At 74.5% G+C, this 57,138-nt stretch carries 52 protein-coding genes; 39 read left to right on the forward strand and 13 right to left on the reverse strand.

Annotated features, from left to right (window positions below):
• The first annotated feature begins 9 nt into the window (after positions 1 to 9).
• Complete coding sequence (locus tag ACFPBZ_RS12915) at positions 10 to 1,128, forward strand: citrate/2-methylcitrate synthase (protein WP_378036455.1); 1,119 nt, start codon at positions 10 to 12, stop codon at positions 1,126 to 1,128.
• Positions 1,129 to 1,171: 43 nt separating this feature from the next.
• Here ACFPBZ_RS12915 and ACFPBZ_RS12920 read toward each other — a convergent pair whose 3' ends face one another.
• Positions 1,172 to 2,032, reverse strand: coding sequence for an ABC transporter permease (locus ACFPBZ_RS12920; protein WP_378036456.1), 861 nt, complete (start codon positions 2,030 to 2,032; stop codon positions 1,172 to 1,174).
• The gene (locus ACFPBZ_RS12925) at positions 2,029 to 4,896 is read right to left on the reverse strand and encodes an alpha/beta fold hydrolase (RefSeq protein WP_378036457.1); all 2,868 of its coding nucleotides are present in this window, start codon (positions 4,894 to 4,896) and stop codon (positions 2,029 to 2,031) included. Before ACFPBZ_RS12925 ends, ACFPBZ_RS12920 begins: the two co-directional genes overlap by 4 nt.
• A gap of 355 nt (positions 4,897 to 5,251) precedes the next feature.
• Here ACFPBZ_RS12925 and ACFPBZ_RS12930 point away from each other — a divergent pair, with 355 nt between their 5' ends.
• The 5 genes from ACFPBZ_RS12930 (at position 5,252) to ACFPBZ_RS12950 (ending at position 10,570) form a co-directional block, all read left to right on the forward strand.
• Positions 5,252 to 6,289, forward strand: a complete 1,038-nt coding sequence (locus ACFPBZ_RS12930; RefSeq protein WP_378036458.1) for a TerC family protein — start codon at positions 5,252 to 5,254, stop codon at positions 6,287 to 6,289.
• A 120-nt stretch (positions 6,290 to 6,409) separates the two neighbouring features.
• Positions 6,410 to 7,645: a hypothetical protein gene (locus ACFPBZ_RS12935; protein ID WP_378036459.1), complete on the forward strand. Its 1,236-nt coding sequence runs from the start codon at positions 6,410 to 6,412 to the stop codon at positions 7,643 to 7,645.
• Positions 7,642 to 8,661, forward strand: coding sequence for an ABC transporter ATP-binding protein (locus ACFPBZ_RS12940; protein WP_378036460.1), 1,020 nt, complete (start codon positions 7,642 to 7,644; stop codon positions 8,659 to 8,661). The genes ACFPBZ_RS12935 and ACFPBZ_RS12940 overlap by 4 nt, the downstream gene beginning before the upstream one ends.
• On the forward strand, positions 8,658 to 9,686 hold the full coding sequence (locus ACFPBZ_RS12945) for an ABC transporter permease (protein WP_378036461.1): 1,029 nt from the start codon (positions 8,658 to 8,660) through the stop codon (positions 9,684 to 9,686). Before ACFPBZ_RS12940 ends, ACFPBZ_RS12945 begins: the two co-directional genes overlap by 4 nt.
• Positions 9,687 to 9,697: 11 nt before the next feature.
• Positions 9,698 to 10,570 carry a Dyp-type peroxidase gene (locus ACFPBZ_RS12950; protein WP_378036462.1) on the forward strand — a complete coding sequence of 291 codons (873 nt, stop codon included), beginning with the start codon at positions 9,698 to 9,700 and terminating at the stop codon, positions 10,568 to 10,570.
• Here ACFPBZ_RS12950 and ACFPBZ_RS12955 read toward each other — a convergent pair.
• Positions 10,525 to 12,243, reverse strand: a complete 1,719-nt coding sequence (locus ACFPBZ_RS12955) for a chloride channel protein (RefSeq protein ID WP_378036463.1) — start codon at positions 12,241 to 12,243, stop codon at positions 10,525 to 10,527. The two genes, ACFPBZ_RS12950 and ACFPBZ_RS12955, sit on opposite strands and share 46 nt — an antisense overlap.
• 56 nt (positions 12,244 to 12,299) lie before the next feature.
• Positions 12,300 to 13,154, reverse strand: a complete 855-nt coding sequence (locus ACFPBZ_RS12960) for an esterase/lipase family protein (protein WP_378036464.1) — start codon at positions 13,152 to 13,154, stop codon at positions 12,300 to 12,302.
• Between the two features lie 59 nt (positions 13,155 to 13,213).
• Here ACFPBZ_RS12960 and ACFPBZ_RS12965 point away from each other — a divergent pair, with 59 nt between their 5' ends.
• On the forward strand, positions 13,214 to 14,086 hold the full coding sequence (locus ACFPBZ_RS12965) for an SCO6745 family protein (protein WP_378036522.1): 873 nt from the start codon (positions 13,214 to 13,216) through the stop codon (positions 14,084 to 14,086).
• Between the two features lie 287 nt (positions 14,087 to 14,373).
• Here ACFPBZ_RS12965 and ACFPBZ_RS12970 read toward each other — a convergent pair whose 3' ends face one another.
• Positions 14,374 to 14,580 carry a hypothetical protein gene (locus tag ACFPBZ_RS12970; protein ID WP_378036465.1) on the reverse strand — a complete coding sequence of 69 codons (207 nt, stop codon included), beginning with the start codon at positions 14,578 to 14,580 and terminating at the stop codon, positions 14,374 to 14,376.
• 57 nt (positions 14,581 to 14,637) lie between these two features.
• Here ACFPBZ_RS12970 and ACFPBZ_RS12975 point away from each other — a divergent pair, with 57 nt between their 5' ends.
• From ACFPBZ_RS12975 to ACFPBZ_RS12985, 3 genes are all read left to right on the forward strand, one after another.
• A complete protein-coding gene (locus tag ACFPBZ_RS12975) occupies positions 14,638 to 15,669 on the forward strand; it encodes an NAD(P)/FAD-dependent oxidoreductase (RefSeq protein WP_378036466.1) in 1,032 nt (343 codons plus the stop codon).
• Positions 15,670 to 15,758: 89 nt separating this feature from the next.
• On the forward strand, positions 15,759 to 17,645 hold the full coding sequence (gene typA, locus ACFPBZ_RS12980) for a translational GTPase TypA (RefSeq protein ID WP_378036467.1): 1,887 nt from the start codon (positions 15,759 to 15,761) through the stop codon (positions 17,643 to 17,645).
• A gap of 101 nt (positions 17,646 to 17,746) precedes the next feature.
• Positions 17,747 to 18,541: a hypothetical protein gene (locus tag ACFPBZ_RS12985; protein ID WP_378036468.1), complete on the forward strand. Its 795-nt coding sequence runs from the start codon at positions 17,747 to 17,749 to the stop codon at positions 18,539 to 18,541.
• Here the strand turns inward: ACFPBZ_RS12985 and ACFPBZ_RS12990 are convergent.
• Both ACFPBZ_RS12990 and gndA read right to left on the reverse strand, forming a co-directional pair.
• Positions 18,459 to 19,145, reverse strand: a complete 687-nt coding sequence (locus ACFPBZ_RS12990) for a DedA family protein (RefSeq protein ID WP_378036469.1) — start codon at positions 19,143 to 19,145, stop codon at positions 18,459 to 18,461. The two genes, ACFPBZ_RS12985 and ACFPBZ_RS12990, sit on opposite strands and share 83 nt — an antisense overlap.
• Before the next feature lie 50 nt (positions 19,146 to 19,195).
• Positions 19,196 to 20,635: an NADP-dependent phosphogluconate dehydrogenase gene (gene gndA / locus ACFPBZ_RS12995; RefSeq protein WP_378036470.1), complete on the reverse strand. Its 1,440-nt coding sequence runs from the start codon at positions 20,633 to 20,635 to the stop codon at positions 19,196 to 19,198.
• 254 nt (positions 20,636 to 20,889) lie between these two features.
• On the opposite strand from gndA, the gene ACFPBZ_RS13000 reads away from it, so the two are divergent.
• Positions 20,890 to 21,648, forward strand: a complete 759-nt coding sequence (locus ACFPBZ_RS13000) for a GH12 family glycosyl hydrolase domain-containing protein (RefSeq protein ID WP_378036471.1) — start codon at positions 20,890 to 20,892, stop codon at positions 21,646 to 21,648.
• Between the two features lie 78 nt (positions 21,649 to 21,726).
• Here the strand turns inward: ACFPBZ_RS13000 and ACFPBZ_RS13005 are convergent, their stop codons facing one another.
• Positions 21,727 to 22,305 carry an NADPH-dependent FMN reductase gene (locus tag ACFPBZ_RS13005; protein WP_378036472.1) on the reverse strand — a complete coding sequence of 193 codons (579 nt, stop codon included), beginning with the start codon at positions 22,303 to 22,305 and terminating at the stop codon, positions 21,727 to 21,729.
• 156 nt (positions 22,306 to 22,461) lie between these two features.
• Between ACFPBZ_RS13005 and hisD the strand changes: the two genes are divergently transcribed.
• Together hisD and ACFPBZ_RS13015 are read left to right on the forward strand one after the other, a co-directional pair.
• On the forward strand, positions 22,462 to 23,739 hold the full coding sequence (gene hisD / locus ACFPBZ_RS13010; protein ID WP_378036523.1) for a histidinol dehydrogenase: 1,278 nt from the start codon (positions 22,462 to 22,464) through the stop codon (positions 23,737 to 23,739).
• The gene (locus ACFPBZ_RS13015) at positions 23,727 to 24,851 is read left to right on the forward strand and encodes a histidinol-phosphate transaminase (RefSeq protein WP_378036473.1); all 1,125 of its coding nucleotides are present in this window, start codon (positions 23,727 to 23,729) and stop codon (positions 24,849 to 24,851) included. Before hisD ends, ACFPBZ_RS13015 begins: the two co-directional genes overlap by 13 nt.
• Positions 24,852 to 24,855: 4 nt before the next feature.
• Here ACFPBZ_RS13015 and ACFPBZ_RS13020 read toward each other — a convergent pair whose 3' ends face one another.
• On the reverse strand, positions 24,856 to 25,431 hold the full coding sequence (locus tag ACFPBZ_RS13020; protein WP_378036474.1) for a helix-turn-helix domain-containing protein: 576 nt from the start codon (positions 25,429 to 25,431) through the stop codon (positions 24,856 to 24,858).
• Positions 25,432 to 25,489: 58 nt separating this feature from the next.
• Between ACFPBZ_RS13020 and ACFPBZ_RS13025 the strand changes: the two genes are divergently transcribed.
• The 11 genes from ACFPBZ_RS13025 (at position 25,490) to hisI (ending at position 33,427) form a co-directional block, all read left to right on the forward strand.
• Positions 25,490 to 27,037, forward strand: a complete 1,548-nt coding sequence (locus tag ACFPBZ_RS13025) for an FAD-dependent oxidoreductase (RefSeq protein WP_378036475.1) — start codon at positions 25,490 to 25,492, stop codon at positions 27,035 to 27,037.
• 59 nt (positions 27,038 to 27,096) lie between these two features.
• Positions 27,097 to 27,702, forward strand: a complete 606-nt coding sequence (hisB, locus tag ACFPBZ_RS13030) for an imidazoleglycerol-phosphate dehydratase HisB (protein WP_378036476.1) — start codon at positions 27,097 to 27,099, stop codon at positions 27,700 to 27,702.
• A gap of 33 nt (positions 27,703 to 27,735) precedes the next feature.
• Positions 27,736 to 27,897, forward strand: coding sequence for a hypothetical protein (locus ACFPBZ_RS13035; RefSeq protein ID WP_378036477.1), 162 nt, complete (start codon positions 27,736 to 27,738; stop codon positions 27,895 to 27,897).
• Between the two features lie 59 nt (positions 27,898 to 27,956).
• On the forward strand, positions 27,957 to 28,607 hold the full coding sequence (locus ACFPBZ_RS13040) for a class I SAM-dependent DNA methyltransferase (protein ID WP_378036478.1): 651 nt from the start codon (positions 27,957 to 27,959) through the stop codon (positions 28,605 to 28,607).
• Between the two features lie 23 nt (positions 28,608 to 28,630).
• On the forward strand, positions 28,631 to 29,275 hold the full coding sequence (gene hisH, locus ACFPBZ_RS13045; RefSeq protein ID WP_378036479.1) for an imidazole glycerol phosphate synthase subunit HisH: 645 nt from the start codon (positions 28,631 to 28,633) through the stop codon (positions 29,273 to 29,275).
• Positions 29,276 to 29,372: 97 nt separating this feature from the next.
• Positions 29,373 to 29,834, forward strand: coding sequence for a YciI family protein (locus ACFPBZ_RS13050; RefSeq protein ID WP_378036480.1), 462 nt, complete (start codon positions 29,373 to 29,375; stop codon positions 29,832 to 29,834).
• 15 nt (positions 29,835 to 29,849) lie between these two features.
• On the forward strand, positions 29,850 to 30,278 hold the full coding sequence (locus tag ACFPBZ_RS13055; protein WP_378036481.1) for a YciI family protein: 429 nt from the start codon (positions 29,850 to 29,852) through the stop codon (positions 30,276 to 30,278).
• Positions 30,271 to 31,542 (forward strand): RNA polymerase sigma factor, encoded by a 1,272-nt coding sequence (locus ACFPBZ_RS13060; RefSeq protein ID WP_378036482.1) that lies wholly within the window; start codon positions 30,271 to 30,273, stop codon positions 31,540 to 31,542. Before ACFPBZ_RS13055 ends, ACFPBZ_RS13060 begins: the two co-directional genes overlap by 8 nt.
• Before the next feature lie 22 nt (positions 31,543 to 31,564).
• The gene (gene priA, locus ACFPBZ_RS13065; protein ID WP_378036483.1) at positions 31,565 to 32,296 is read left to right on the forward strand and encodes a bifunctional 1-(5-phosphoribosyl)-5-((5-phosphoribosylamino)methylideneamino)imidazole-4-carboxamide isomerase/phosphoribosylanthranilate isomerase PriA; all 732 of its coding nucleotides are present in this window, start codon (positions 31,565 to 31,567) and stop codon (positions 32,294 to 32,296) included.
• 10 nt (positions 32,297 to 32,306) lie between these two features.
• On the forward strand, positions 32,307 to 33,080 hold the full coding sequence (gene hisF / locus ACFPBZ_RS13070) for an imidazole glycerol phosphate synthase subunit HisF (RefSeq protein ID WP_378036484.1): 774 nt from the start codon (positions 32,307 to 32,309) through the stop codon (positions 33,078 to 33,080).
• Positions 33,077 to 33,427: a phosphoribosyl-AMP cyclohydrolase gene (gene hisI, locus ACFPBZ_RS13075; RefSeq protein WP_378036485.1), complete on the forward strand. Its 351-nt coding sequence runs from the start codon at positions 33,077 to 33,079 to the stop codon at positions 33,425 to 33,427. Before hisF ends, hisI begins: the two co-directional genes overlap by 4 nt.
• Positions 33,428 to 33,436: 9 nt before the next feature.
• Here the strand turns inward: hisI and ACFPBZ_RS13080 are convergent, their stop codons facing one another.
• Positions 33,437 to 34,360 (reverse strand): LysR family transcriptional regulator, encoded by a 924-nt coding sequence (locus tag ACFPBZ_RS13080; RefSeq protein ID WP_378036486.1) that lies wholly within the window; start codon positions 34,358 to 34,360, stop codon positions 33,437 to 33,439.
• A gap of 98 nt (positions 34,361 to 34,458) precedes the next feature.
• Between ACFPBZ_RS13080 and ACFPBZ_RS13085 the strand changes: the two genes are divergently transcribed.
• From ACFPBZ_RS13085 to ACFPBZ_RS13125, 9 genes are all read left to right on the forward strand, one after another.
• Positions 34,459 to 35,412: a DMT family transporter gene (locus ACFPBZ_RS13085; RefSeq protein WP_378036487.1), complete on the forward strand. Its 954-nt coding sequence runs from the start codon at positions 34,459 to 34,461 to the stop codon at positions 35,410 to 35,412.
• 23 nt (positions 35,413 to 35,435) lie between these two features.
• Positions 35,436 to 37,031 (forward strand): anthranilate synthase component I, encoded by a 1,596-nt coding sequence (locus ACFPBZ_RS13090; protein ID WP_378036488.1) that lies wholly within the window; start codon positions 35,436 to 35,438, stop codon positions 37,029 to 37,031.
• Positions 37,028 to 37,645: a Trp biosynthesis-associated membrane protein gene (locus ACFPBZ_RS13095; RefSeq protein WP_378036489.1), complete on the forward strand. Its 618-nt coding sequence runs from the start codon at positions 37,028 to 37,030 to the stop codon at positions 37,643 to 37,645. The genes ACFPBZ_RS13090 and ACFPBZ_RS13095 overlap by 4 nt, the downstream gene beginning before the upstream one ends.
• 94 nt (positions 37,646 to 37,739) lie before the next feature.
• A complete protein-coding gene (gene trpC, locus ACFPBZ_RS13100) occupies positions 37,740 to 38,549 on the forward strand; it encodes an indole-3-glycerol phosphate synthase TrpC (protein WP_378036490.1) in 810 nt (269 codons plus the stop codon).
• A complete protein-coding gene (gene trpB, locus ACFPBZ_RS13105) occupies positions 38,549 to 39,856 on the forward strand; it encodes a tryptophan synthase subunit beta (protein ID WP_378036524.1) in 1,308 nt (435 codons plus the stop codon). The genes trpC and trpB overlap by 1 nt, the downstream gene beginning before the upstream one ends.
• Positions 39,857 to 39,891: 35 nt before the next feature.
• Positions 39,892 to 40,683 carry a tryptophan synthase subunit alpha gene (trpA, locus tag ACFPBZ_RS13110; protein WP_378036525.1) on the forward strand — a complete coding sequence of 264 codons (792 nt, stop codon included), beginning with the start codon at positions 39,892 to 39,894 and terminating at the stop codon, positions 40,681 to 40,683.
• 70 nt (positions 40,684 to 40,753) lie between these two features.
• Positions 40,754 to 41,836, forward strand: a complete 1,083-nt coding sequence (gene lgt, locus ACFPBZ_RS13115; protein ID WP_378036526.1) for a prolipoprotein diacylglyceryl transferase — start codon at positions 40,754 to 40,756, stop codon at positions 41,834 to 41,836.
• Positions 41,837 to 42,018: 182 nt separating this feature from the next.
• Positions 42,019 to 46,623 carry a glutamate synthase large subunit gene (gene gltB, locus ACFPBZ_RS13120; protein WP_378036491.1) on the forward strand — a complete coding sequence of 1,535 codons (4,605 nt, stop codon included), beginning with the start codon at positions 42,019 to 42,021 and terminating at the stop codon, positions 46,621 to 46,623.
• On the forward strand, positions 46,616 to 48,127 hold the full coding sequence (locus tag ACFPBZ_RS13125; RefSeq protein ID WP_378036492.1) for a glutamate synthase subunit beta: 1,512 nt from the start codon (positions 46,616 to 46,618) through the stop codon (positions 48,125 to 48,127). The genes gltB and ACFPBZ_RS13125 overlap by 8 nt, the downstream gene beginning before the upstream one ends.
• Positions 48,128 to 48,185: 58 nt before the next feature.
• Here ACFPBZ_RS13125 and ACFPBZ_RS13130 read toward each other — a convergent pair whose 3' ends face one another.
• Positions 48,186 to 48,986, reverse strand: a complete 801-nt coding sequence (locus ACFPBZ_RS13130; protein WP_378036493.1) for a peptidylprolyl isomerase — start codon at positions 48,984 to 48,986, stop codon at positions 48,186 to 48,188.
• A gap of 105 nt (positions 48,987 to 49,091) precedes the next feature.
• Between ACFPBZ_RS13130 and ACFPBZ_RS13135 the strand changes: the two genes are divergently transcribed.
• Together ACFPBZ_RS13135 and hisS are read left to right on the forward strand one after the other, a co-directional pair.
• On the forward strand, positions 49,092 to 49,784 hold the full coding sequence (locus ACFPBZ_RS13135; protein WP_378036494.1) for an MBL fold metallo-hydrolase: 693 nt from the start codon (positions 49,092 to 49,094) through the stop codon (positions 49,782 to 49,784).
• A gap of 14 nt (positions 49,785 to 49,798) precedes the next feature.
• On the forward strand, positions 49,799 to 51,067 hold the full coding sequence (hisS, locus tag ACFPBZ_RS13140; RefSeq protein ID WP_378036495.1) for a histidine--tRNA ligase: 1,269 nt from the start codon (positions 49,799 to 49,801) through the stop codon (positions 51,065 to 51,067).
• A gap of 77 nt (positions 51,068 to 51,144) precedes the next feature.
• On the opposite strand, the gene ACFPBZ_RS13145 is transcribed toward hisS, so the two are convergent.
• Positions 51,145 to 52,011, reverse strand: a complete 867-nt coding sequence (locus ACFPBZ_RS13145) for a hypothetical protein (protein WP_378036496.1) — start codon at positions 52,009 to 52,011, stop codon at positions 51,145 to 51,147.
• 234 nt (positions 52,012 to 52,245) lie between these two features.
• On the opposite strand from ACFPBZ_RS13145, the gene ACFPBZ_RS13150 reads away from it, so the two are divergent.
• The 3 genes from ACFPBZ_RS13150 to eutC all read left to right on the forward strand — a co-directional run bounded on the left by ACFPBZ_RS13150 (position 52,246) and on the right by eutC (position 56,090).
• Positions 52,246 to 53,895, forward strand: a complete 1,650-nt coding sequence (locus ACFPBZ_RS13150; RefSeq protein WP_378036527.1) for an NAD-dependent malic enzyme — start codon at positions 52,246 to 52,248, stop codon at positions 53,893 to 53,895.
• Between the two features lie 90 nt (positions 53,896 to 53,985).
• A complete protein-coding gene (locus tag ACFPBZ_RS13155; protein ID WP_378036497.1) occupies positions 53,986 to 55,368 on the forward strand; it encodes an ethanolamine ammonia-lyase subunit EutB in 1,383 nt (460 codons plus the stop codon).
• Positions 55,365 to 56,090: an ethanolamine ammonia-lyase subunit EutC gene (gene eutC, locus ACFPBZ_RS13160; protein WP_378036498.1), complete on the forward strand. Its 726-nt coding sequence runs from the start codon at positions 55,365 to 55,367 to the stop codon at positions 56,088 to 56,090. Before ACFPBZ_RS13155 ends, eutC begins: the two co-directional genes overlap by 4 nt.
• A 25-nt stretch (positions 56,091 to 56,115) precedes the next feature.
• On the opposite strand, the gene ACFPBZ_RS13165 is transcribed toward eutC, so the two are convergent.
• Positions 56,116 to 56,424 carry a muconolactone Delta-isomerase family protein gene (locus tag ACFPBZ_RS13165; RefSeq protein ID WP_378036499.1) on the reverse strand — a complete coding sequence of 103 codons (309 nt, stop codon included), beginning with the start codon at positions 56,422 to 56,424 and terminating at the stop codon, positions 56,116 to 56,118.
• A 99-nt stretch (positions 56,425 to 56,523) separates the two neighbouring features.
• Here ACFPBZ_RS13165 and ACFPBZ_RS13170 point away from each other — a divergent pair, with 99 nt between their 5' ends.
• The gene (locus ACFPBZ_RS13170) at positions 56,524 to 57,099 is read left to right on the forward strand and encodes a TetR/AcrR family transcriptional regulator (RefSeq protein WP_378036500.1); all 576 of its coding nucleotides are present in this window, start codon (positions 56,524 to 56,526) and stop codon (positions 57,097 to 57,099) included.
• Positions 57,100 to 57,138: the final 39 nt, after the last annotated feature.

Consider the following 57,138-nt stretch of genomic DNA (forward strand, 5'->3'; position numbering starts at 1 on the left):
GTCAACCTCGTGCGCACCCTGACGACGGCCGAGGCGGCGGCGCGGCTCGGGGTGAAGCCGGAGACGCTCTACGCCTACGTCAGCCGCGGCCTGCTCACCTCCGTCCGGGGCACCGGCGGGCGGAGCAGCACGTTCGACGCCGACGAGGTCGACGCCCTCGTCGCCGGCCGGGGCCGGCGGCCCACCGGCGTGGCCGAGACGATCACCACGCGGCTCACGCTCGTCGAGGGCGACGACGTGGTGGTCCGCGGCCACCGGCTCGTCGACCTCGCGCGCACCGAGACCCCCGAGCGGATGGCCGCGCTGCTGTGGCTGGGGGATCTCGACGCGGAGCTGCCCGACGCCGTTCCCGACGAGGAGGTGGTCGCCCCGGTGCGGGCCCTGGTCGTGGCGATGCCGGGCGACCCGCGCCCGGTCGACCGGCTGCGCCTGGCCGTCGCGGCGCTCGCCCCCACCGACCCGTGGCGCTTCGACCTCGGGGCCGCCGTCGCGACGGGCCTGCGCTGCTGGCGGGGCATGGTCGGCGCGCTCGGCGGCCTCTGGCCCGCCCTGTCCGACCGGCCCGAGGAGCCCGAGGTGCTGCGGACCGCGCTCGTCCTGCTCGCCGACCACGGGCTCGCCGCGTCCACCCTCGCCGCCCGGGTCGCCGCGAGCACCCGCGCCCACCCCTACGCCGTGGTCTCGGCCGGGCTCGGGGCGCTCGACGGGCCGGTGCACGGGACGGCGTCGACGGCGGCGTACCGGTTCCTGGCCGAGGCGCTCGACGACCCCGCGCGGGCGGTCACCGAGCGGCTGCGCGCGGGGGAGGGCCTGCCCGGGTTCGGCCACACGATCTACACCGACCACGACCCGCGCGCCGCCGTGCTGCTGGGCACGATCGCCGGCTCACCCGAGGCGGCGCTGGTGGGGACGCTCGCCGAGCAGGTCGCGGGGCGGCCGGGGATGTTCCCGAACGTGGACCTCGCCCTCGCGGCCGTCGCGCACGCCCACGGGATGCGCCCCGACGCCGGCGAGGCGATCTTCGCGGTGGCCCGCACCGTCGGCTGGATCGCCCACGCGCTCGAGCAGTACGCCGAGCCGGGTCTGCGGTTCCGGGTGCAGGGTGCCTACGTGGGCACGCCCTCGTGAGCACTTCGAGGGGCTATGACCCCTCGAAGTGCTCACGAGAGCGTCAGCTCACGATGTCCTTGCGCCGGAACCACCACACCGCGGTCACCCCGAACGCGGCGGCCCAGATGAACGACGACAGCACGCCGCGGGCCATCTCGGTGCCGTCGACGTCGGCGGTGAGCAGGTCGGTCCACGCGAACGAGTAGTGCGTGGGCAGCGCGTTGCGCACCGAGCCCAGCGCGTCGATGGTGTCGAGGATCTGCGACAGGATCGAGACGAGCACCGCGCCGCCGACCGCCCCGAGGGGGGCGTCGGTGACCACCGAGAGCAGCGTCGCCACGCCCGCCACCCACGAGAGCTGCAGCGCCACGAAGATCACCGCGAGCGCGAGCCGCAGCACGCCGACCCCGTAGGTGAGGGTCTCGCCGGTGGGCGAGGTGAAGGGCCCGTCGCCGTAGACCAGCGTTCCCAGCGCGAGCGCCACCAGCGGCAGCACGCCGATCACGGCGGCCGAGAGGAGCGTCGCGACGATCACCTTCTGGCGCAGCAACCGCACCCGGGGCACCGGGATCGCGAGCAGGTAGCGCAGCGACGACCACGACGCCTCGCTCGCCACCGTGTCGCCGAAGAACAGCGCCACCACCACGACGAACAGGAAGCTCGCCGAGGAGAACAACGCGAACGTCACGAAGTTCGGGCCCGAGGTCTGCGCGAGGTCGGTCAGCGACACCCCCGCCTGGCCCGGCGTCGAGGAGTTGCCCACCGAGAACGCGATCCACAGGATCACCGGCAGCAGCGCGAAGAGCCCGAGGGTGATCTGGGTGCGGCGGCGCCGGAGCTGGCGCAGCAGCTCGATCCGCACCGGCAGGGTCCTTCCCGACGAGTCCCGGCGCGGCCCCAGCCGGACATCGCTGTTGGTCACGACGACTCTCCGATCAAGGCGAGGAACGCGTCCTCGAGGCGGCGGCGCGGCCCGACCCCGACCACCGGGATCCCGGCCTCCACCAGCACCCGCACCGCGGCGGCCCGGCCGTCCTCGCCGGCGCCGCTGTCGACCACCACCACGTCCTCGCGCTCCGGGTCGGCCTCGGCCGCCCAGCCGCCGTCGCTCAGCACCCGGACCGCCCGGTCGCGCTCGCCCTCGGCGACGGCCACCGCGAGCTGTCCGCCGGCCACCAGCTCGGCGACCTCGCCGCTCGCGACCACCTCGCCGCGGTGCATGACGACCACGTGGTCGCAGGTCTGCTCCACCTCGGCCAGCAGGTGGCTCGAGACCAGCACGGTGCGGTGACCCTCGCCCGCGTAGCGCCGCAGCACCTCGCGCATCGCGTGGATCTGGGGCGGGTCGAGCCCGTTGGTGGGCTCGTCGAGCACCAGCAGGTCGGGCAGCCCGAGCATCGCCTGGGCGATCGCGAGGCGCTGGCGCATGCCCTGGGAGTAGGTGCGCACCACGCGGTCGACGGCCGTCCCGAGCCCGGCGATCTCCAGGGCCTCGTCGAGCCGGGCCTCGGACAGCGGACGTCCGGTGGCGGCCCAGTAGAGTTCCAGGTTCGAGCGGCCCGACAGGTGCGGCAGGAAGCCCGGGCCCTCGACGAACGAGCCGAGCCGGCCCAGTACCGGCGCCCCGGGCACCACCCGCACGCCGAACACCCGAAGCTCGCCGCCGGTGGGCCGCAGGAGGCCGAGCAGCATCCGCAGCGTGGTCGTCTTGCCCGCGCCGTTGGGCCCGAGGAGCCCGAGCACCTGGCCGCGCTCCACCCGGAACGACACGTCCTTCACCGCGACGAACCCGTTGCGGTAGGTCTTGGCCACGCCGCGGACCACCAGCGGGACCTCGACGAGCTCGGGGTCGACCGCGAGGTCGCCGCCCGGCTCCAGGTCCCGGCGGCGTCGTCGGGCCGCGAAGATCCTCCCGACGACGACCGCGACGGCCACCGCGAGCAGCAGGATCCCGATCGCGACGAGCGGCCCGGCCGGGACGCTCGACCCGCCGGTCTCGACCCCGGGGACGTTCGGCACCGACAGCGTCCGCGAGGCGAGGTCGATGCGGTAGACGGCCGGGTCGGCGGGGGAGGCGAAGCCCTGGTCGGTGGTGGCCAGCGACACCTCGAGGCGGTGCCCCGACTGCACGGTCGCGACGACCGCGGGCAGCGTCACCGTGACGGTGCGGGCGCTGCCGTCCGGCGGCAGCGCGGGGAGCCGGATCGGGGCCACGGCGTTGCCGAGCAGCGTGCGGGTCTCCGGCGCGCCGTTCTGGCCGGGGACGACGTCGTAGACCTTGCCGAAGAGCACGGGCCCGCCGTCGGTGGGGTTCGTCCCCGGGGCCACCGACCCCGCCGTCGCGATGCTCACCTGCACCCGGGGCGAGCCGGAGACGATCGTGCGCTCGGCCAGCGGCGCGGTGCGGAACGTCGCGGCCTGCCCCGGGAGGTCGGTGGCCAGGCGCCCGAGCAGCGCACTCGCACCGCCGCCGGCCCCGCCGCCGCCACCGCCCTGGGAGCCGGAGTCCTCCTCGTCGTCGTCGGACGACCCGCCGCCGCCCGCGAGGGCGGAGAGCCCCGGGATGCTCGACACCGAGCCCGGCACCCCGCCGGCCGGCGCCACGACGGCCTGGCTCTGCCCGGAGAGCGGGAGCTCCACGCGCGGCGCGGGGTCGGGGGTCTCGCCGGGGGCGACCAGGCCGGGGTAGGAGGGCGCGGTGACGATGCGCTGGGTGGGCGCGGAGCGGCTGCGGACCCCCGAGGGCAGCGCGTAGGTGAACGTGGTCGCCGGCGCGGAGCCCACGCCGAGCAGGTAGTGGTCGAGCCAGCCGGAGATGCGCTCGTCGGTCTCGCCGTCGGGGGAGCCGCCGTCGTGGCCGCCGTTGAACCAGGCCACGGCCACGGTGCCGCCGCCCGCGGCGATGGCCCGGGCGGTCGCGTCGGACTGGTCGAGCCCGAAGAGCGTGTCGTTCTCGCCCTGCACGAGCAGGGTCGGCGCGGTGATCCGACCGGCGACCGAGGCCGGGGACGACCGGTCGAGGTAGGCGCCCAGGGCGGCCGGCTCGCGCCCGGTGCGCACGGCCTCGACGTAGCCCGCGCAGATCTCGGGGAGGAAGCGGCCGCACACGTCGGGGGCGGCGCCACCCGGCTGGCGGGAGCCGATCCCGAAGAACAACGACGCCCACGACCGCTTGAACACCCCGTCGCGGGCGTCCGCGCCGGCCGCGGCGGTGACCGGCAGCTCGCCGGGGCCGGCCGCGTCGTTGGGGAAGAGGGCCTGGCCGAGGTCGTTCCAGGTGATCAGCGGGACGGTCGCGTCGACCCGGCGGTCGTACGCGGCGAGCATCAGCGCGAGCGCCCCGCCGTAGGAGCCGCCCATGACGCCCACCCGCGGGTCGTCCGGCCCGTCCAGCGTCACCTCCGGGCGCTGGGCGAGCCAGTCGACGAGCTGGGAGGCGTCGGCCACCTCGTAGTCAGGGTTGTTCAGCGCGATCTGGCCGGTGCTCTGCCCGAAGCCGCGCGCCGACCACGCGAGCACGACGTAACCGCGTGCGGCCAGGGTGCGGGCCTCCCCGGCGACCGAGCGCTTGTCCGCGCCGAACCCGTGCGCGAGCAGCACGGCCGGGGCGGGGGTGCGGGCCGGGAGGTAGAGCGTCGCGTCGAGCGACTGGGGCTGGGTGCGGCCGGGCCCGTCGCGCACGTCGATCCGCAGGTCCTGCACCCGCGTGCCGGGGGACTGGGCCGGGGCCGCGGAGGCGGCCGGCACTCCGAGGAGCGCGCCGAGCAGGACGACGAGGCCGACCACGAGAGCGCGGGAGAAGTGTGCGTGCGTTTCCGTGCCTCGGCACGGAAAGGCACGCACGAGCGCGGGGCGCGAACGGATCACCACCGAACCCTAGGGGCCGGCGGTGATGTGGGCGTGGGGGAGGAGAGGTTGTGCGCGCAGACGGATGACGTGTGACACCCCGGGCACGCGCTGTGAGATCCCGGTGGGACAGTTCGAGGTGGAGGGGAGTATCCCCGGAACGCCTGCGGGCGCCTCGTCAGCACGACAGCGGAGAGATGTCCGGGGCGCTCGGTGCCGTGGCCCGTCCCGGGCGCGGTGGCGGGAGAGACCTCCGGTGTGGTCATCGTGCTGTCATACCCACCGGAGGAACCTGGTGTTGTACTCGCTCGCCGCCGTCGGACCGTCGGTCCCGGTCGCCCCCGTCGACGGGGAACCGCTGTGGGTCTGGGGGGCCACCATCGCGGGCCTCGCCGTGATCTTCGCCGTCGACCTGTGGATCGCCCGCCACCCCCGCGAGGTCTCCATGCGGGACGCCGGCCGCGGGGTCGCGATCTACGTCGGGCTCGCCGTCCTGTTCGCCGCCGGACTGATGCTCTTCGGCGGGCAGCAGAAGGCGACGGCGTTCGTCGCCGGGTACGTCACCGAGTACTCGCTCTCGGTCGACAACCTCTTCGTCTTCCTGCTGATCATGACGGCCTTCGCCGTGCCCAAGGCGTTCCAGCACCGGGTGCTGCTCGTCGGGATCGTCATCGCGCTCGTGATGCGCGGCGGCTTCATCCTCGCGGGCTCGGCCGTGATCACCCGCTTCTCCTGGGTCTTCTACCTCTTCGGCGCCTTCCTGGTCATCACCGCGGTCAAGGTGTGCCTGGAGAAGAGCGGCGACGACGAGGAGTTCTCGGAGAACGCGCTCCTGCGCCTCGTCCGCCGGGTCGTCCCCGTCACCGAGACCTACCGGGGCGCGAAGCTGACCGTGCGCGAGAACGGCCGGCGCTGGATCACGCCGATGCTCATGGTGATGATCGCCATTGGACTCACCGACCTGCTCTTCGCGCTCGACTCGATCCCGGCGATCTTCGGGCTCACCAAGGACCCCTACATCGTCTTCACCGCCAACGCGTTCGCCCTGCTCGGCCTGCGCCAGCTCTACTTCCTGCTGGGCGGCCTGCTCTCCCGGCTGGTCTATCTGCAGTACGGGCTCGGCGTGATCCTCGCGTTCATCGGCGTCAAGCTCGTGCTCGAGGCCCTGCACACGAACACGGTGCCGTTCGTCAACGACGGGCAGCCGGTGCCGGTGCCGCTGATCGGGATCGAGCTCTCCCTCGGCGTGATCGTCGGCGTCCTCGCGGTCACCACCGTCGCGAGCCTGCTGCGCACCCGGCACGCGAGGGACCGCGACCTCGAGCAGGTGTGACCCGCTCCACCTGAGCTCGCGCCCGCCGGTCCTCAGGATTCACGGCACTCCCGCACCGCGCCTGGCAGTCTCGATGCGGGAGTGCCGCGTGGGGCGGGGCGGGCGGCGGACGGAGTGTGGGTGCGGGAGACGCAGCAGACCGGCACCACGCTGCTCGACCGCCTCCGCCCCGCCGACGACGGCGGGTCCGCACCCCCGGTCCGGGCCCTGCGCCGCCGACGCTGGGCCGTGGTGGCCCTCGTCGCGGCGCTGCTGGTCGCCGTCCCGGCCGTCGTCGCCGCCTGGCCCGTGAGCCCGAGCGTCGAGATGCCGCCCGCCCAGCTCCGCGACCGCGTGGCCGCGTCGGACGGGGTGGGATGGAGCGGCTACGCGGAGGCGAGCGGCGGACTGAACCTGCCCACCGTCGCGCAGTTCTCCGACGTCACCTCCCTGCTCTCGGGCACGAGCCGCCTGCGCGCCTGGTATGCCGCGCCCGACCGCAGCCGGGTCGACCAGCTCTACGCGGGCGGCGAGCGGGGCCGCTACGTCACGCCGACCGGGCAGGCGGTGTGGGACTACGGCGCCCAGCTGCTCACCCTCGTCCGGCGCGACCCGCTGGTGCGCCTGCCCCGCTCCGACGACCTCCTGCCCCCGCAGCTCGCGCGGCGGCTGCTCTCCGGGACCCTTCCCGACGATCCGGTGTCCGGCCTGGCCCCGCGCCGGATCGCCGGCGTCGATGCGCCCGGGTTCCGGGTGGCCGTGGCCGACCCGCGGACGACGGTCGGCGCGCTCGACGTGTGGGCCGACCCCACGAGCGGTCTCCCCGTGGCCGTGGAGATCCGGACGAAGACCGCCGCCGGCGTCCTGGCGCCGGCGCCCGTCGTCGTGAGCCGGTTCTTCGAGCTCGAGCAGGCCGCGCCCGACCCCGCCGTGCTCGACGCCCAGGCCCCGCCCGGGGCGGGCACCACCCGCAGCCCCACCTCGGACCTGTTCGGGGTCCTCGGGCGCGGCAACCCCGCCGCCGTCCCCGCGACCGTCGACGGCGTCGGTCGCGAGCGCCCCCAGCGGGGGTTCGGCGCGATCGGCAAGTACGGGACGACGCTGTCCCAGCTGGTCGTCGTGCCGCTCCCGCCCGACCTCTCGGGTCCGCTGCTCGACAACATCGAGCGCGCCGGCCGCAACGGCCGCACCATCACCGTCACCGCCCCGGAGCGCACGAACGGCCGGAGCGCGAACGCCACCGCCGGTGCCCTGTCCTCGCCGCTGCTGCAGCTCGCCGTCGTCGAGGTCGGCGACCGGGCGTGGGCGGTCGGCGGCCTCGTCCCCGACGACGTGCTCGACCGCGCCGTCACCGACATCGCGCGGAGCGTCTCGTGAGCACCGGCCGTCTGGTCACCGGATCCGTCCCCGCGCCGCGGCACCCCCTGCCCGGGCCGCCGCCCGAGGCCCGGCTCGTGATCGAGACCCGGGGCCTCACCAAGCGCTACGGGGCCCAGGCCGCCGTCGACGACGTCGACCTCCACGTGCGCGCCGGGCAGCGCTACGGCTTCCTCGGCCCCAACGGCTCGGGCAAGACGACGCTCGTCCGGATGCTGCTCGGCCTCGTGTTCCCCACCCGCGGGGAGATCCGGGTGCTCGGTCACGAGGTGCCGAGGCAGGTCCACGAGATCCTGCCGCGGATCGGGGCGATGGTGGAGGGCCCCGCCGCGTACGGCCACCTCTCCGGGCGCTCCAACCTCGACCTGCTCGACGCCTCCGGGCCGGGCCGGCGCTCCGGGCGACGGCGCCGCGTCGACGACGCCCTGGAGCGGGTGGGGCTCGCCGGCGTCGACCGCCGGGCCGTCCGGACCTACTCGCTCGGCATGCGCCAGCGCCTCGGGCTCGCGGGCGCCCTGCTCACGCAGCCCGACCTGCTCATCCTCGACGAGCCCACCAACGGCCTCGACCCGCACGGCATCCGCGAGATCCGCGAACTGCTCGTCGAGCTCAACGAGGCGGGCACCACCGTCTTCCTCTCCAGCCACCTGCTGACCGAGATCGAGGCGCTCTGCACCGACGTCGGGGTGGTCGACCGCGGCCGGCTGGTGCTCGAGGAGCCCCTCGACGCCGTCCGCCGCGAGACCGGCCGCGTGGTCGTCGACACCCCCGACGTCGACCGCGCCCTGGCCGTCCTCGGGGCCGCGGTGGTCGCGCGCACCGAGGCGGGCGGGCTGGTGGTCGTCCCCGCGGACGACTCGGGGGCGCAGGGCCTCGCCGCGCACCTCGTGGGCGCCGGGGTACGCCTCGACGCCCTGGCCCCCGAGAAGGTCAGCCTGGAGGACGTCGTCGTGAAGCTCACCGGTCCCGGCAGCGACCGCGCCGGCGAGCGCAGCGGCGGGGTGCGGCGCCCGTGATCCTCGTCGAGCTCCGCAAGCTGTTCCTGCGGACCCGCACCTGGGTGACGATCGGGCTGCTCTGCCTGCTGCCCGCCATCGTCGCCGTCTTCCTCGCGACCACCCGCATCGCGCCCGCCCCCGGGCAGGGCGCGGCGTTCCTGTCCGCGGTGCTGGAGTCGGGCTCGCTCTACCCGGCGGCCGCCCTGGCCCTCGTCCTGCCGATCTTCCTGCCGGTCGCCGTCGCGGTGGTCGCGGGCGACACCGTGGCGGGGGAGTCCGGCGCCGGGACCCTGCGCTACCTGCTCGTCCGGCCCGTGGGCCGCACGAAGCTGCTCGCGGCCAAGCTCTTCTCGGTCGTCGTCTTCGTGGTGGCGACGGTCGCCGCCGTCGCCGGCACCAGCTACGTCGTCGGGGTCTCGCTCTTCGGGGCCGGCGACCCGGTGGCCGTGGTCAACGCGATCCCGCAGATCTCCGCGCCGGGCGGGGGCGGCGGGTCGTCGTCGGGCGGCGGCTCCTCGGGCGGCGGGTCGGCCACCGCGAACGACCCCGCCGACGCTCCCACCCCCGCGGTCAACGCCCCCGGGGCCGCCCCGGGCGCGGCCACCGGCGGGAACACCGTGCAGTCCGACCCCACCGAGGCGCGGGAACGGGCCGCCGACTCGGTCGCGTCGCTCTCGGGCGACGCGCTCTCCCCGGCCGACCTCGCGCTGCGCCTGCTCGGCGCGATGCTCTACATCACGATCTCCATGCTGGGGGTCGGCGCCATCGCGCTCTTCCTGTCCACGGTCACCACGTCCTCGCTCGGGGCGACCCTGGGCGCCCTCGCCGCGCTGATCACCTCGCAGGTGCTGGTCACGCTCGACGCGGCAGCCTCGGTGACCCCGTACCTGCCCACCCGCTACTGGCTGGCCTGGATCGACTTCTTCCGCGACCCGATCTTCCTGCGCGACATCCGGGCCGGGCTGCTGGTCCAGCTGGCCTACGTCGTCGTCCTCATGCTCGCGGCGTGGGCGAACTTCACGACGAAGGACGTGGCCCAGTAACCTCCGCCGCCGTGGCGGTCGCGCAGAACGGCATCCTGGCCCTGGGGACCGCGTCCCACGCCTACCTCGAGTTCGACGCGGGGGAGGACCCGGCGGCGCTGGTCTCGGCCGCGGCGTCGCTGGCGGCGTCGGTGAAGACCACCGGTGCGACGAGCGTCGTGGTCGGGATCCGGCCGGAGCTCTGGGCCCGCGTGGCACCCGACCGGGCCCCGGACGCCCACGGGTTCGACGAGCCGGTGGTGGGGCCCGACGGGTTCGCCATGCCCGCGACGCAGCACGACGCGGTGGTCTGGGTGGCCGGCGGCGACCGCTCGACGGTGTTCGACGAGGCCGCGGCCGTCGTCGCGGCGCTGGGCCCGGTGGGCCATCTCGTCGAGGAGCTCCCGGCGTGGTCGCACCACGCCGACCGCGACCTCACCGGCTTCGAGGACGGCACCGAGAACCCGCCGGCCGCCGAGGCCCCGGGTGTCGTCACGATCCCCGAGGGTGCCGCGGGCGCGGGCGGGTCGGTGCTGCTGCTGCAGAAGTGGGTGCACGAACCGGCCTGGCTCTCGCTCGACACGCCGGCGCAGGAGGCCGTGATCGGGCGCAGCAAGGCCGACAGCATCGAGCAGGACCCGAAGCCCGCGGACGCGCACGCCGCCCGCACCGACCAGGAGACCTACGGCCAGATCTTCCGCCGCAACACCGCCTGGGGCACCTCCGAGCGCCACGGGACGATGTTCGTCGGGTTCTGCGCCGAGCAGCGCCCGCTCGCGGTGATGCTCGAGGCGATGGTCGGGCAGGACGGGCCGCGCGACGCCCTCACCCACTGGACGACGCCGCTGACCGGCGCCTACTACGTGATCCCGGCGGCTGACGCGTTGGCTGGGCTGGCGGGCTGACCGGTCCCCGGCTGACCGAACAGCCCCTCGAGCGTCACCAGCCCGAGCAGCTCCCGGTCCGGCCCGACGACCGGCGCGGCGGTCACCCCGGCCGCGAGCAGGCGGTCGCGGGCGACCACGAGGGTGTCGTCGGGTCCGACCACCACCGGGTCGTCGACGACCGCGCGGGAGGTCCGCAGCACCACCCCGACGAGCCGGCCGTCGTCCACCAGCGGGAACAGGCGCTGGCGACCCGGGGCGTCGTCGGGAACCTCCTCCCCGGGAGCGAGCACCATTGGTGCGTCGGCCATCGCCTCGTCGACGAACCGGGTCTCGAGCGGGTCCACCCCGTACTCGCGGGACAGGTGCCGGCCGCGGCGCGCGATCTTCTCGGTGAGCACCGAGCGCCCGAGCAGCAGCACCGACAGCCCGTAGGCCGACGCCGAGGCGATGAGCAGGGGGAGCAGCGCGGGCCAGGCGTGGGTGAGCTCGAGGGTGAACACCACCCCGGTCAGCGGCGAGCGCAGCACCCCGCCCACCGTCGCGGCGAGGCCCACGACGGCCCAGAAGCCGGGGCCCACCGCGGGCAGGACGAACCCGGCGAGCGCGCCGAGCGCCGCGCCGATCATGAACGTCGGGGCCAGCACCCCGCCCGAGGTGCCCGAGCCCAGCGACAGGCCCCAGATCAGCGACTTCACGACGAGGATGCCCACGACGAGAGAGAGCGCCGCCCGGCCGCTGAGGAGGTCGCCGATCACGTCGTAGCCGACGCCGAGGGCGCGCGGCACGATCAGGCCGCCGATCCCGATGATCAGCCCGCCGATCGCGGGCCACCACATCCAGTGCAGCCCGGTCCGCCGCCCGAGCGCCGCGAAGCCGTCCTCGGAGGCGTAGACGAGCCGCGTGACCACCACGGCCAGCAGCCCGCCGAGGGCGCCCGTGACGACGCACAGCAGCTCGGCCGGCAGCCCGACGTGCCAGCCGGCGGTGTCGACCTCGAAGATCGGTTCGTAGCCGAGCATGGGTCCCCGGAGCAGCGTCGCGACGACCACCGCCGCGGCCACCGGCAGGAAGCTGCGCGGCCGCCACTCGAAGAGCAGCAGCTCGACGGCCAGCAGGACCGAGGCGAGCGGCGCGTTGAACGTGGCCGCCATGCCCGCCGCCGCGCCCGCGACCATGAGGGCCTTGCGCTCGTCGTCGGTGACGGTGAGGCGCTGGGCGAGGACCGAGCCGATCGCCCCGCCGGTCATGATGATCGGCCCCTCGGCGCCGAACGGCCCACCGGTGCCGATGCTCACCGCCGCCGAGGTCGGCTTCAGCACGGCCACCCGCGGCGCGACGATGCTCCTCCGGAACAGGATCGCCTCGATCGCCTCGGGCATCCCGTGGCCGCGGATCGCCTCGGAGCCGTAGCGGGCCATGAGCCCGACGACGAGGCCGCCCAGCACCGGCGCACCCAGCAGCACCCACCAGGGGGCGCCGAGCGTGCCGGGGTTCGCGACCTCGCTCGACGCGCGCCCGGCGAACACCGCCTGGGTGATCACGCCGATGAGCCGCAGCAGCAGCCACGCCGCCCCCGCGCCGAGGGCGCCGACGGGCAGGGCCCACGCGACGATCACCAGCACCCGGGGGGTGAGCGTGAAGTCGGACAGCGGACCGGGACGGCGGGTCACGGGTGCGTCGGCTCCGGTCACGCAGCCGACCCTGGCCCAGCCCGATGATTGCGTCAGCTAAGTATGCGACTGATCACTCAGCTGGTGCCGACGAGGACCGGGCGTCCGACCCCCTCGGCCTGCAGCCGGTTGCAGTCCCCCGGCACCGGGACCGGCAGCGGCCGCGTCCCGAGGGCCCGCAGGGTGAGCCCGATCGCGAGGCCCGCGGTGGGCAGCTGGCCGTGGCCGATGAGGATGCCGTCGCAGACCTGCTGGAGCCGGATCGAGCGGGTACCGGGCAGGGCCGAGGACTCCGGCGGGGTCACGGTCTCGTCCTGGTCGGTCCACAGCGACAGCCATGGGACGTCCGGGCGCGGCGCGGACGCGAGCCGGGTCAGCAGGGCGCTGCCGGGGGCGAGCTGCTGGCAGGCCCGGGGGCAGGCCCCCGGGACGAGCGCGCCGCCGGCCGCCGCCAGGTCGGCGCCCTGCAGCGGCGAGCCCAGCGTCACCACGCGCCGCACCGCCGGGGCCGTCGTGCCGGTCTGCAGGTAGAGCCACGAGGCCACGCCGCCCGCCGAGTAGCCGACGAGGTCGACGGCGGTGGCGCCGTCGTGGCGGATGAGGTCGCGCACGGTGTCGTCGATCTCCGCGGCCTGCGCGGCGAAGTCGCCGGTGCCGCCGTCGGGGAGGTCGACGACGACGGCGGGGCGCCCCACCACCCGCAGGCGCAGCGCGAGGGCCTGCAGCGCGGCGGTGTTCCCGCCGTAGCCGGGGACGAGGACCACGGGGCCCATGTCGTCGGGCGCGGCCTGCGGCGGCACCGCGTACTCCCGGGCCACCGACACCGCCACCACCGCCGACACCGCGAGCACGATCGCGGCCATCACCAGTACGAACAGGCGGCGGCGGGGGGCGAGCCCGCCGAGCGGGAGGCGGTCGGGCCAGCGGGTCACACCGGCCAGTGTGCCTCGCGGGAGGTGGGTCGGCGTTAGCGTGCGCAGCCGTGCCTTCCCTGGAGCCCGCCGACGTCGCTCGCACGTACCGCCGCCTCGAGTCGCTGCACTCGATGATCTACTTCGCGCCCGAGGTGTCCGAGGAGCTCTCCGAGCTCGGCATCACCCACCCCCGGGCGCAGTACTTCGCGCAGCGCTCCGCTGCGATGGGCGCGGTCGGCCCCGGTGTCGTGGCCGCGACCTACTACAACTTCAACCCCGCGCTCGTCGCCCGCTTCGTGCCGGGCGTCTGGGCGAGCGCCGCCCCCGCCGCGGTGCTCAACGGGCGGCTCCGGGCCGCCGACCGGGCCCTGCGCCGGCTGCTCGGCGACGCCGCGACCTCGCGGGAGTGCGACCGCGCCGGCTACCTCGCCCGCCGCGCCACCGAGGCGTGCACCCCCGAGGACCGCCCGCTCTACGCCGCCCACGCCGACCTGCCGTGGCCCGAGGACCAGCCGCACCTCGTGCTCTTCCACGCGGTCACGCTGCTGCGCGAGTACCGCGGCGACGCCCACCTGCACGCCCTGCTCGCCGCCGGGGTCTCCGGGCTCGAGGCCCTGATCCTGCACACCGCCACCGGTCGCGGGTTCCTCCCCGAGGTCGCCCAGGCGACCCGCGGGTGGTCGCCCGAGCAGTGGGGCGAGGCGTCGTCGGGCCTGCGCGAGCGCGGGCTGATCGACGGGGAGGGCGCCCTGACCGCCGACGGCGCGGCCTTCCGCGACGGGATCGAGGCCGAGACCACCCGGCTCTCCGCCGCACCCTTCGAGCGCGTGGGCGACGACGTCGCGGAACTCTCCGAGCTGGGCGCCGGGCTGACGAAGATCGCCCTGGGCAACGGCGCCTTCCCGGCCGGGGTCTTCTCACCCGCGGCCGACCGGTCGCCGAAGGCCTGAGGGTCGGCTGGACCTCCAGGGCAGTCGGCGCAGCCCTCGGCGTCCACTCGGGTGCCGCTCGGCACCCGAGTGGACGTCCACGGTCGCTGGCCCCACCCGGCCGCCTCAAGGGGTGCGGCGGAACCGAGTCACGACGACCCGGTTCACCCGGACCGCCTCGGAGCGACGACCCGTACCGAGTGGGCGCCGACGGCTGCCGGGTCGACCCTCAGCGTCCACTCGGGCGCCGGCTCGGACCCGAGTGGACGTCCACGGTCGTCGGCGCAGCCTTCAGCGTCCGGTCGGCGTCACGAGAGCCGCTGCGCGTCCCGCGGCGCGTCCACCTCCCGCGTCCCGCCGACCCGCTTCGCGAGCCAGATGCCGCCGCCGATCACGAGCGCACCCGCGATGAGCCACCCGAGCGTCCCGAGCAGCCACTGCACGAGGGGGAGCACCACCCCGCCGAGCAGGACGAGAGCGCCGATACCGACCAGGACCCACACCACGATCTTCATGACACCGATGCTCCGCGCGGGTGCGCGCCCCGGGATCGGGGTGCGACCCTGAGTTTCATGCGGGTCACCGTGGTGGGCGCCGGGATCGTCGGGCTGGCGACCGCGGACGCGCTCGTGCGCCGCGGCCACGACGTGATGGTGCTCGACGCCGTCCGTCCGATGGGGGCCCGCAGCGCCGGCGCCTCCCGCATCTTCCGGCTCGCCCACGGCGACCCGGCGCTGGTCGCGGCGGCCGACGAGGCCCGCGGGGCGTGGGCCGAGTGGTCGCGGCGGGCCGGGCGGGAGCTCGTCGGGACCGAGGGCGCGGTCGTGTCCGGGCCGAAGGCGCCGGCGTGGGCCGACGCGATGGCCGCCGCGGGGGCCGAGCACACCCTCGGGGACCCACCGGCTGCGCTGCTCGGGACCGCCGAGGGCCCCGTCCTCGTCGACCCGGCCGGCGGTGCGGTCGACCTCGCCGGCGCCGGCCGGCTGCTGCTCGAGGCCCTGCGCCCGCACCTGCGTCCCGGCCGGGTGGTGGACCTCGACGAGCTGGACGCCGACGCGGTCGTCGTGACGGCCGGGGCGGGCACGCCGGACCTGGTGGCCCCGCTCGGCGTCGACGTCCCGGCGGCCCTGCGCCACCACGTGCGGTTCTCCTTCCGGCCGCGCGCCGCGCCCGCCGACGTCCCCCCGGCGCACATCGACGGCGTCGCCGGCCCGCAGCTCACCTCGACCTACCAGCACCGCACCCCGGAGGGGACCTGGGCGGTCGGCGGGCACCTGGTCGACGAGGACGCGGGCAGCACGACGACGGCCGACCACACCCTCGACGAGGTCCGGGCCCGGTCGCGGGCGGCGGTCTCCGCCCACGTGGCCGAGCGGCTGCCCGAGCTCGATCCCGAGCCGGTCGGGGAGCTGGCCTGCGCCCCGGCCGTGGTGGACGACGACGGGGTGGCCACGGCCCGCGTCGGGAAGGTCTACGTGCTCTGGGGCGGGAACCTCGCGAAGTTCGCCCCGCTGCTCGGGGAACGCCTGGCCGAGGCGGTACACACCGACGGCGTGGTGCATCCCATCGGGACACCTACGGACGTGTCGGATCACGGTCGGTAGCCTGGTCTTGACAACCGTCCCTCTGCAGGAAGTTCTCCCTCGTGACCACGACCGCACCTGAGCGGACCGGGTCCGCCGATCACGGCGGCTTGCGCAACGATCTGCGCAACATCGCGATCGTCGCCCACGTCGACCACGGCAAGACCACTCTCGTCGACGCCATGCTCCGCCAGTCGGGAGCCTTCTCCGCACGCGCCGAGCTCGTCGACCGGGTCATGGACTCCGGCGACCTCGAGCGCGAGAAGGGCATCACGATCCTCGCGAAGAACACGGCCGTGCGCCGCGGGGACGTCACCTTCAACATCATCGACACCCCCGGCCACGCCGACTTCGGCGGCGAGGTGGAGCGCGGTCTGTCGATGGTCGACGGCGTCGTGCTTCTCGTCGACGCCTCGGAGGGCCCGCTGCCGCAGACGCGCTTCGTGCTGCGCAAGGCGCTCGCCGCCCGGCTGCCGGTGATCCTCGCGGTCAACAAGACCGACCGCGCCGACGCCCGCTGCGCCGAGGTCGTCGAGGAGTCGCTCGACCTGCTGCTCGAGCTCGCCACCGACCTCGAGATGGACGACGACGTCGTCTCCCAGCTCCTCGAGCTCCCGGTGGTCTACGCCTCGGCCCGCGCCGGCAAGGCCTCGCTCGAGCGCCCGGCCGACGGCACGGTGCCCGACACCGAGAACCTCGACCCGCTCTTCGAGCTGCTGCTCTCCGAGGTCCCGGCGCCGACCGACGACCCCGACGGCCCGCTGCAGGCCCACGTCACGAACCTCGACGCCTCGGCCTACCTCGGCCGCATCGCGCTCTGCCGCGTGCGCTCGGGCCGGATCCGCCGCGGCCAGCAGGTCGGCTGGTGCCGCGAGGACGGCAGCGTCACCCGCGTCAAGGTCACCGAGCTGCTGCGCACCGAGGGCCTCGAGCGCGTGTCGGCCGACCACGCCGACGCGGGCGACATCGTCGCCGTCGCCGGCATCGCCGAGGTCACCATCGGCGACACCCTGGCCGACCCCGAGGACCCGCGGCCGCTGCCGCGCATCACCGTCGACGAGCCCGCCATCTCGATGACGATCGGCATCAACACCTCGCCCCTCGCGGGCCGCGACCCGAAGCCGGGCACCAAGCTCACCGCCCGCCTGCTCAAGAACCGGCTCGACTCCGAGCTGGTCGGCAACGTGTCGATGCGGGTCCTCGCGACCGAGCGCCCCGACACGTGGGAGGTGCAGGGCCGCGGCGAGCTGGCCCTGGCCATCCTCGTCGAGCAGATGCGTCGGGAGGGCTTCGAGCTCACCGTCGGCAAGCCCGAGGTCGTCACGAAGGTGGTCGACGGCAAGCTGCACGAGCCGTTCGAGCGCCTCTCGGTCGACGTCCCCGAGGAGCACCTGGGGGCGGTCACGCAGCTCCTGGCGTCCCGCAAGGGCGAGATGCTCGAGATGAGCCACTCGGCCTCCTCGACGCACGTGCGCATGGAGTACCGGGTCCCCTCGCGCGGGCTCATCGGCTTCCGCACCGAGTTCCTCACGGAGACCCGCGGCACCGGCATCGCGAACCAGCTCTTCGACGGCTACGGGCCGTGGGTGGGGGAGCTGCGGGCGCGCCTGTCGGGCTCGCTGATCGCCGACCGCGGCGGCGCCGTGACCGGCCACGCCGTCGGCCTGCTCGCCGACCGCGGCGACCTCTTCGTCGGACCGACCACCACCGTGTACACGGGCATGGTCATCGGGGAGAACTCCCGCTCCGAGGACATGGAGGTCAACATCGTCCGCGAGAAGAAGCTGACCAACATGCGCCAGTCGAGCTCGGACGTCCTCGAGCGGCTCACCCCGCCGCGGATCCTCTCGCTCGAGCAGGCCCTGGAGTTCTGCTCCGAGGACGAGTGCGTCGAGGTCACCCCCGGCGCCGTCCGCATCCGCAAGGTCGAGCTCGACTCGCACCTGCGCAACCGCGCGCGCAGCCGGGCCAAGCAGGGTCTGGCCGGCAAGCAGTAGGGCCGTCGTGACCGGTCAGGATCTCCCCTGACCGGTCACGGCCTCGTCGGGGCGCCCCCGATCCGTCACGCTGTCGACGTGGCGATCGCGGAGGAGGCCCCATGGTGAGCTTCGACCTCTCGTTCGACGACGGTCGTGTCACCGCGGCCTGGATGCTCGGGTCGTTCCTCCTGGTGTTCGCCCTGACCCGGTCGGTCACCCGGCTCATCCGGGCCGGGCGCGGCCCGTTCCGCGACACCTCGGTCGGCGGGGTGCACGTCCACCACCTCGTCTACGGCATCGCGCTGATGCTGCTGGCCGGGGCGGGGGAGTTCATCTACCGGCCCGCCGGGGCCTGGCAGACGGTGCTGGCCGTGGCGTTCGGGGCGGGCGCGGCGCTCGCGCTCGACGAGTTCGCCCTCTGGCTGCGCCTCGCCGACGTGTACTGGTCGCCCGAGGGGCGGCTCTCGGTCGACGCGGTGCTGGTGGTCGGCGTGGTCGGGACGCTGCTCGTCCTCGGGGCCAACCCGTTCGGCACCAGCGGGGAGGACGGGGCGCTCGGCGTCGCGGTCTCCGCGGTCGTGACCACCGGAGCGGCGGTGACGGCCGCGTTCAAGGGCAAGGTGGGCACCGCGGTCATCGGCATCTTCCTGCCGCCGGTCGCGCTGGTGGGCTCGATGCGCCTGGCCAAGCCGGGCTCGCCGTGGGCCCGGCGCCGCTACGGGGCCGCCTCACGCAAGCTCGCCCGCGCGCAGTCCCGGTTCCCCGAGGGCGGACGCACCCGGTGGGACCGGGTGGTCGACCTCGTCGGCGGCGTGACGCGCAAGCAGGAGCTCAGCGACCCTCGTCCGGAAGGGGGAGCGCCTGCGTCGGCGCCTCCGCCTTCTTCGCCTCCCGGTGGCGGCGGTAGCGCTTGACGAGCATGAAGGCCACCAGCCCGACGAGCAGGACCAGCACGATCGTCTGGAAGACGCCCGCGTAGCGCTCGACGAGCTGCCACTGCGAGCCGAGCGCGTAGCCGCCGCCGACGAACACCGAGTTCCAGATCAGGCTGCCGAGGCCGGTGAACAGCGTGAACTCGTACCAGGGCATGCGGCGCTGTCCCGCGGGGATCGACACGAACGACCGCACGCCCGGGATCATCCGGCCCCAGAACACCGAGGCGCGGCCGTGGCGGTCGAACCATTCCTGGGCCTTCGCGACGTCCTTCTCACCCACGAGCGGCATCCGGGCCAGCGTGCGGCGCACCCAGTCCTCGCTGCACAGCATCCCGACGAGGTAGAGCGCGAGCGCCCCGACCACCGAACCGGCCGTGGTCCAGATGATCGCGGACCAGACCGAGAACTCCCCCCGACCCGCCGCGAACCCCGCCAACGGCAGGACGATCTCCGACGGGATCGGGGGGAAGACGTTCTCGAGGGCGACGATGAGGCCCGCGCCGGGGGCGCCGAAGCTCGCCATGAGCCCGGTCGCCCAACCGGCGAGGCCTCCGTCGCCCGGGGGTGCCTGCGCGAGGAGCATGAACCGCCCAACGTCCGGGTCGTCCGTATTTCTCCCGACGTGACCGGGATCTAGGCCTCGGACTCCGCGCGGTCGTCGGTCGCCCACGCCGTGTGGAAGGTGCCGTCGCGGTCGGTGCGCCGGTAGGTGTGGGCGCCGAAGAAGTCGCGCTGGCCCTGCACGAGGGCGGCCGGGAGACGCTCGGCCCGGATGCCGTCGTAGTAGGCGAGCGCCGAGGAGAAGCCGGGCGTGGGGATGCCCAGCTGCGCCGCGGAGGCGACGACGCGCCGCCACGAGTCCTGCGCCCCGCCGATGGCCTCGACGAACGACGAGTCGGTGAGCAGCGTGGTCAGCTTCGGCTCGCGCTCGTAGGCGGCCGTGATCTCCTCGAGGAACTTGGCCCGGATGATGCAGCCGCCGCGCCAGATGCTCGCGACCCGCCCGAGGTCGATCGTCCAGCCGTACTCCTCGGCGCCGGCCTGGATCTCGTTGAAGCCCTGCGCGTAGGCGACGATCTTGGAGGCGTAGAGCGCCTGCTCGATGTCGTCGGCGAACCCCTCGGCGGCCGCTCCCTCGAGGCGGGCGCCGCTGACGCCCGGCAGGCTCCGGGCGGCGTCGCGCAGCGTGCGGTTGCCCGACAGGGAGCGGGCGAAGGTCGCCTCGGCGATGCCGGTGACGGGCACGCCGAGGTCGAGCGCGGCCTGGACGGTCCAGCGCCCGGTGCCCTTCTGCTCGGCCTCGTCGGCGACGACGTCGACGAAGGGCTTCCCGGTCTCGGCGTCGGCGTGCGCGAGGACCTCGGAGGTGATCTCGATGAGGTAGGAGTCGAGCCGGCCCTGGTTCCAGCCGGTGAACGTCTCCGCGATCGCGGCCGGGTCCATGCCCAGGCCCTGGCGCAGGAGGTCGTAGGCCTCGGCGATGAGCTGCATGTCGGCGTACTCGATGCCGTTGTGCACCATCTTGACGAAGTGGCCCGCGCCGTCGGCCCCGATGTGGGTGCAGCACGGCTGCCCGTCGACCTTGGCCGAGATGTCCTCGAGCAGCGGGCCGAGGCTCTCGTAGGCCTCCGCCGGCCCGCCGGGCATGATCGAGGGCCCGTTGAGGGCGCCCTCCTCGCCGCCCGAGACGCCCATCCCGACGAAGTTCAGGCCCATGTCCGAGAGGGCCTTCTCCCGGCGCCGGGTGTCGGCGAAGTGGGCGTTCCCGGCGTCGATGATGACGTCGCCCTGCTCGAGCAGGGGCGTGAACTCGTCGATCACGGCGTCGGTGGCCTTGCCGGCCGGGACCATGAGGATGATCCGGCGGGGCCGCTCGAGGGACCGCACGAACTCCTCGGCCGACTCCGCGGGCACGAAGGTCCCCTCGTCGGCGAAGTTCTCCGCGAGGTCCCGGGTGCGCTTCGCGGTCCGGTTGTGCAGCGCGACGGTGTGCCCGTGGCGCGCGAGGTTGCGTGCGAGGTTCCGGCCCATGGTGGCGAGGCCGCTGACGCCGATCTCCGCTGTCTGACTCACGCCCCCAGACTGCCCCACCGGGGCCCCTCGACACTCCCGATGGGGTGACATTCCCGTGACCCGCTAATGATCGGGTCGTTCGGCACGAGGAACGGTCCGTACGCCACGACGATCAACGTCGCGGCGGCGGCCCACGGGGGAGAACGACGACGATGGCGGACGACACGGCACGTGGAGGGACTCCCGGCGTCACCGGCGGCCGGGCTGCGGCACGCCGTGCCGGCGCCCGGACGGTCCGGCGGACCCGGTACCTGGTGGCGTTCCTCCTGGCGGTCACGGTGACGCTCGGGACCGTGCTGGTCGGCAACGCGGTGTCCTCGGCCGCGACCTACCCGCAGGTGTGCGACAAGTTCGGCTCCCGCGGCGTGGGCGGCAAGTACGTCGCGCAGAACAACAAGTGGGGCACCGACGCCCAGCAGTGCATCACGCCGTTCGACACCGGCTTCTCGCTCGACGTCGCCAAGGGCACCAACAACGCCGGCCCGGCGTCGTACCCCTCGCTCTACCGCGGCTGCGTCTACGGCTACTGCACCCCGGGCTCGACGAACGTCTTTCCGGCGCCGGTCCGCACGCTCGGCACGCTGCGCTCGAACTTCACGACGAGCGGCCCGACCACGGCCGGCACGAACCAGTACAACACCGCCTACGACATCTGGTTCGACCCGACGGCCACCAACAAGGGCCGCAACACGGGCGCCGAGATGATGATCTGGCTCAACCGCACCTCGTGGGTGCAGCCGATCGGCAAGCCCTACTACGACGTGAACATCGGCGGCCAGATCTACACCGTCTGGTACGGCAAGATCGACCTGCCGGTCATCTCCTACGTCAAGAAGGTCCCGACGACGTCGGTGACCAACCTGCCGCTCGACGCGTTCGTCAAGGACGCCACGGCCCGCGGTGTGGTCAAGTCCACCTGGTTCATGACCAGCGTCCAGGCCGGGTTCGAGCCGTGGACCGGGGGCCAGGGGCTCCGGGTCAGCAACTTCTCGGTGCTGCGGAACGGCCAGTAGTCCTTCGACCTGCGGTCCTGTGCGTGCGTTCCCGTGCTCCGGCACGGGACCGCACGCACAGCCATGTCGGCCCGAGTGTCAGCCCAGCCGCGCCAGCATCGCGCCCAGCCCGTCGAGCGCCGCCTTCGCGCCGGCCTCGGTCTCGGGGGCGGCGGTGAACACCCGCTCGTCGCCCTCGCCCGTGACGTTCTTCATGGCGAACGGGATCGGCACGGCGGCGGACACCGGCACCATGTTCAGCGCGATCAGCACCGGCCACAGCGCCTCGGCGGCCCGCGTGCCCGCCGCGACCCCGCCGTAGCTGATGATCGTGGCGGGCTTGCCGGCCCACTCGCGGTTGAGGTGGTCGAGGGCGTTCTTCAGGACCGCGTTGAAGCTGTGGTTGTACTCGGGGGTGACGAAGACGAAGGCGTCCGCGCGGTCGATGATCGCGCTGAAGGCCTTCGTCGAGTCGAGGGTGTAGTTCCCCGACCGGGGGTGCTCCGGCTCGGCGAACATCGGCAGGTCCACCTCGGCGAGGTCGACGATCTCCACCTCGAAGCCCTCGTACTCCCGGGCGTACCCGGCGAACCAGCGCGCGATGGGCTCGCCGATCCGGCCGGGACGGCTGCTCGCCACGACGATCTGCAGCAGCGGCCGCCGGGTGTCCTCGCTCATTGCGTTCCTCCGTCTGACGATTGATGGCACAACCATCCTGCGCCCCGCTCGTCGGGAACGCCGTCGGGGGGCGCGGCTAGTCTGGCGGCCGTGACACCGCTCCTGCGCCGATCAGACCTCCGCGGCGGCGTCCCGGCGGCCGCCGAGCTGCGGGCGATGCTGCCCCGCGCCGAGATGAACGTCGACGCCGTGGTCGAACGGGTCCGCCCGATCGTCGACGACGTGCGCGATCGCGGCGTCGAGGCCGTCCTGGAGTACGGCGAGCGCTTCGACGGCGTGCGCTCCGAGTCGGTCCGCGTGCCGTTCGCGGCCCTGCGCGAGGCCCTCGACGCCACCGACCCGCAGGTCCGGGCCGCCCTCGAGACCTCCATCGAGCGCGCCCGCGCCGTCCACGCCGACCAGCGGCGCACCGACACCACCACGCAGGTGGTCCCCGGCGGCACCGTCACCGAGCGGTGGGTGCCGGTCGCCCGGGTCGGGCTCTACGCGCCGGGCGGGCTCGCGGTCTACCCCTCCAGCGTCGTCATGAACGTCGTCCCCGCGCAGGCCGCCGGCGTCGACGGCCTCGTCGTGTGCTCGCCGCCGCAGCGGGAGTTCGGCGGCCGGCCGCACCCGCTGATCCTCGCGGCCGCCGCGCTGCTGGGGGTCGACGAGGTGTGGGGCGTCGGCGGGGCGCAGGCCGTCGCGCTGCTCGCCCACGGCGGCGTCGACACCGACGGCGCCGAGCTCGAGCCGGTCGACATGGTCACCGGGCCGGGCAACGTCTACGTCACGGCGGCGAAGCGCGTGCTGCGCGGGCGGATCGGGATCGACTCCGAGGCCGGCACCACCGAGATCGCGGTGCTCGCCGACCACACGGCCGACCCGGTGCACGTCGCGGCCGACCTCATCAGCCAGGCGGAGCACGACCCGTCGGCGGCGTCGGTCCTGGTCACCACGTCGGTGGAGCTCGCCGACGCGGTCGACGCCGAGCTCGCCACGCAGGTCGCGTCCACGAAGCACGACGAGCGGATCCGCACCGCGCTCGCCGGGCAGCAGTCGGGGACGATCCTCGTGGCCGACCTCGACGCCGGGATCCGCGTGGTCGACGCCTACGCCGCGGAGCACCTGGAGATCCAGACGCAGGACGCGGCAGGGGTGGCGGCCCGGGTCCGCAACGCGGGCGCGATCTTCGTCGGGCCGCACAGCCCCGTCTCGCTGGGCGACTACTGCGCCGGGTCGAACCACGTGCTGCCCACGGCGGGCTGCGCCCGGCACTCGAGCGGACTGTCGGTGCAGACGTTCCTGCGCGGCATCCACGTCGTCGACTACTCCGCCGACGCGCTGCGCGACGTGGCCGACCAGGTCGTGGCGCTGGCCGAGGCGGAGGACCTGCCCGCCCACGGCCAGGCCGTCGCCGCCCGCTTCGGCACGCGGAAGGAATGGTCCCGGTGAGCGACGTCCTCGGCTCCGGGGTCGCCCTCGAGGACCTGCCCCTGCGCGACGACCTGCGCGGGCGCTCGCCGTACGGCGCGCCGCAGCTGCAGGTCCCGGTCGCGCTGAACACCAACGAGAACCCGTTCCCGCCGCCGCCCGCGCTGGTCGACGACGTCGCCGTGGCCACCCGCGAGGCGGCCGCGACGCTGCACCGCTACCCCGACCGCGACCACGTCGCCCTGCGCACCGCCCTCGCGGAGTATCTGACGAAGGCCACCGGGGTCGGTCTCGCGGTCGACAACCTCTGGGCGGCCAACGGCTCCAACGAGGTGCTCCAGCAGCTGCTCCAGGCCTTCGGCGGGCCCGGCCGGCTCGCGCTGGGCTTCGAGCCGAGCTACTCGATGCACCCGATCCTCGCCGCCGGTACGCGCACCGACTGGCGGCCCGCCCCCCGACGCGACGACTTCTCGCTCGACGCCGCGGCCGCCGTCGACGTGGTCCGCGAGGCCCGGCCCGACATCCTGTTCGTCACCACGCCGAACAACCCGACGGGCCAGTCGATCGAGCTCGACGAGCTGGCCGCGATCGCCGACGCCGCGCCGGGCATCGTGGTGGTGGACGAGGCCTACGTCGAGTTCTCCTCCGGGCCGAGCGCCTGCGAGCTGCTGGCCACCCACGGGCACAAGCTCGTGGTCAGCCGCACGATGTCGAAGGCCTTCGCGTTCGCGGGCGGGCGGCTCGGCTACCTCGCGGCCGCCCCCGCCGTGGTCGACGCGCTGATGCTGGTCCGGCTGCCCTACCACCTCTCGGCGCTCACCCAGGCCGCCGCGCTCGCCGCCCTGCGCCACGCCGACGAGACCCTCGCGCTGGTCGACACCCTGGCCCGCGAGCGCGACCGCATCGCCGCCGCGCTCACGGATCTCGGCTACGCCGTGGTGCCCTCGACGGCGAACTTCCTGCTCTTCGGCGGGCTGCCGCACCCCGACGCCCACGCCACCTGGCAGGGGTTCCTCGACGAGGGCGTGCTGATCCGCGACGTCGGGATCCCCGGGCACCTGCGGGTCACCGTCGGCACGCCGGCGGAGAACGACCGGTTCCTGCAGGTGGCAGGAGCGCTGCGCCGGTCCTGAGCGGTCAGGCCGGACGCGTCCGTACGTGGGCCCGCTCGCCCTGCGGGCCGAACAGGGCGAGGAGCTCGGCGGGCTCGGCGCCGGGGTTCGAGAAGGCGTGCGGGGTGTGGGTGTCGAACTCGACCACCTCGCCCGGCCGGAGCACCACGTCGTCGTCGCCGAGGAGCAGCCGCACCTGCCCGGACAGCACGTAGGCCCACTCGTAGCCCTCGTGCGACTGCTGTTCGAGCGCCCGCCCCGGGTACCCGACGGGCATGATCAGCTTGTAGGCCTGCAGGCCGCCGGGGCGCCGGCTGAGCGGCAGGAGCGTCATGCCGTGGCGCTGCACGGCCTGCAGGCGCACGCGCGGGTCGCCGGTGGGCGGGGCGTCGACGAGCTCGTCGAGCGCCACCCCGAACGCCCGGGCCAGCGGCAGCAGGAGCTCCAGGGTCGGCTTCCGCCTGCCCGACTCGAGCCGCGACAGGGTCGAGAGCGAGATACCGGTCGACTCGGCCAGGTCGGTCAGCGTGATGCCGCGGGCCGTGCGCAGGGCCCGCAGCCGGGGGCCGACGCCGTCGAGCACCGGGGTGAAGTCCTCCATGTTGCTGTTGTAGCAAGGAAGTTTGCCAGTGGCGAGCCCGGAGGCGCAGGCTCGTGCCATGAGCGCAGAGACGTGGGACGTGGTGGTCGTCGGTGGTGGAGCGGGGGGCCTGTCGGCGGCCCTGACCCTGGCCCGGGCCCGGCGGCGGGTGCTGGTCCTCGACGCGGGCGACCCCCGCAACGCCCCGGCGGCGGGCGTGCACAACTACCTCGGGCGGGAGGGCACCCCGCCCGCCGAGCTGACGGCGATCGGGCGCGCCGAGGTCGAGGGCTACGGCGGCGTCGTCCGCGAGGGCCGGGTGGTGTCCGCGGTCGTCTCCGACGGGGGCGGCTTCGAGCTCGGGCTGGAGACCGGGGACGACGTGCACGCACGCCGGCTGGTCGTGGCCACCGGCGTTGCCGACGAGCTGCCCGACGTCCCCGGCGTGCGGGAGCGGTGGGGCCGCGACGTCCTGCACTGCCCCTACTGCCACGGCTGGGAGGTCCGCGACCGGCGGATCGGGGTGCTCGCGACGAGCCCCCTCGCGCTGCACCAGGTGCAGCTGCTCCGCCAGTGGAGCGACGACGTCGTCCTGCTGCTCAACGACGCCCTCGAGCTGAATCACCACTCCGAGGCCGAGCTGACGGCCCGGGGGATCGAGATCGTCGGGGGCCGGGTGGTCGGCCTGGAGGTGGGCGAGGCGCTGGAGGGCGTGACGCTCGCCGACGGGACCACGATCCGGCTCGACGCGCTCGCCGTGGCCCCGGTCTCGCGGGCCCGGGCGGAGGTCCCGACGATGCTCGGGGTCCCGGTGGTCGAGCAGCGGATGGGCGAGGTGCTCGTCGGCGACGTCGTCGAGACGCAGCCGGGTGGGGCCACGTCGGTCGACGGGCTGTGGGTGGTGGGCAACGCCGCCGACCTGCGGGCCGTCGTGATCACGGCTGCGGCCTCCGGCACGGCGGTGGCGGCCGCGGTGAACGCCGACCTCGTCGCCGAGGACGTCCGCCTGGCCCTGAACGCGAGCCGCGACGGCAGCCCCGAGTTCTGGGAGCGCTTCTACGCCGGCCGCGAGCAGGTCTGGAGCGGGCGGGTGAACGCGACCGTCGGCGACGTCGCCGACACCCTCGAGCCGGGCACGGCGCTCGACCTCGGCGCGGGGGAGGGCGGCGACGCGCTCTGGCTCGCGGAGCGGGGCTGGAAGGTCACCGCCGTCGACGTCGCGCAGTCGGCCTGCGACCGGATCGCCGAGCTGGCGGGCGACCTGCCGATCGCGACCGAGCGCCACGACCTCACCGCGACGTTCCCCGAGGGCAGCTTCGACCTCGTCAGCGCCTCCTACCTGCACTCGCCGAACGCCGACTTCCCCCGCACGACGATCCTGCGGCGCGCGGCGGAGGCGGTGGCCCCGGGCGGGACCCTGCTCGTCGTCGGGCACGGCCGGCTGGCGCCGTGGTCGTGGGACCCGTCGCTGCGGATGTCGACCGCCGCCGAGGTGCTCGAGGCCCTCGCCCTCGACGACACGTGGGAGGTCCGCCGCTGCGAGTCCGCGGAGCGCGTCGTCACCGGCCCCGACGGGCAGGAGGCGAGCATCACCGACGAGGTCGTGCAGGTGCGCCGGCGCTCGTGAGCAGTTCGGGGGCTGTGGCACCCCGAGGTGCGCACCGGCGCGTAGCGCACAATGAGGGCATGAGCCGCACCGGGCGCGTGGAGCGCGTGACCAAGGAGTCGAGCGTCCTCGTCGAGATCGACCTCGACGGGACCGGCCGCACCGAGGTCGCCACCGGGGTGCCGTTCTTCGACCACATGCTCACCGCGCTGGGCAAGCACTCCAGCTTCGACCTCGTGGTCCGGGCCACCGGCGACGTCGAGATCGACGCCCACCACACGGTGGAGGACGTCGCGATCGTGCTGGGGCAGGCCCTGCGCCAGGCCCTCGGCGACAAGTCCGGCATCCGCCGCTTCGGCGACGCCTGGATCCCGATGGACGAGGCGCTGGCGCAGGCCGTCGTCGACGTCTCCGGCCGCCCGTACTGCGTGCACACGGGCGAGCCGGAGACGATGACCGGCTTCGTCGTGGGCAACAACTACCCGACGGTGCTCAACCGGCACGTCTTCGAGTCGATCGCCTTCCACGCCGGGATCGCCCTGCACGTCCGGGTCACCGGTGGGCGCGACCCGCACCACATCACCGAGGCCGAGTACAAGGCGATCGCCCGGGCCCTGCGCGCGGCGACCGAGCCCGACGCCCGTCTCGACGGGGGTACGGCGTCCACGAAGGGCGTCCTGGGTTAGGCGAGCGGAGCGACGGGAGAGGGTGCGGCCAGCGTGACCGGAGCCCAGGTGCAGGCCCTGGTCCTGCTCCTCGTGGCCGGTTTCCTCGTCGGCGGGGTGGTGACCTTCGGGCGCGACCGCAAGTGGATCCCGACGGTGATCGTGGCGGTCCTCGCGGCCCTGGCGCTCGGCGGCGCGGTGCTCCGCCTCCTGTGATGGTTGAACCCCGCCCGGCGGGGAACCTCGGTTCCGGTCCGGACGCGGGGGTGCACACGGTGGAGACACGGGAGTTCGCGGCGCGCGCCCGACTGGTCGAGAGCCCGGCCGGGGCGAGGGCGCTCTACGACGAGTGGGCGCCCACCTACGACGCCGACATGGCCGGGCCCGACGGCGCCGACTACCCCCTGCCGGAGATCGTCGCCGACGTCGTCGCCCGGCTCGACGGGCCGGGGTCGGACGTGCTCGACGCGGCCTGCGGCACCGGGCTGGTGGGCGCGGCCCTCGCGCGGCGCGGGTTCACCTCGGTCGACGGTCTCGACATCGCGCCCCGCATGGTCGCCCGGGCCCGCGCCCGCGGCGGGTACCACGACCTCGGGCCCGCCGACCTGTCCCAGCGCCTGCCCGGGGCGCCCGACAAGTTCGGCGTCGTGACGTGCGTCAACGCCCTCGAGCCGGGCCACCTGCCGCGCTCGGCGCTCGTCGAGTTCGCCCGCGTGGTGCACCGCGGCGGCCACATCGTGATCACCGTGAGCAGCGGGAGCTGGCCGGAGGTCGAGAGCCACCTGCGGCGGCTGACCACCCGCGGGGTCGCGCGACTCGTCGAGGCCGCCGAGCAGCCGCTGCACCCGTCGGAGGGGACGTTCCACCACGTCGTCGTGCTGGAGGTCGTCGCCTCCTCGGCGCCCTCGACCGGCCTCGGCTGGTGATCGGGCCCCGATAGGCTGGGGACATGACGCGCACCAGCACCCCGGCGGTCGTCGTCCTCGACTACGGCTCGGGCAACCTGCGCTCCGCCGAGCGCGCGCTCGAGCGGGCCGGCGCGAAGGTCGAGGTGACCGACGACGCCCGCACCGCGATCGAGAGCGACGGCCTCGTCGTCCCCGGCGTCGGCGCCTTCGCGGCCTGCGCGGCCGGGCTGCGGGCGGTCGGCGGCGAGCACATCCTCGAGCAGCGCCTCGCCGGGGGCCGCCCGGTGCTGGGCATCTGCGTCGGCATGCAGGTGCTCTTCGAGCGCGGGGTCGAGTTCGGCGAGGAGGCCGACGGCGCCGGGCAGTGGCCCGGGACGGTGGAGAAGCTGCACGCCCACGTCCTGCCGCACATGGGCTGGAACACCGTGCAGGCGCCCGCCGACTCGCAGCTGTTCGCCGGCATGGACCCCGGGGAGCGCTTCTACTTCGTGCACTCCTTCGCCGCGCGCCGGTGGGAGATGGAGCCCGTCCACCCCTTCTCCCCGCCGAAGGTCACGTGGGCCCACCACGGCGAGGACTTCGTGGCCGCGGTGGAGAACGGCCCGCTGTGGGCCACGCAGTTCCACCCGGAGAAGTCCGGCGACGCCGGGCGCCGCCTGCTGGAGAACTGGCTCGGCACCCTCTAGGACTTTCCCGACGAGGCCTGTCGAAGTCCCGTCCGCTCGTTCGACGCCCTCGTGAGCGCCGGCACCGGCCGGTCGCCGCGAGACGAGGGAGAGACCGATGCGCTACATGATGATCATGCAGGCCCCGGAGTCGATGGCGCTGGGGCAGGCGGACGCGCCCGTCGACGCGACCGAGGCCTTCGAGATGATGGGCCGGTTCAACACCGCGCTGGTGGAGGCGGGCGTGCTGCTCGCCGCGGAGGGCCTCGCCCCGAGTGCGGAGGGGTTCGAGATCACCAGGAACTCGGAAGCCGCCGAGGTCCCGATCGTCACCGACGGGCCGTTCACCGAGGCCAAGGAGCTCGTCGCGGGGTTCTGGATCATCGACGTCGCCTCGCGCGCCGAGGCCGAGCAGTGGGCGCGGCAGTGCCCGATCGGCCCCGGGGTGCGGCTCGAGGTGCGGCGGGTGCCCGACATGCGGGAGTTCGAGGACATCGCGCCGGCCGGGGTGCTCGACGCCGAGGCGAGCCTGCGGGCCCGCGTCGCCGAGCGGGCCGCCCGGTACGGGCAGCAGGACTAGGGAAGGACGACCGAGATGCGCTTCATGCTGGTACTGACCTACGACGAGGCCGCCGCGGCGGACCGCACGCCCGACCCGGCGGTGTTCGAGGAGATGGGCCGCTTCAACCAGGCGATGGTCGACGCGGGGGTGCTGCTGGCCGGCGAGGGGCTCGCCCCGAGCTCGCAGGGCGCGATCCTCGAGTACGGCACCGGTGAGGAGCCGACCGTCACCGACGGGCCCTTCACCGAGGTGAAGGAGCTGATCGGCGGCTTCTGGATCCTGCAGGTCGACGGGCTCGACGACGCCGTCGGGTGGGCCCGCCGGGCCCCCTTCTACGAGGGGGAGCACATCCAGGTCCGCCGCATCTTCGACCCCGAGGACTTCGCGGGCGTGGCACCGCCGGAGGTGATGGAGGCCGAGGAGAGGATGCGGGCGCAGACCGAGCAGCAGCACGGTGGCTGACCCGTTCGTCGTCCTCGACGCCGTCTGGCGGGCCGAGTCGGCGCGGATCGTGGCCGGCGTCGCGCGGGTGGTGCGCGACGTCGGCCTCGCCGAGGAGCTGGCCCACGACGCGCTCGTCGCGGCGCTGGAGCAGTGGCCGGCGGAGGGGGTCCCCGACAACCCCGGGGCCTGGCTCGCGGCGACCGCCCGCCGTCGGGCGATCGACACGATCCGCCGCGAGCAGACGTTCGCCCGCAAGGCCGAGCAGATCTCCCGCGACGAAGCCCGCCGGAGCGCGCCCGACGCCGCCGACGTCGTCGTCGACCCCACCCGCGCGGTGGGCGACGACGTCCTGGCCCTGCTCTTCGCGAGCTGCCACCCCGTGCTCGCCCGCGACTCCCGGGTGGCGCTGACCCTGCGCCTGTTCGGCGGGCTGACCACCGAGGAGATCGCGCGGGGCCTGCTCGTCGCGTCGACGACCGTGGGGCAGCGCGTGTCGCGGGCGAAGAAGCGGCTGTCCGCGCAGGGGGTGGAGCTGGAGATCCCGGTGGGCGACGAGCTCACCGCCCGGCTCGGGGCGGTGCTCGAGGTCGTCTACCTGGTGTTCAACGAGGGCTACACCGCCACGGCCGGGGCGTCGTGGGTGCGCCACGACCTGTGCGACGAGGCCCTGCGTCTCGGCCGGCGCCTCGTCGCGCTGCTGCCCGCCCGCCCCGAGGTCCACGGCCTGCTCGCCCTGATGGAGCTGCAGGCCTCCCGGCTGCGCGCCCGCACCGGACCCGACGGCGAGCCGGTGCTGCTCGCCGACCAGGACCGCGGCCGGTGGGACCACCTGCTCGTCCGCCGTGGGCTCGACGGGCTGGTCCGAGCGCAGGAGCTGGGCGCGACCGACCCGTACACGCTGCAGGCCGAGCTCGCGGCCGTCCACGCCCGCGCGGGCAGCGTCGACGCGACCGACTGGGCGCTGCTCGCCGAGCTCTACGCCCGGCTGGCCGCCCGCACCCCCTCACCCGTGATCGAGCTGAACCGGGCGGTCGTCGTCGGGAAGGCGCACGGGCCCGAGGCCGGCCTGGCCATCGTCGACGGACTGCGCGACGACCCGGCCCTGGCGCGCTACCACCTGCTGCCCGCCGTCCGGGCCGACCTCCTCACGCAGCTCGGGCGCACGGGGGAAGCCGCCGCCGAGCTCGAGCGCGCCGCCGCGATGGCCTCCAACGAGGCCGAGCGCCGGCTGCTGCACCGGCGGCTCGAGGACCTGCGGGAGTCGGCGCTCGGCACGGGGTGACGCGCCCCTACGATCGACGGTCGTGACCTTCGACCTGCTGCCCGCCGTGGACGTCGTCGACGGGCAGGCCGTCCGCCTCGTCCAGGGCGAGGCGGGCACCGAGACCGGCTACGGCGACCCCCTCGACGCGGCCCGGGGGTGGGTCGAGGACGGCGCCCGGTGGATCCACCTCGTCGACCTCGACGCCGCCTTCCGCCGCGGCTCGAACGCCGACCTGCTCGCCTCGCTCGTCGCCGCGACGCCGGTCAACGTCGAGCTCTCGGGCGGCATCCGCGACGACGAGTCGCTGCGCCGCGCCCTGGCCACCGGCTGCGCGCGGGTGAACATCGGCACCGCCGCCCTCGAGGACCCCGAGTGGTGCGCCAGGGCCATCGCCGAGCACGGCGACCGCGTGGCCGTGGGGCTCGACGTGAAGATCCGCGACGGGGAGCACCGGCTCGCGGCGCGCGGCTGGGTCTCCGACGGCGGCGACCTCTGGGACGTCCTCGCCCGCCTCGACGCCGAGGGGTGCTCGCGCTACGTCGTCACCGACGTCGGCCGCGACGGCACCCTGACCGGCCCGAACACCGACCTGCTGCGGGCCGTGTGCGAGCGGACGTCGGCGCCCGTCGTGGCCTCCGGCGGGGTCGCGACCCTGGACGACGTCCGCGCGCTGGCCGGGCTGGCGTCGGTCGGCGTCGAGGGCGCGATCATCGGCAAGGCCCTCTACGCCGGGGCCTTCACCCTGCCGGAGGCCCTGGCGGCGGCGTCGTAGGCTGATCGTCATGGGTGTGGCCGTCCGTGTGATCCCGTGCCTGGACGTCGACGCCGGCCGGGTGGTCAAGGGCGTCAACTTCGTCGACCTGCGCGACGCGGGCGACCCGGTGGAGATGGCCCGGCTCTACGACGCCGAGGGCGCCGACGAGCTGACCTTCCTCGACGTCAGCGCCTCCTCCGGCGAGCGGGAGACCACCTACGACGTCGTCCGGCGCACCGCCGAGCAGGTCTTCATCCCGCTGACCGTCGGCGGGGGCGTGCGGACCAACGACGACATCGACAAGCTGCTCCGGGCCGGGGCCGACAAGGTCGGGATCAACACCGCCGCGATCGCCCGCCCCGAGTTCCTGGGCGAGGCGAGCCGCCGCTACGGGTCGCAGTGCATCGTGCTCTCGGTCGACGCGCGCCGGGTCCCCGAGGGCGGGCAGCCCACGCCGTCGGGGTTCGAGGTCACCACCCACGGCGGGCGGCGCGGCACCGGGATCGACGCCCTGGAGTGGGCGGAGCGGGGCGCGGCGCTCGGCGTCGGGGAGATCCTGCTCAACTCGATGGACGCCGACGGCACGAAGAACGGCTTCGACCTCGAGATGCTGGCGAAGGTCCGGGCCCTGGTCGACGTCCCGGTGATCGCGTCCGGGGGAGCGGGGGCGGTGGAGCACTTCGCGCCCGCCGTCGCGGCCGGGGCCGACGCGGTGCTCGCCGCCAGCGTCTTCCACTTCGGGATGATGCGGATCGGCGAGGTCAAGGACGCGCTGCGCGCCGAGGGGAACGAGGTCCGGTGAGCATCCCGTCCGCCGATGTGGCGGCGCGCGTGCGCTGGAACGCCGACGGCCTGGTCTGCGCGGTGGTGCAGCAGTACGACACCCGCGAGGTCCTCATGGTCGCGTGGATGTCCGACGAGGCCCTCGCGCGCACGCTGGAGACCCGCGAGGCCACCTACTGGTCCCGCTCCCGTCAGGAGCTGTGGATCAAGGGCGCGACGAGCGGGCACACCCAGGCCGTGCACGAGGTGCGGCTCGACTGCGACGGCGACACGGTGCTCGTCCTGGTCGACCAGCAGGGCGCGGCCTGCCACACCGGCGACCGCACCTGCTTCGACGCCGACGTGCTGCTCGCCGCCGCCGACTGACGGGGGGCCCTACGGGCCGGGCGTCGTGGGGGTCCGGGCGTCGGCGGTGGCGCGGAAGGCCCGGACGCCGGCGCGGACCGCGGGGGTTTCCCGGTCGGTGCGCCACACGGCGTCGAGCGTGCGGACGACCACCGGCTCGGTCGCGAGGATCCGCACGCCCGTCGGCACCGGGGGACGGGCGAGACGCGGCACCATCGCCGCCAGCCCGGCGCCCGCCACGAGCTCGAGGTGGCTCGAGAACCCCCAGACCCGGCAGGTCACCGACGGCTCCACCCCGTGCCGGCGCAGCGTGGTGATCAGCCAGTCGTGCGCGCGGGAGCCCCGGCTGTCGGCGACCCAGTCCAGCCCGCCGTCGGCCAGGTCGGTGAGCCGGACGACCCCCCGGGAGGCGAGCGGGTGCTCGCGGGGGAGGGCGAGGTCCAGCACGTCCTCGCAGAGGCCGGTGCGGCTCGTGCGGGCGGGCGTGGGAGCCGGCAGCCCGTCCCAGTTCTCGACGATCGCGAGGTCGAACTCCCCGTCCACCAGCGCGGGCAGGGTGTTCTCGGCCTCGCCGTCCTCGAGCAGGACGACGAGGTCGGGGTGGGCCGCCCGGAGCCGGGCCAGGGCCGCGGGGGCGAGCGCGTGCGCCGAGGTGGGGATCGCCCCGATCCGCAGCGGGCCGACCACCTCCTCGTCGAGCCGGTCGAGGTCGCGGCGGGCGAGGGCGAGCCGGTCGAGCACGGCCGCGGCGTGCCCGGCGAGCACCAGCCCGGCCGGGGTCAGCCGGATCCCGCGGCCGGCGGGCTCGGTCAGCGCCACCCCGGCCTCCCGCTCGAGGGTCGTGAGCTGCTGCGAGACCGCCGAGGGCGTCAGGTGCAGCGCGGCGGCGGCCTTCCCGACGGTGCGGTGGGTCGCCACCGCGTGCAGCGCCTGCAGGCGGGCGATGGCGAACATCCGCGGGCTCCTCCTCGACGACAGTTCACGAGACCTTACGGGTCGCGGCGAGGAGAAGTCGCTGGTCCTGAACGGTCGCGGGGACCACCCTGGAGATCGTGACCGCGTCGCCCACCGTCAGCCGCCCCGCCCGCACCCGGCGCGCCCCGATGGACCCCCGGCTGATGGCGGTGGTCGGCAGCCTCTGCATCGCGCTGTCCCCGATCCTGATCTCGCTGTCGGCGACCTCGCCCGGCACGGCGACGGTGTTCCGCTGCCTGCTCGCCCTGCCGGTGCTGGTCCCGCTGGCGATGCTCGAGCGCCGCCGGACCCGCGCGACCGCCCCGGCGGGCACCGGCCGGGGGCGGCCGTGGCTCGTCGTCGCCGGCGGCCTGCTGCTCGGGCTCGACATGACGCTGTGGACCGGGGCCATCCACGCGGTCGGCGCCGGGGTCTCGACGGTGCTGGTCAACTCGCAGGTGGTGATCCTCCCGCTGCTCGCCTTCCTCGCCCTCGGGGAGCGGGTGCGGCTGTCGTTCCTGCTCGCGGTGCCCGTGATGCTGGTCGGGGTCGCGCTGGCCGGCGGGCTCGTCGACTCCGACCCGGCGAGCGCCGTCGCCCCCGTGCTCGGCACCGTCCTCGCCCTGCTCGCCGCGTTCGCCTACGCGGGCTACCTGCTGCTGCTGCGCCTCGGCGCGGCGCCGGGGGAGAAGGCGGCGCCGGTCACGCTCGCGACCGCGGCCGCCGCGGTCAGCTCGTTCGCCCTCGGGTCGGCGTGGGAGGGCGTCGACCTCACCCCGGGCTGGACGGCGATCGCCTGGCTGGCCCTGCTCGCGGTCGTCGGGCAGTGCATCGGCTGGATCCTCATCGCGGGCGGCATGGCCGCGCTGCCGTCGTCGACCGGGGCGTCGATCCTGCTGCTGCAGCCTGTCGGGGCGGTGCTGCTCGCGATGCTCGTGCTCGGCCAGTTCCCCACGGCCTGGCAGCTGGTCGGCTGCGGCGTCGTGATCGTCGCGGTGGCGTTCGCGGCCCGCACCCGCGCCGAGCCCGCCCCGGTGGAGGCCGCCACCTGAGAGTGTCGGTGGGGGCGTCCACAATGGGGTCCGTGTCCGTGACCGACCAGCAGGCCTCCCTCGGCGCCGTGGAGCCGAGCCGCGAGCGCTTCCACGAGCTCGCCGCCCACCACCGCGTCGTCCCGGTGGTGCGGCGCCTGCTCGCCGACGACGAGACGCCCGTCGGGCTCTACCGCAAGCTCGCGGGCCGCCACAGCGGCACGTTCCTGCTCGAGTCGGCGGCGAACGGCGAGTCGTGGTCGCGCTGGTCGTTCGTCGGGGCCCGCAGCGCGGCCGCGCTGACCGAGCGCGACGGCCGCGCGCACTGGACGGGCACGCCGCCCGTGGGCCTGCCGGCCGACGAGGCCGACCCGCTGCAGGCCCTGCGCGGCACGCTCGAGCGCCTGCGCACCGACCCGCTGCCGGGCCTGCCGCCGCTCACCGGGGGCCTGGTCGGCTACGTGGGGTACGACGCGGTGCGTCGCCTCGAGCGCCTGCCCGACCTCGCCGAGGACGACCTCCACATCCCCGAGCTGGTGATGCTGCTCGCCACCGACCTCGCGGCGCTCGACCACCACGAGGGCACCGTCACCCTCATCGCGAACGCGGTGAACTGGGACGACAGCTCCGAGCGCGTCGACGCCGCGTACGACGACGCGCTGGCCCGCCTCGACCGGATGACCGCCGAGCTGGGCGCGCCGGCCGCGTCGACGGTCGCGTCGTACGACCCGCTGGCCGGGCGCCACCCCACGGTGCGGCGCCGGTTCGACCGCGACCGCTACCTCGCCGCCGTCGAGTCGGCCAAGGAGCGGATCCGGGCGGGCGACGCCTTCCAGGTGGTGGTCAGCCAGCGCTTCGAGTCCGACACCGACGCCGACGCGCTCGACGTCTACCGCGTGCTGCGGGCCACCAACCCGAGCCCGTACATGTACCTGCTGCGGCTCACCGACGCCGACGACCGGCCGTTCGAGATCGTCGGGTCGAGCCCCGAGGCGCTCGTCACGGTGCGGGACGGGGTGGCCACCACCCACCCCATCGCCGGCACCCGCTGGCGCGGGGCCGACGCCGAGGAGGACATCCTCCTGGAGAAGGACCTGCTCGCCGACGAGAAGGAGCGCGCCGAGCACCTCATGCTCGTCGACCTCGGGCGCAACGACCTCGGGCGCGTCTGCGTGCCCGGGACGGTCAAGGTGCACCGCTTCTTCGACATCGAGCGCTACAGCCACGTGATGCACCTGGTGTCCACCGTCAGCGGGCGCCTCGCCGAGGGGCGCAGCGCCTTCGACGCGGTGGCCGCCTGCTTCCCCGCGGGCACCCTCTCCGGCGCCCCGAAGCCGAAGGCGATGGAGATCATCGAGGAGCTCGAGCCGACGCGGCGGGGCCTTTACGGCGGGATCGTGGGCTACCTCGACTTCGCGGGCGACGCCGACACCGCCATCGCGATCCGCACGGGCCTGCTCCGCGACGGCACCGCCCACGTGCAGGCCGGCGGCGGCATCGTCGCCGACTCCGACCCGGTCGCCGAGGACACCGAGGCCACCAACAAGGCCCGCGCGGTGCTCGCGGCCGTCGCCACGGCCGGCACGCTCGGCCGCCCGGCGCCCGCCTCCGGTCCCGACGACGGCCCGGGCCGGCCGTGAGGGGCCCCCGCCTCCTGGGCCTCGCCGTGGTGGGCCTGGTGCTCGCCGCGGTCGTGCTCTGGGCGTCCTCGCGCGGCACCTGGCTGACCGCCACGTGGGACGTGCCGCTGCGGGGCCGCGTCACCGCCACCGCGACCGGGGCCGACACCGAGCCGATCCTCGTGCCCTGGGCCCTGCTCGCCCTCGCCGCGATCGGCGGGCTGCTCGCCACCTCCGGATGGGGCCGCCGGGCCGTGGGCGCCGTGGTGGCGCTCGCGGGGCTGTGGGCGGTCCTGCGCACGGTGACCGGCGTGGTCGCCCCCGTGGCCGACGCGCTGCCCGCCGCGGCCCGCCAGGCCGGCCGGGTGGTGGGCGTGGAGGTCACCGTCGCGTGGCCGCTGGTGGGCACCCTCGGCGGCCTGCTGCTCCTCGGCGCCGGCGTGCTGGTGGCCCTGCGCGGCTCGGCGATGCCCCGTCTCGGGGCGCGCTACGACGCGCCCGGGGCCCGGACCCGGCCGCCCGACGAGGACCGCTCCCTGTGGGAGGCGCTCGACGCGGGGGAGGACCCCACCCGCGACGGCGCGCCGTCCGTGCAGCCCGGGGCGCCGGACGGTCGTCGGGATGCCGAGGGTTAAACTTCCGGTGTACTCGGAGGGACCGGGTCCGGCGCTCCGCGGCTCGCGGAACGGCGGGCCGAAGGACAGCCCAGAGGATGGGGGCAGCACCCGCGTGAGCGTCCTGGAGCAGATCCTCGAGGGGGTCCGGGCCGACCTCGCCGCCCGCGAGGCGGCCGTACCCTTCGACGAGGTCAAGGCCGCCGCCGCCGCCGCGGCACCGCCCCGCGACGCGCTCGCCGCCCTGCAGGGTCAGGGGATCGGCGTGATCGCCGAGGTCAAGCGGGCCTCGCCCTCGCGGGGGCACATGGTCGACATCCCCGACCCCGGCAAGCTCGCCCGGCAGTACGTCGAGGGCGGCGCCCGGGTGATCAGCGTGCTGACCGAGCAGCGCTACTTCGAGGGGTCGCTCACCGACCTCGACGAGGTCCGCGCGGCGGTCGACATCCCCGTCCTGCGCAAGGACTTCGTCGTCGGCACCTACCAGGTCCACGAGGCCCGGGCCCACGGCGCCGACCTGGTGCTGCTGATGTGCTCGGTGCTCGAGCAGAACGCCCTCGACGCGCTCGTCGACCGCGTGCACTCCCTGGGCATGACCGCCCTCGTCGAGATCCACGACGAGGAGGAGGCCGACATGGCCCTGCGGGCCGGCGCGAAGCTCGTCGGGATCAACGCCCGCGACCTCACCACGCTCGACGTCGACCGCAACGTCTTCAGCCGCCTCGCCCCGGGTCTGCCCGGTGAGGTGCTGCGGGTGGCCGAGTCGGGCGTGCGCGGTCCCGGCGACCTCATGACCTACGCCGGCTACGGCGCCGACGCGGTGCTCGTCGGCGAGTCGATGGCCACGGCCGAGGACCCCCGCGCGGCGGTCCGCCAGCTCGTCACCGCCGGGTCGCACCCCGCGTGCCCGAAGCCGGCGCGCTGATGACCGCGCAGCACCAGCACCAGCAGCTGCCCACGGCCGGGGACGGCCTGGCCGACCACGGCCACGAGCCCGACGCCGGCGGCCACTTCGGCCGCTTCGGCGGGCGCTACATGCCCGAGGCGCTCATCGCCGCGGTCGACGAGGTCGCGGCCGCCTACGACAAGGCCCGGCACGACCCGGAGTTCCTCGCCGAGCTCGACCGCCTGCAGCGCGACTACGCGGGCCGCCCGTCGCCCGTCACCGACGCGCGCCGGCTCTCCGAGCACGCGGGCGGGGCGCGGATCCTGCTCAAGCGCGAGGACCTCAACCACACCGGCTCGCACAAGATCAACAACGTGCTCGGCCAGGCGCTGCTCACCAAGCGCATGGGCAAGACCCGCGTGATCGCCGAGACCGGGGCGGGCCAGCACGGCGTCGCCACCGCGACGGCGGCGGCCCTGATGGGCCTCGAGTGCATGGTCTACATGGGCGAGGTCGACACCGAGCGGCAGGCCCTCAACGTCGCGCGCATGCGGCTGCTCGGTGCCGAGGTGGTGCCCGTGACCACCGGCTCGCGCACCCTCAAGGACGCGCTGAACGAGGCCTACCGCGACTGGGTGGCCTCGGTGGAGAACACCCACTACGTCCTCGGGACCGCCGCCGGCCCGCACCCGTTCCCGATGATGGTGCGCGACTTCCACCGCGTCATCGGGCTCGAGGCCCGCGCCCAGGTGCTGGAGGCCTACGGGCAGCTGCCCGACGCGGTCCTCGCGTGCGTGGGCGGCGGCTCCAACGCGATCGGCATCTTCCACCCGTTCCTCGACGACGAGGGCGTGCGGCTCGTCGGCTGCGAGGCCGCGGGCGACGGCGTGGGCACCGGACGCCACGCCGCCTCGATCAGCGGCGGCAGCATCGGCGCCCTCCACGGCGCCATGACCTACGTGCTGCAGGACGACGACGGGCAGACCGTCGAGTCGCACTCGATCTCGGCGGGGCTCGACTACCCCGGGGTCGGGCCGGAGCACTCGTACCTGTCGGAGATCGGGCGCGCCGAGTACGTGCCGGTCACCGACACCGAGGCCATGGACGCCTTCCGGCTGCTGTGCCGCACCGAGGGGATCATCCCGGCGATCGAGACGGCCCACGCGATCGCCGGTGCGCTGCGCCTCGGCCGCGAACTGGGGCCCGGCGCCACGCTGCTGGTCAACCTCTCCGGCCGCGGCGACAAGGACGTCGACACCGCCGCCCGCTGGTTCGAGGTGGTCGACCCGGCGTCGCTGCCCACCGAGGAGCCGGTGCCCGGCGGCGCGGGGGAGCGGGAGCTGTGACCGAGGCCCCCGTCGGGACCGCGCAGGGCACCGGCATCACCCGGCTCGACGAGGTCTTCACCACCGCCCGCGCCGAGTCGCGCGCCGCGCTGATCGCCTACCTGCCCACCGGCTACCCCACGGTGCCCGGCTCGAGGGGTCTGCTCACCCAGGCCCTCGACGCCGGCGCCGACCTCGTCGAGGTCGGCCTGCCCTACTCCGACCCCGTGCTCGACGGCCCCGTGATCCAGCACGCGGTCGACGTCGCCCTGCGCGGCGGGGTCCGCGTGCGCGACACCCTCGACCTCGTCGAGTCGCTCGCGTCGCGCGGGGGCCGGGCCGTCGTCATGACCTACTGGAACCCCGTGCTCCGCTATGGGGTCGACGCCTTCGCGCGCGACCTCGCCGCTGCCGGCGGGCTCGGCGTCATCACCCCCGACCTCGTCCCCGACGAGGCCGCGGACTGGCTCGACGCCGCCGAGCGGCACGCGATCGCGCCGATCTTCCTGGTGGCGCCCTCGTCGACCGAGCAGCGGATCGCCTCCACCGCGGCCGCCACCCGCGGGTTCCTCTACGTGGCCTCGACCATGGGCGTCACCGGCGCCCGCGACGCCGTCGCCACCAGCGCCCCGGCCCTGATCGAGCGCACCCGCCGGCACACCGACCTGCCCCTCGGGGTCGGCCTGGGCGTGCGGTCGGGCGCGCAGGCGGGGGAGGTCGCGCAGTACGCCGACGGGGTGATCGTCGGGTCGGCGCTGGTGTCGGCCGCCGAGCACGGGCGGGCCGCCGTCGCGCGGCTGACCAGCGAGCTCGCCGCGGGCGTGCGCGGGAACCACACCGGCCGCTGACCGCGGCCCCACCTCACCGACCGTGTCGGGGGGGACCGATAGCGTGAGCGGCGTGCTCGCGTCGCTGCCGATGACCATCCCCAGTCCGCCCCAGGGCGTCTGGTACCTCGGTCCCGTCCCGCTGCGCGCGTACGCGCTGTGCATCATCGCCGGCATCGTCGTCGCCGTGTGGCTGACCGAGCGGCGCTTCGTCGCCCGCGGCGGCGCCCCCGGGTTCGTCATCGACGTGGCGGTCTGGGCCGTGCCGTTCGGCCTGGTCGGCGGGCGGCTCTACCACCTCGCGACCGACTGGCGCACCTACTTCGGCCCGGGCGGCGACCCGATGGCGGCCCTGTACGTCTGGAACGGCGGGCTCGGCATCTGGGGGGCCATCGCGCTCGGCGGCGTCGGGGCGTGGATCGCCTGCCGCCGCCGCGGCGTCCCGCTCGGCGCCTTCGCCGACGCGGCCGCCCCGGGCATCGTGCTCGCCCAGGCGATCGGCCGGCTGGGCAACTACTTCAACCAGGAGCTCTACGGCTCGGCCACCACGGCGCCGTGGGGGCTGGAGATCTACCGGCGGATCGACCCGGCGACGGGGGCGGTCGACAACCTCGCCGGGGTCGCGGTCGACCGGACGCCCGTCGAGATCGTGCAGCCGACCTTCCTCTACGAGCTCGTCTGGAACGTCCTCGTCGCGCTGCTGGTGATCTGGGCCGACCGCCGGTTCCGGCTCGCCCACGGCCGCGCGTTCGCCCTCTACGTCGCGGGCTACACCGCGGGCCGGTTCGTCATCGAGCTCCTGCGCACCGACCCCGCCACCCGGGTGTTCGGCGACGTGCGGATCAACGTGGTCGTCGCCGCCGTGGTGTTCCTCGGCGCGGTCGCCTACCTGCTCCTCGTGCGCGGCCCGCGGGAGGACCTGTCCGCCTCGATGGTGGGGCCGGATGCCGGTTCGCCGTCCGGCACCCGGGGTACGCCCGGTCCCATGACCGCGGACGAGAAGGACGAACGCCAGGACGACGCCGACGCGGCGCGCGACAAGCGCGAGGCGGCTTCGGCCACCGACCGCGACCCCACGCACGGTTCGGCGGAGCCCTCCGGGGTCGACTCCGAGCCCGAGGGCACGCAGTCCGAGGAGGACACGTCCGCCGCGCCGCCCTCCTCCGCGCACTGAGCCCCACGGCCCCGGCCGCCACGCTCTTCCACACCGCCGCCGGCCCCTCGCCGGGCTAGACTCACGCCGGGCCATCGTCGTCCCGGAGACCACCACCTTCCGGTTCGCGACGACCGAGGGCCCCGCGGCGTCCCGTCCAGGACGCGACCGGGCTCCTCCCTTCCCACGAGGAGGCCCGTTCAGTGCTGTTCTCGACCAACCCGGGGCCCCAGGGCCTCTACGACCCCGCGAACGAGCACGACGCCTGTGGCGTCGGTGCCGTCGCCGACACCCGAGGGCGACGCAGCCACGGCATCGTGGCCGACGCCCTGCAGGTGCTCCACAACCTCGACCACCGGGGCGCCGCGGGCAGCGAGCCGACCAGCGGTGACGGCGCGGGCATCCTGCTGCAGGTGCCCGACGAGCTGCTGCGGGCCACCGTCGGCTTCGAGCTCCCGGAGCCCCGGAGCAGCGCCGACGGCGGCCAGGACGAGTACGCCTACGCGTGCGGGATGATCTTCCTGCCCGCCGACCCCGACGCGGGGGACAAGGCGGTCTCGCTGCTCGAGCGGATCACCGCCGAGGAGGGCCTCGAGGTCCTCGGCTGGCGCGAGCTGCCGATCGACCCCGACGGCGCCGACGTCGGGTCGGTCGCGCGCAGCGTCATGCCGCGCTTCGCCCAGGTCCTCGTCGCCCACCCGCAGCGGGAGCTGGCCGGGATCGCGCTCGACCGCATCGCCTACCTCGTGCGCAAGCGCGCCGAGCGGGAGTCGGCCGAGCAGGACTGCGGGCTCTACGTCGCCTCGCTCTCGAGCCGCACGGTGACCTACAAGGGCATGCTGACCACCGACCAGCTGCCGCAGTTCTTCCCCGACCTGCGCGACGAGCGCCTCACCAGCGCGATCGCCGTCGTGCACAGCCGGTTCTCGACGAACACGTTCCCCAGCTGGCCGCTCGCGCACCCGTACCGGGCGATGGCCCACAACGGCGAGATCAACACGATCAAGGGCAACCGCAACCGCATGCGGGCCCGCGAGGCGCTGCTGGGCACCGACCTGTTCCCCGGCGACATCCAGCGCGCGATGCCGGTGTGCCCGCCCGCGACGTCCGACTCGGCGAGCTTCGACGAGGTCCTCGAGCTGCTCTGCCTCGGCGGCCGCAGCCTGCCGCACGCCGTGATGATGATGATGCCCGAGGCGTGGGAGAACCACGCCGAGATGCCCGCCGACCAGCGGGCCTTCTACCAGTTCCACGCGAGCCTCATGGAGCCGTGGGACGGGCCGGCCGCGGTCGTGTTCACCGACGGCACGCTGATGGGCGCGACCCTCGACCGCAACGGCCTGCGCCCCGCCCGCTGGTGGCAGCTCGCCGACGACCGCGTGGTCCTCGCGAGCGAGTCCGGCGTGCTCGACGTCGACCCCGCCCAGGTGGTCGCGAAGGGCCGGCTGCGCCCCGGCCGGATGTTCCTCGTGGACACCCGGGGCGCGGGGATCGTCGACGACGACGCCTACAAGTCCGAACTAGCGGCCGAGGAGCCCTACGGCGAGTGGCTGCACGCCGGGCTGGTCCGGCTCGACGACCTCCCGGCCCGCGACCACGTCGTGCACACCCACGAGTCGGTGCTGCGCCGTCAGCAGACGTTCGGCTACACCGAGGAGGAGATGCGCATCCTCCTGGCGCCGATGGCCACCACGGGCGCCGAGCCGCTCGGCTCGATGGGCACCGACACCCCCACCGCGGCGCTGTCCCAGCGGGCGCGGCTGCTCTACGACTACTTCGTCCAGCTGTTCGCCCAGGTGACCAACCCGCCGCTCGACGCCATCCGCGAGGAGCTCGTCACCTGCATGGCGCGGGCGATCGGCCCGGAGCAGAACCTGTTCCACCCGGGCCCGGCGAGCTGCCGCCAGGTCGTCCTGCCCAACCCCGTCATCGACAACGACGAGCTCGCGAAGCTCATCCACATCAACGACGACGGCGACATGCCGGGCTTCGCCGCCACGGTGCTCTCGGGGCTCTACGAGGTCGACGGCGGCGAGGCCGCGCTGCGCGACGCCCTCGAGCGCATCCGCCACGAGGCGAGCAACGCGATCGCCGACGGCAAGCGGATCCTGGTGCTCTCCGACCGCGACTCCGACGCCCGGTACGCCCCGATCCCGGCGCTGCTGCTGGTCTCGGCGGTGCACCACCACCTCGTCGGGACCCGCGAGCGCACCCAGGTCGCGCTGGTCGTCGAGTCGGGCGACGCCCGCGAGGTGCACCACATGGCGCTGCTGCTCTCCTTCGGGGCGGCCGCGATCAACCCCTACCTCGCGTTCGAGTCGATCGAGGACCGGATCACCTCCGGCGAGCTGCCCGACCTCGAGGTCGACCAGGCGATCCGGAACTACGTCAAGGCGTGCGTCAAGGGCGTCCTGAAGGTGATGTCCAAGATGGGCATCTCGACGGTCTCGGGCTACACCGCCGCCCAGGTGTTCGAGGCGGTGGGGCTCTCCCAGGAGTTCCTGGCCGAGTACTTCTCGGGCACCTCCTCGAAGCTCGGCGGCGGCGGGCTCGACGTCGTGGCCGCCGAGGTGGCCGCGCGGCACCGGTCGGCCTACCCGTCGAACCCCACCGAGCGGGCGCACCGCACCCTCGACGTCGGCGGCGAGTACGCCTACCGGCGCGAGGGCGAGCAGCACCTGTTCACCCCGGAGACGGTGTTCCTGCTGCAGCACTCCACGCGCACCAAGCAGGCGGACGTCTTCCGGAAGTACACCGCCGAGGTCGACCGCATCACGCGGTCCGGCGGCCAGCTGCGCGGCCTGTTCCGGCTGCGCTACGAGGACCGCACCCCGATCGACATCGACGAGGTGGAGCCGGCCACCGAGATCGTCAAGCGCTTCGCCACCGGCGCGATGAGTTACGGCTCGATCTCCGGCGAGGCCCACACCGACCTCGCGATCGCCATGAACAACATCGGCGGCAAGTCGAACACCGGCGAGGGCGGGGAGGACCCGGTCCGTCTCTACGACCCGTCGAAGCGCTCGGCGATCAAGCAGGTCGCCTCCGGGCGGTTCGGTGTGACCAGCGAGTACCTCGTGAACGCCGAGGACCTCCAGATCAAGATGGCCCAGGGCGCGAAGCCCGGCGAGGGCGGCCAGCTCGCGGGCAAGAAGGTCTACCCGTGGATCGCCGAGGTCCGGTACTCGACGCCGGGCGTGGGCCTGATCTCGCCGCCCCCGCACCACGACATCTACTCGATCGAGGACCTCAAGCAGCTCATCCACGACCTGAAGAACGCCAACGACGCCGCCCGGATCCACGTGAAGCTGGTCAGCTCGGTGGGCGTCGGGACGGTCGCCGCGGGCGTGTCGAAGGCCCACGCCGACGTCGTGCTGATCTCCGGCTGGGACGGCGGCACCGGCGCGGCGCCGCTGACGAGCCTCAAGCACGCCGGGGCGCCGTGGGAGGTCGGGCTGGCCGACACCCAGCAGACCCTCATGCTCAACGGGCTGCGCGACCGCATCTCGGTGCAGGTCGACGGGGCCATGAAGACCGGCTACGACGTCATGGTCGGGATGCTGCTGGGCGCCGAGGAGTACGGCTTCTCCACCGCCCCGCTGGTGGTCAACGGCTGCATCATGATGCGCGTCTGCCACCTCGACACCTGCCCCGTGGGCGTCGCGACCCAGAACCCGGAGCTGCGCAAGCGGTACACGGGCAAGCCGGAGTTCGTCGAGAACTTCTTCTGGTTCATCGCCGAGGAGGTCCGCGAGTACCTCGCCCGGCTCGGGTTCCGGACGATCGACGAGGCCGTCGGCCACTCCGAGCTGATCGACGCCGCCGAGGCCGTCGACAACTGGAAGGCGGCGGGCATCGACCTGACCCCGCTGTTCACGGTGCCCGACGTGCCCGAGGGCGCGTCCACCGACCGGCGCCGGACCAAGGGGCAGGACCACGGGCTCGACAAGGCGCTCGACCGCACGCTCATCCAGCTCGCCGAGGGAGCGCTGGCCGACGCCCTCCCGGTGCGCCTCGAGATGCCGGTGCGCAACGTCAACCGCACGGTCGGCACGCTGCTCGGCGCCGAGGTCACCCGCCGCTACGGCAAGCACGGTCTGCCCGACGACACGATCCACGTCGAGTTCGCGGGCTCGGCCGGGCAGTCGTTCGGCGCGTTCCTGCCCCAGGGCGTCACGCTCGACCTGGTCGGCGACGCCAACGACTACGTCGCCAAGGGCCTCTCCGGGGGACGAGTGATCGTCCGGCCGCCCGAGGGCGCGCAGTTCACCGGTACCCCCGGCTCGCCGGACGACCCCGACGAGCTGCACACCATCGCCGGGAACGTCATCGCCTACGGCGCGACCTCGGGCGAGGTGTTCCTGCGGGGGCAGGTGGGCGAGCGGTTCTGCGTGCGCAACTCCGGGGCGCTCGCCGTCGTCGAGGGCGTCGGCGACCACGCCTGCGAGTACATGACGCAGGGCCGGGTGGTGATCCTCGGGTCCACCGGGCGCAACCTCGGGGCCGGCATGTCGGGCGGCATCGCCTTCGTCCACGACCTGCCGGAGATCCGGGTCAACCAGGAGATGGTCGACCTGCTCGAGGTCACCGGCGACGACGACGAGTGGCTGCGGCACGTCGTCGAGCGCCACCTCGAGTACACGGGGTCGCCCAAGGCGGCCCGCCTGCTCGACGACTGGGAGAACCAGGTCGGGCACTTCACCAAGGTCATGCCGAGCGACTACCAGCGCGTGCTCGACGCCGAGCAGCGTGCCGCGACCGAGGGTCGCGACCCGAACGAGGTCATCATGGAGGTGGCGGGTGGCTGACCCGCGCGGGTTCCTCAAGTACTCCCGGGAGGACAACCCCAAGCGTCCGGTCGAGGAGCGGCGGACCGACTGGCACGAGCTCTACGCCGACGTCACCGACCCGGTGGTCGAGGCCGAGACCCGCAACCAGGCGGCGCGCTGCATGGACTGCGGCATCCCGTTCTGCCACTCGGGCACCGCGGGCTGTCCCCTGGGCAACCTCATCCCCGAGTGGAACGACCTCGTCCGCCGCGACGAGTGGGGTCGGGCGAGCGACCGTCTGCACGCCACGAACAACTTCCCCGAGTTCACCGGCGCGCTCTGCCCGGCGCCGTGCCAGGAGGCGTGCGTCCTGTCGATCACGTCGCAGCCCGGCTCGGTGACGATCAAGCGCGTCGAGTGGTCGATCGCCGAGGTGGCCTGGCGCGACGGGCACGTCGCGCCGCAGCCGGCCACCGAGCCGTCGGGCAAGCGGGTGGCCGTCGTGGGCTCGGGCCCCGCCGGGCTCGCGGCCGCGCAGCAGCTCACCCGGGCCGGGCACGACGTCACGGTGTACGAGCGCGACGACCGCCCCGGCGGCCTCATGCGCTACGGCATCCCCGAGTTCAAGTTCGAGAAGTGGGAGCTCGACCGCCGCCTCGAGCAGATGCGGGCCGAGGGCACGCGCTTCGTCGTGAACTGCGAGGTCGGGGGCCCGGACGGGCTGCCCGTGGAGCGGCTGCGGGCCGAGCACGACGCCGTGGTGCTCGCGGTCGGCGCACTGGAGAGCCGCGACGACCGGACCCTTGAGGGCCGCGACCTCGAGGGCATCCACCTCGCCATGGAGTACCTCGTCCCGGCCAACCGCGAGTGCGAGGGCGACGGCCCGTCGCCGATCAACGCGCGCGGCAAGAACGTCGTCATCATCGGCGGCGGCGACACCGGCGCCGACTGCTACGGCACCGCGACCCGCCAGGGTGCGATCGGCGTCCACCAGCTCGACCAGTACCCGCCGCCGCCGATGTCGCGCGACACCACGTCGTCGCCGTGGCCGACCTGGCCCTACCAGTTCCGCACCCCGCCGGCCCTCGAGGAGGGCGGGCAGCGGCTGTTCGCCACGGCCGTGAAGCGCTTCGTCGGCGACGAGCGCGGGCACGTCCGCGCGGTCGAGCTCTCGACGGTCGAGGTGCGCCGCAACGACGAGGGGCAGCGCGAGGTGATCCCGACCTCCGAGGAGGTCCACACCGTGCCGGCCGACCTGGTGCTGTTCTCGATCGGCTTCACCGGGCCCGACCAGATGGCTCTCATCCCCGGGCTGGAGATCGAGCGGACGCCCAAGGGCACCATCGGCTGCGGCTCGGACTGGCAGACCGACGCCCCCGGGGTGTTCGTCTGCGGCGACGCCCACCGCGGCGCGTCGCTCATTGTCTGGGCGATCGCCGAGGGGCGCTCGGCCGCGGCGGCGGTGGACGGGTTCCTCGCCGGCGACGGCCGGACCGACCTGCCCTCGCCGGTGCACCCGGGAGCATTGCCGTTGAGCGCGTAGGTGCTGCGCCTGTGAGCACTGATCCGTGTCCAGGCACGGATCAGTGCTCACAGGAGCGTCAGCTCACCCGGGCCTGCTGGATCTGCACCGGGATGGTCGGCTTCCCGCCGCCGGCGGAGTTCGAGTTGTCGTCCCCTCCCGCGGCCACGCGGTCGAGCACCGCGAGCCCCTCGGGGGCGATCCGGCCGATCACGGTGTACTCCGGCGGCAGCGCCGAGTCGCCGTAGACCAGGAAGAACTGGCTGCCGGTGCTGGCGGGCTGCGATGCCTTGGCCATCGCGACGAGACCGCGGCTGTAGTTCGAGGCGCCCTGGCCCAGCGGCGACGGGGCGAGGTTCGTCGGGGGCTCCTCGGCGAAGCGGTAGCCGGGCCCGCCCGAGCCGGTGCCGGTCGGGTCGCCGCACTGGAGGACCTGCAGGCCCTGGCCGGTGACGAGCCGCGGGCACGGGGTGTCGTCGTAGAACCCCTGCTGGGCCAGCGACGTGACCGCGTTGACCGCGCACGGCGCCTGCGCCCGGTCGAGGGTCAGCGGGATCGCGCCCTGCGACGTCTGCAGGGTCAGCCCGACGACGCCCGTGCGCTCCGGGTCGGGGTTCGGCGCCTGCACGGGGCGTGAGGCCTGGCCGTCGGGCGTGTAGGTGCACGCTCCCGCAGCGGCGGCCGCCGGGGCCGCGGTGGCGCTGTCGGACGGCCGGGTCACCAGGTAGATCGCCACCCCGGCGGCGAGGACGGCCACCACGGCGCCGATCGCGATGATCGTCAGCCGCTGCCGCCGACGGCGCGCCCGTTCGGCCCGGCGCTCGATCTGTCGCTCCAGCTTGCGCTTGGCGGCCCTGCGGCGCTGCTCGTTGGTCGGCACGGCGGCATCCTAGGAAGTGGGCCCGGTGTGAGTTCGGGCAGGTCAGGGGACGCGGCGCCCGGCCGACTAGGGTGGTGCGCAGTCGTACCGAGGAGGACTGAGGACGTGCTGGTCGCCGGGTTCCCGGCCGGGAGTTTCCAGACCAACTGCTTCGTGGTGGCGCCCGACGAGGGCGGGCCCTGCGTGGTGGTCGACCCGGGGCAGGACGCCGAGGAGCCCCTGCGCAAGGTCCTGGCCGAGCGCCGGCTCACCCCGGTCGCGGTGGTGCTGACCCACGGCCACCTCGACCACATGTGGTCGGTGACGCCGGTGTGCGACGGCGACGACATCCCCGCCTACATCCACCCCGAGGACCGCTCCATGCTCGCCGACCCGCTCTCCGGGGTCGGCCCGATGGGCGCGCAGCTCGCGGCGATGTACCCGGGGCTGGAGTTCCGCGAGCCGCGCAGGGTCGAGACGCTGGCCGACGGCGCCACCCTCGACCTGGCCGGGATCACCCTCACCGTCGACCACACCCCGGGGCACACCCGGGGCTCGGTGGTCTTCCGCAGCGCGACCGAGGACGGCTCGCCGTTCGTGCTCGCCGGCGACACGCTGTTCCAGGGGAGCATCGGGCGCACCGACCTCCCCGGCGGCTCGATGGCGGAGATGATGACGAGCCTGCGCACCAAGCTCCTCACGCTGCCCGACGAGACCGCGGTGCTGCCCGGGCACGGGCAGCCGACCACGATCGGCGACGAACGGCACACCAACCCGTACCTGCAGGGCTCGCCGAACGCGCCCGGCCGGAACCTCTAGGGAGCGGTCTTCCAGTGGTAGAAATCCCGCAGGGCGGCTTCAGCGCGCCCAAGGGCGTTCCCGAGTACGTCGGGCCCGACTTCGTCGCGGTGCGCGACGCCCTGGTCCGGGAGGCCGACCGCGCCGGGTACGGCCACCTCGAGCTGCCGGTCTTCGAGGACACCGCGCTCTACGCCCGCGGCGTCGGCGAGTCGACCGACGTCGTCTCCAAGGAGATGTATTCGTTCGCCGACCGCGGCGGCCGCAGCGTCACCCTGCGCCCCGAGGGCACCGCGGGCGTCGTCCGCAGCGTCATCGAGCACGGCATGGACCGCGGCGGGCTGCCGGTCAAGCTGCGCTACGCCGGGCCGTTCTTCCGCTACGAGCGCCCCCAGGCCGGGCGCTACCGCCAGCTCCAGCAGGTCGGCATCGAGGCGATCGGGGTCGACGACCCGGCGCTCGACGCCGAGGTCCTCGCCGTGGCCGACGCCGGGTTCCGGGCGCTCGGGCTCACCGGGTACCGCCTGGAGCTGACGAGCCTGGGCGACGCCGAGACCCGCCCCGCCTACCGGGCGGAGCTGCAACGGTTCCTCGAGACGTGCGACCTCGACGAGGCGACCCGCGAGCGCGCCCGCATCAACCCGCTGCGCGTGCTCGACGACAAGCGCCCCGAGGTCCGCGAGCAGCTCGCCGACGCGCCGCTCATGGTCGACCACCTCTCGGACGCGGCGGCCGCCCACCACGCCAAGGTCAAGCAGTACCTCGACGAGCTGGGCGTCGCCTTCGTCGAGAACCCCCGCATGGTCCGGGGGCTCGACTACTACACGAAGACCACCTTCGAGTTCGTGCACGACGGGCTCGGCTCGCAGTCGGGCATCGGCGGCGGCGGGCGCTACGACGGGCTGATGGCCGAGCTCGGCGGGCAGGAGCTCTCCGGGGTCGGCTTCGGCATCGGGGTCGACCGCACCCTGCTGGCCTGCCGCGCCGAGGGGCTCGAGGTGGCGCCGGCCCGCCGGGTGGAGGTGTTCGGGGTGCCGCTGGGGGAGGCCGCGAAGGACCACCTCGTCGGGCTCGTCGGGCAGCTGCGCCGCGCCGGGATCCGGGCCGACCTCGCCTACGGCGGGCGCGGGCTCAAGGGGTCGATGAAGGCGGCCGACCGCTCCGGGGCGCGTTACGCCCTGGTGCTGGGCGACCGCGACCTCGAGGCCGGGACCATCCAGATCAAGGACCTCGGCGACGGGACGCAGACCGAGGTGGCGCTCGCCGACGCGGCCGCGGCGGTCGACCGGGCGCTCGAGGGCTGAGCCCGCGGACCGGACGACCGGCCCGTCGGTCACCGGAGAACGTGACGACCGGGCCGTTCGTCCGTTCCCGACGACGCCTATGGGCGCGGGATCGGCGCGGTGAGGTCGGACGGGGTGCCCTGGTCGACCTGCGCGGCCGGGACGCGCCCGGTCGGCAGCGCGTGCCGGCCCGAGCTCACCCGCAGCGGCACCCGGCCCGACGGGACACCGGAGCGCTCGACGGCCTCGCGGGCCGCGCGCTCGGTGGCCGCCGAGAGAGTGCGTGCCATGACCCTCCGGGCGATGAGCACGCAGAGGTGGCAGAGCGCGGTGTAGGCGAGGAACTTGACGACGTCCTCGGCGTGCCCGAGCAGCGAGGCGAGCCCCGGGTTGCTCTCCTCGAACAGCGACTCCAGGACGTCGCCGCCCAGGGACCCGGCGAGCAGGGCGAGGGCGACGAGGAAGGTCAGGCCGAGCCGCTCGGCGCGCATCGGGCGGAACGCCCAGGCGACCAGGGCGAGGCCGATCACGCCGTACACCCCGAGCGCGGCGTTCTCCGGGATCCCGGCCCCGGGCAGGACGGCGTCGTGCACCATCATCACGTCGTCGAAGCCGAGGAAGACGCACAGCACGGCGACGGCGAGGCCGGCGGTGACGGCGGGGGAGCTGGCCCGGGCGTCGCCGGTGGCCGCCGACCAGGCCCGCGCCACCACCAGCGAGCCGAGCGCGACCCCCGCGCACACCATGAGCGCGCTCGAGAAGATGATCGTGAACAGGCCGGAGTACTCGGAGTCCTCGGGGAACCGGTCCTGCAGGACAATGGTGAGGTCGTGGCCCGTGCCGCCGTAGACGGCCAGCGCGAGCACGAGCACCACGCCGACGGGCAGCACGGTGCGGACGAGCATGCGCACGGCCTCGGCGAGGTCCGACCGGTCCTGCGGCACCGGCCCTGCGGGGTGCGTCATCTGCCTGCCTCCGTCTGCCACCGTCCCGCCACGGCAGCGCCCCTCGGCCTTGAACCGGCGCTGTCGTGGTCACAACGAACAGGTGAACGGCAGAGTAATGAAGGACGCCCGGACGGGTGATACGAGGGGCATGCTCAGGACTTCCTCAGAACCCCGCCGGGAGGGCGCCGCGGGGCCGGTCGGACGGGCACGATGCAGGACGACCGAGGGCGGGCGCGGGTGGAGGGCGGGGCGATGGAGTCAGCCGGGACGGGGCGCAGGGAGGACATCCTCACCGATCCGATGCGGACGAAGGGGACCGCGTTCACCGCGGAGGAGCGCCGCGAGTACGGCCTGCTCGGGCTGCTGCCGCACACGGTGACCACGCTCGAGGAGCAGGTGGGGCGCTGCTGGGGCGAGGTCCACCGGCAGGCCACCGACCTGCAGCGCTACGTCTACCTGCGCTCCCTGCAGGACCGCAACGAGCACCTCTTCTACTCCGTGCTCGCCGCCGACGTCCCGACGGCGCTGCCGCTGGTCTACACCCCCACCGTCGCGGAGGGCTGCCGCCGCTTCTCCGCCCTGTGGCGCCGCCCGCGCGGGCTCTACCTCGCCTGGCCCGACCGCGCCCACCTGCCCGAGATGCTGCGCAACCGCCAGCACGACGAGGTCGACGTCATCGTCGTGACCGACGGCCAGCGCATCCTCGGCATCGGCGACCAGGGCGTCGGCGGGATGGGGATCCCGGTCGGCAAGCTCTCGCTCTACACCCTCATCGGCGGCATCGACCCGGCCCGGACGCTGCCGATCCTGCTCGACGTCGGCACCGACAACGCCGACCTGCTCGACGACCCGTACTACCTGGGGTGGCGCCACCGCCGGATCGACGACGAGGATTACCACGCCTTCGTCGAGGACTTCGTCTCCGCGGTCGAGGACGAGATGCCCGACGTGCTGCTGCAGTGGGAGGACTTCGCCACCCCGCACGCGGCCCCGATCCTCGCCCGGTACCGCGACCGGCTGCTGACCTTCAACGACGACATCCAGGGCACCGCCGCCGTGGCCCTCGGCGCGCTGCAGGGCGCCACCGACGTGGCCGGGACACGCCTGGCCGACCAGCAGGTCGTCATGCTGGGCGCCGGCTCCGCGGGCATCGGCGTGATGGAGATGGTGCGCCAGGAGATGGTCGACGAGGGCCTCGCGCCCGACGAGGCCCGGGCGCGCTGCTGGGTGGTCGACGTCCGGGGTCTCCTGACCTCCGACCGCGACGACCTGTCCGACGACCAGCGGGCCTTCGCCCACGACCCGGCCGACGTCGCGGACTGGGGCGTGACGGGGCTGCCCTCGCTCGCCGACGTCGTCGAACACCTCACGGTCGGCGTGCTGCTGGGCCTGTCGACCGCGCAGGGCGCGTTCACCGAGGACATCGTCCGGACGATGGCCGCGAAGGTCGACCGGCCGATCGTCTTCCCGCTGTCGAACCCGACGTCGAACGCCGAGGCCCGCCCCGCCGACGTCGACGAGTGGACCGACGGCCGCGCGCTGATCGCCACCGGGTCGCCGTTCCCGCCGCTGCAGCGCGACCACGGCGAGGACGTTCCCGTGGCGCAGTGCAACAACGTCTACATCTTCCCGGCCGTCGGGCTCGCGGTGACCGCCGCGCGCGCCACGCGGGTCACCGACGCCATGATGCGGGCCGCCGCGCGCGCCCTCGGCGACGCGTCCCCGGCGCTGTCGGACTCCCGGGCGCCGCTGCTGCCGGCGTGGGCCCAGGTGCGCGACGTCGCCGACGACATCGCGCTCGCCGTCGCCCGCCGGGCCGTCGTCGACGGGGTCGCCCCGCAGGCCTCCGACGACGAGCTCCGCGCGGCGATCCGCACGACCCGGTGGGCCCCGGGGTACTGATACCTCCCAGCGATACCTGACCGTCACCCGTCCGGGGCGCGGGCGGTCCAGGATGTCCGTCCGGGCATCACCGACCAGGAGGGCCGCGCGATGGGCTGGACCGGCACGGTGGGCGGGCACTCCTACCGCTTCGACGACCTGCGCGACCTCCTCGCCAAGGCCACCCCGCCGCGGTCGGGAGACGTCCTGGCCGGGGTGGCCGCGGAGTCGGCGGCCGAGCGGGTGGCGGCGCAGCAGGCCCTGGCCGACCTCCCGCTCGCGCACTTCCTCGACGAGACCGTGGTGCCCTACGAGGACGACGACGTCACGCGCCTGATCGTCGACTCCCACGACGCGGAGGCCTTCGCGCCGGTCCGCTCGGAGACGGTCGGCGGCCTGCGCGACCGGCTGCTGTCGTGGGAGACCGACACCGACGCCCTCACCGCGCTCGCTCCCGGCCTGACCCCGGAGATGGTGGCCGCGGTCTCGAAGCTCTGCAGAGTCGCCGACCTCGTCGCGATCGCCGCCAAGACCCGGGTGGTCACCGGCTTCCGGACGACGATCGGGCTGCCCGGCCGGCTCGCCACCCGCCTGCAGCCCAACCACCCCACCGACGACCCGGTGGGCATCACCGCGAGCATCGTCGACGGCCTCCTGCACGGCTCGGGCGACGCGGTGGTGGGCATCAACCCCGCCACCGACCGCCCCTCCACGGTCCGGGCGCTGCTCGAGCTGATCGACGACGCGCGGCGGCGGATCGACGCCCCCGTCCAGTCCTGCGTGCTCACCCACGTCACCACCACCCTCGAGCTCCTCGAGCAGGGCGCCCCGGTCGATCTCGTGTTCCAGTCGGTCGCCGGCACCCAGGCGGCGAACCGCGGCTTCGGCGTCACGCTCGACCACCTCGCGCAGGCGCAGGAGGCGGCGCTGGGACTGGGGCGGGGCGTCGTCGGGAACCAGGTCATGTACTTCGAGACCGGCCAGGGCTCGGCGCTCTCCGCGGACGCCCACCACGGCGTCGACCAGCAGACCCTCGAGGCGCGGGCGTACGCGGTGTGCCGGGCCTACGACCCGCTGCTGGTGAACACGGTCGTCGGGTTCATCGGCCCGGAGTACCTCTACGACGGCAAGCAGATCCTGCGCGCCGGGCTGGAGGACCACCTCTGCGGGAAGCTGCTCGGCGTCCCCATGGGCGTCGACGTCTGCTACACCAACCATGCCGAGGCCGACGCGGACGACACCGACACGCTGCTCGTCATGCTGGCGGCGGCCGGGTGCTCGTTCGTCATCTGCGTGCCCGGCGGCGACGACATCATGCTCAACTACCAGTCGCTCTCGTTCCAGGACGTGCTCACGGCCCGGCAGGTGCTCGGGCTGCGCCCGGCCCCGGAGTTCGAGACGTGGCTCGCCTCGGTCGGGCTCCTCGACGACGTCGGCCGGGTGCCGCAGCTGTCGCCCGCCGCCCTGCCGGCCCTCACGGGCGGGCTCTCGTGACCGACGCCTGGACCGTGCTGCGCGAGGCGACCCGGGCCCGCGTCGGGCTGGGGCGTGCGGGTGACGGGCTCCCGACCACCGAGGTGCTGCGGCTGTCCGCCGCGCATGCGATGGCGCGCGACGCGGTGCACGAGCCGCTGCGGGTGGACGAGATCGTCGGTGCCCTGCACGACGCGGGCTTCCCGACGACGACCGTGGCCAGTGCCGCCGACGGCCGCGCGCAGTACCTGCAGCGCCCCGACCTCGGGCGCCGGCTCGCCGACGGGGACGGGCTCGAGGCGGGGGAGTGGGACCTCGCCGTGGTGGTCGCGGACGGGCTGTCGGCGTTCGCGGTGCACGCCCACGCGGTCGGCCTGGTCTCGACCCTCCTGGCGCAGCTCGAGGGGTGGCGGGTGGCCCCGGTGGTGGTCGCGACCCAGGCGCGGGTGGCCCTCGGCGACGACGTCGCGCAGCGCCTCGGCGCGGCGATGGTGCTGGTGCTGATCGGGGAACGGCCGGGAATGTCCTCGCCCGACTCGCTGGGCGCCTACCTGACGTGGGCCCCGCAGCGCGGGCGGGCCGACTCCGAGCGCAACTGCGTGTCGAACATCCGCCCGCCCGACGGCCTGTCCTACGAGCGCGCGACCGAGGTGCTCGTGGCCCTGATGACCGAGGCCCGGCGCCTCGAGCTGACCGGGGTGGGGCTCAAGGACACCGGGGGCGCGCTGCCGCCGGGGGAGTGACGCCGGGGTTGTCGAATCCGCGTCCTCACGCGGCGGCGCGGGCGGCGCGCAGCGGGGTCGGGAAGGCCGGGTGCGCGGCCAACGCGGTGATCTCGAGGACGTTGTAGGGGTGGACCGGCAGGGTCCGGAGAGCCGCGTCGAGGCTCTCGGCGCTCTCGGCGTTCCAGACGGCCAGGGTGGTGCCGGTGTCGGGCAGTCGCCACATCCAGGTGATCGTGCCCGCGTCGATGAGGGCCGTCGCGATCTGCCGCTCCCGCGCCATCAGCTCGTCCCGCTCGTCGGCGGCCAGATCGATCAGGCCTCCGGTCGGTGTCGCCGTCACGAGGTAGTCCACGGTGTTCTCCATCCGCTGGTCGCGCCCGGGGTGATGTCGCGCTGTGACATCACAGTAGACCAGATGTCGCGGTGTGTCATCACTGTGTATCGTCGCGGCGTGCCGAGGTGGGAGCAGGGCAGCGGGGAACGCCTCAGGACGGCCGCCCTGCAGCTGTTCCGGGAGCACGGCTTCGAGAACACCAGCGTCGTCGAGATCGCGCGGCGGGCCCGGGTCACCAACCGCACGTTCTTCCGCCACTTCTCCGACAAGCGGGAGGTCCTGTTCGCCGACGCGGACGACCTGCGGGCGGCCCTGGTGGACGAACTGTTCCGGGCGCCCCACGTCGCGGACCCGCTCGGAGTGGTGGTCGGGGTGCTGTCGCAGCACGCCTGGGAGGCCCTCGCCCCGCGCCGGTCCCTGCGGGAGCGGCAGGCCGTGATCGCGGCCAACCCGGAGCTCCTCGAACGCGAGCTGATCAAGCAGCACGTCATGGCGCTCGAGTTCGCCGACGCGCTGACCAGGAGAGGGGTCGACGAGGGCGACGCGCGGCTCGCGGCCGGGGTCGGGGTGCAGGTGTTCCTGACCGCCTACGAACGGTGGCTCGACGCGGCGGAGGGCGACGAGGACCTGGTCGCGATCAGCGGCGACCTCCTGGCGACCCTCCGGGCGACCACGCCCACCGGGCCGTCGTGAGGGAGATGCCCCTCGGAATCGTCCGTCGTGGAACAGAGG

The sequence above is a fragment of the Actinomycetospora atypica genome (genome assembly GCF_042653685.1).
Taxonomy (GTDB): domain Bacteria; phylum Actinomycetota; class Actinomycetes; order Mycobacteriales; family Pseudonocardiaceae; genus Actinomycetospora; species Actinomycetospora atypica.

Excerpts from the sequence above, each read along its gene's own strand:
- hisD (WP_378036523.1), top strand. The coding sequence starts at position 22,462 with ATGCTGCCCCGCGCCGAGATGAACGTCGACGCCGTGGTCGAACGGGTC.
- ACFPBZ_RS13145 (WP_378036496.1), bottom strand. The coding sequence starts at position 52,011 with ATGACGCACCCCGCAGGGCCGGTGCCGCAGGACCGGTCGGACCTCGCC.
- ACFPBZ_RS13090 (WP_378036488.1), top strand. The coding sequence starts at position 35,436 with ATGGGGTCCGTGTCCGTGACCGACCAGCAGGCCTCCCTCGGCGCCGTG.
- ACFPBZ_RS13005 (WP_378036472.1), bottom strand. The coding sequence starts at position 22,305 with ATGAGCGAGGACACCCGGCGGCCGCTGCTGCAGATCGTCGTGGCGAGC.
- ACFPBZ_RS13150 (WP_378036527.1), top strand. The coding sequence starts at position 52,246 with ATGGAGTCAGCCGGGACGGGGCGCAGGGAGGACATCCTCACCGATCCG.
- ACFPBZ_RS13155 (WP_378036497.1), top strand. The coding sequence starts at position 53,986 with ATGGGCTGGACCGGCACGGTGGGCGGGCACTCCTACCGCTTCGACGAC.
- ACFPBZ_RS13025 (WP_378036475.1), top strand. The coding sequence starts at position 25,490 with ATGAGCGCAGAGACGTGGGACGTGGTGGTCGTCGGTGGTGGAGCGGGG.
- ACFPBZ_RS13020 (WP_378036474.1), bottom strand. The coding sequence starts at position 25,431 with ATGGAGGACTTCACCCCGGTGCTCGACGGCGTCGGCCCCCGGCTGCGG.
- ACFPBZ_RS13015 (WP_378036473.1), top strand. The coding sequence starts at position 23,727 with ATGGTCCCGGTGAGCGACGTCCTCGGCTCCGGGGTCGCCCTCGAGGAC.
- ACFPBZ_RS12985 (WP_378036468.1), top strand. The coding sequence starts at position 17,747 with ATGGTGAGCTTCGACCTCTCGTTCGACGACGGTCGTGTCACCGCGGCC.
- ACFPBZ_RS13080 (WP_378036486.1), bottom strand. The coding sequence starts at position 34,360 with ATGTTCGCCATCGCCCGCCTGCAGGCGCTGCACGCGGTGGCGACCCAC.
- ACFPBZ_RS13050 (WP_378036480.1), top strand. The coding sequence starts at position 29,373 with ATGCGCTACATGATGATCATGCAGGCCCCGGAGTCGATGGCGCTGGGG.
- ACFPBZ_RS12990 (WP_378036469.1), bottom strand. The coding sequence starts at position 19,145 with ATGCTCCTCGCGCAGGCACCCCCGGGCGACGGAGGCCTCGCCGGTTGG.
- ACFPBZ_RS12970 (WP_378036465.1), bottom strand. The coding sequence starts at position 14,580 with ATGAAGATCGTGGTGTGGGTCCTGGTCGGTATCGGCGCTCTCGTCCTG.
- hisH (WP_378036479.1), top strand. The coding sequence starts at position 28,631 with ATGACGCGCACCAGCACCCCGGCGGTCGTCGTCCTCGACTACGGCTCG.
- trpB (WP_378036524.1), top strand. The coding sequence starts at position 38,549 with ATGACCGCGCAGCACCAGCACCAGCAGCTGCCCACGGCCGGGGACGGC.
- ACFPBZ_RS13055 (WP_378036481.1), top strand. The coding sequence starts at position 29,850 with ATGCGCTTCATGCTGGTACTGACCTACGACGAGGCCGCCGCGGCGGAC.
- lgt (WP_378036526.1), top strand. The coding sequence starts at position 40,754 with ATGACCATCCCCAGTCCGCCCCAGGGCGTCTGGTACCTCGGTCCCGTC.
- hisF (WP_378036484.1), top strand. The coding sequence starts at position 32,307 with ATGGGTGTGGCCGTCCGTGTGATCCCGTGCCTGGACGTCGACGCCGGC.
- ACFPBZ_RS12975 (WP_378036466.1), top strand. The coding sequence starts at position 14,638 with ATGCGGGTCACCGTGGTGGGCGCCGGGATCGTCGGGCTGGCGACCGCG.
- hisB (WP_378036476.1), top strand. The coding sequence starts at position 27,097 with ATGAGCCGCACCGGGCGCGTGGAGCGCGTGACCAAGGAGTCGAGCGTC.